Here is a 55,330-nt window from a genome sequence, read left to right as displayed (position 1 = left end):
CTGCCGCGATCGCCCGAAGCGACAACCCGGCGGCCAGACCACGCGAGATCTCTTCGCGCTCTTCGAGGCTCAATCGACCGACTGCTCGATGTCGTGGATCAGGTCTGATCCCACCGCACCGAATCAGGTAGGTCCGCACCGTGCTGGTCGGCAGACCCAGAGCCCGAGCAGTCGGCTTGACCGAGTGCCCGGACCGCAACCGCCTCCAGATCTCGTCGATGTCTGCAGGCGACAACCGCTGATAGCTCTGACGCGCCATCGCGACCTCCTTCAATCAGGAAGTGTTGCGATGACTCATTGAGAGCGCCCCTGCGTTGAGGGCGGCTACGGTCGCCCGGACCTGCCGCGATCCGCGCGCGCATGCCGATGACAAGGACGTTCAGTCCCAGAAGTGCGAGCGGACTCCCTCGGATCTCTCGTCATGACGGCGCGCTCATCTCGATGCCCGTCGCACCGCTGCGCTTCATCAGGCGCGGCCGGTGCCAGCGACACTCCGCTCGTTCAGGTGGCGGCTCCTATCGCCGCCGGGGTCCCCAATCGGGGGCGCTCTCCCAGGCGGCGGAGGTCGTGATGTTCCGCAAGTGGCTGCCGTTCAGCCTCATGACATAGACATCGGCGTTGCCGGCGTTGCCTACCCCGGGGGACTTCCCGGCGACAATCGATCGGCCGCTGGGCGAGAACGAGCCCGAGGCCCACTTGCCGGTTCCGGGAGCCGTGTGCGTCACGCGGTGAAGGTTGGTCCCGTTGGGGTGCACCAACCACACGTTCCCCGAGTCGTCTGAGCCCTCCTTCGACCGGAACATGATCCACCGACCGTTAGGCGACCAGTCGGGCTGCGATGCATCCAACTTCCAGCGAGTCATCCGCTTGCGGTGAGTGCCGTCCAGTCGAACCGTGCAGATGGCGCGGAGGTCGGTCTTGCCGTCCGTACGCTCGAAGGCAAGGCGCTTGGCAGTGGGGGACCACGTGGGCGCGTGGTCCTGGAAACGATGGTCGACCAGTGGGTCGGCGCCGCGATGCGTGATCTGCCGGGCATGGGTCCCGTTGGCCCGCATCACGAACAGGGCGAACAAGAACGTCGGGTCGCTGACAGGTCCGAACTGGCGCTGGAACGCGATCCTTCTGCCGTGCGGCGACCACTGGGCGAAGCCATCCGACAGGCAAGGCGCCTGGCAGGAGGCACTGATGAATGTCCGATGCCTGCCGTTGGGATGAATCTTGTACAGACGGGAGTGGTCGATGTCCCCGTGCCGGGCCACCTGATACTCAATCCAACGACCGTTCGGCGACCAGTCCGGCTCGGTGGCCAGCCGTGTCCGCTTCGTGTGGGTCACCTGCCGTTCGCGGGTGCCGTGAGCCGTGCTCGTGAAGATGTCGCCCCGCGTCTGGTCGGCGTTGGCGTACCGCCGGAACGCGATCCGTCCGTTCTTCCCGTGGGCCGTAGCGTGGGCCGGTGCGGCGGCAAGGAGCACGCTCGATGCGGTCACGACCGCTGCCAGTATGGCGATGGATCGTTTCATCCGATTCCCCTTAGGTGTGCCGTGCCAAGGCGACCGTACGCCCCGAAGTGGCCCCTTTCTACGGCCGCGAATGGTCCTGACCGACAGACGGCCAAGTACGAAACGCACGCTCACGCCGCGATGTGCGCACTAGGCCGGGAAAGCGCAGAGGCTTGGGCGCGCGGTCTACGAGCCCCCGCCACCCCCGAAGTCCTGCCACGGCGAGCGGCGGCCGAGGTCGTCGTCCGGATAGGTCGGTTCACCTGTTCCAGGCGCTTTACCCCGTCGACGGTTCCGCCGGTCGTACAAGTAGGCGCCCAGACACAGAACCGCCGCACAAACCAGAGCGATGACCCAGAACATGACACCCTCCATCGTCTTGACCCGATGGTCCTCCCGGTCGGGGCGCATGTCGACCCATCACTTCGCCCGAAGGAACCCGATGACCGTGCGCGCGCAACAGCCGCCGCCGGTGCCTTCCGGTTCCGTGCCGGTGGCCTCGTCGACAACGACTGCCCGCCGACGGCAGTACCCGCCACTTCCTCGCCAGCTGCTGACTTCGATCGAGAACGTGCTTGCCGCCGTCGGAGCCGAACGGATCCATCTGGAACCGGGAACCGACCCGATGGTCGTGACCGCCGAGCTCGCAGACACCGCTCGTGGAAGCGTATCCGCGTAACTTCCCAGGTCCGCGGACTTCAGTTGCCGTAGTAGTAGGTCGGCGCGGGGTCGGGTGCGAGCACGTTGTACCAGAAGGCAAACGCCAAGATCGCCAAGATCATGCAGCCGATTCCGATCCCGACCTTGTTCTTGGCGACCAAGACGATGCCGATGATGAAGCCGATCAGAGGCAGAAATATCGCCGTAAGGATCCCTGCCGTCACCAGCCCGCTGTGGTCGTCGGGCTGGTGCCTGGCCAGCACCGGCTGATGGGAAGCGGGCACGCCTGGAGCGATGTGATCCGTCCATCTCTCGCCATCCCGATAGCGCTGTGTGTCAGCCATCGAGGGATGCTGGTACCACCCTGCCGGACCAGCGCGACGTGCTCGGCGTCGAGCTCGGGCTGGCCCGGCGCCGGTCTCGCTGTGTCCGGGCCGTTCAGCGCAGCAGGCGCGGGTGGTCGATCAGGTACTGCGCCCTCTGCACTTTCAGCATGGTGACGATCTGGTCGATGTCCATGGACGCGGTGCTGGCTCTCGGGGTGGTCGAACAACCCTCGCTCGGGGCAGGGCGGTTGGCGTTGGCAGGCGACGCACTCACGGGTCCAAGGGCCACCACGGCCGCGGTGGCGGCAGTGGCGGTGGCCGCGGCGAGGCGGGCGTTGGTGGTGTTCATGATGTGTCTCCTCGGGTGGTCGGGGCTGGTGTCCCCGGTTTGGGTCTCTGTTGTGACATCGGGCGGTATCGCGGTGGTGCGGGAGCGGTATCGCCTCGGTATCGGCCCCGTTGACTGCGCCTGTGCCCGGGAGGACTGTGAGTGGATGGGCATCACGGTGCTCGGCCCGCTGACGGTGGATGGCTCGGGAACGCTGGGTCGGCGGGACCGCGTGGTTCTTGCATCGCTGGCGACCAATCCCGGACACCCGGTGAGCGCCGACCAGCTCTTCGACGCGCTTTGGGGGGAGCGCCCTCCGGCGTCGGCCGGCAAGATCCTGCAGGGTTGCGTGGTCCGGATCCGCAAGGTGCTGGGGCGGGACGCGGTCCAGACGTCACCGCACGGCTACGTGTTGCACCTGTCCACCGAGGAGGTGGACTCGCTGCGGTTCGAGGACCAGGTCGGCCGGGCCCGGGAGCTGCTCACCCTCGGGGAGGCCGACCGGGCGGCGTACCTGCTGACCGACGCGCTGGCCCTGTGGCACGGGGAGGCCTTCGCCGACCTGGAGAGCTGGGAGCCGGCGGTTGCGGCCGGCACCCGGCTGTCCGAGCTGCGCCTGGAGGCCGAGGAGCTCCGGGTCGACGCTCTGCTGCGGGCCGGGCGGTACCGCGAGGTCCTCTCCGATGCGCACGTTCTGGTCCGCGCCGCGCCGCTGCGTGAGCATCGCTGGGTGTTGCTGGCCCGCGCCCAGTACCAGTCCGGGCAGCAAGGCGAGGCGCTGCGCACGATCCACCAGCTCAAAGGGGTCCTGACCCAGCATCTGGGCATCGACCCTGGCCCCGACGTGGTCGCGCTCGAGACCTCGATCCTGCGGCAGGACTCCTCGTTGCTGGTCGCCGATGCGCCCGCCCCGTCGGCGAGCTGCCCGTGGCTGGGCCTGCGGCCGTACGGCGTCGAGGACGCCGACTGGTTCTTCGGGCGGGACGCCGACGTCGCCGCCTGCCTGGAGATCCTGGCCCGGACCCCGGTGCTCGCCATGGTGGGTCCCTCGGGCTCGGGCAAGTCCTCGCTGCTGCGGGCCGGAGTCGCGGCGGCCCTGCGACGTAGCGGGCAACCCAGCGAGACGATCACGCCCGGCGCCCACCCGATGGAGTCGCTGACCGCGCTCGCGCACGCCCCACGCGGGGCGGCCCTGCTCGTCGACCAGTGCGAGGAGCTGTTCTCGCTGTGCAAGACCCCCGAGGAGCAGCGGGAGTTCCTCCGCACGCTGACCGCTGAGGCCGCGAGCCGGACCGTGGTCGTCGCCCTGCGCGCCGACCACCTGGCCGACCTCGCCACCCACCCGGGCTTCAGCCGGCTCGTCGAACGCGGCATGTACCTGGTCGGCGGGCTGGACGAGGAGGGCCTGCGCAGCGCGGTGGAGACCCCGGCCCGTCAGGCGGGGCTGCTGATCGAGCCGGGCCTGGTCGACCTCCTCGTCCGCGAGGTCAGGAACGACCCCGGGGCGCTGCCCCTGATGTCGCACGCGCTGCTGGAGACCTGGAAGCGCCGCGAGGGCAGCACGCTCACGGTGGCCGGCTACCGAGCGAGCGGCGGCATCAACGGAGCCGTGGCCCAGTCGGCCGAGGGTCTCTACTCCCGAGTCACGGTGGAGCAGAGACACCTCCTGCGCGACCTCGTCCTACGCCTGGTCTCCCCCGGCCCCGAGGGCGAACCGGTCCGCACCCGGGTGCCGCGGCGCCTGGTCGGCACGGACGCCGAGCACGAACAACTCATCGAGATGCTGGTCACCGCCCGGTTGGTCACCAGCGACGACGGCGCCCTCGAGATCACCCACGAGGCCCTCACCCGAGCCTGGCCCCGGCTCCGCGGGTGGCTCGACGACGACATCGAGGGCCAGCGGATCCGCCACCACCTCTCGGCCGCCGCCGACGCCTGGAAGGCGCTCGGCCGTCCAGACAGCGAGCTCTACCGCGGCATCCGGCTGAGCCGGGCGCTCGACTGGAGCGCCCAGGAGGGCACCGCCCTCACCGAGGCCGAGGAGCAGTTCCTCGAGGCGTCCTCCCACCACGCCGAGGCCGAGCAGCACAGCATCATCGAACGCGCACGTACTCAGGCTCGGATGATCCGTCGACTCCGGCTCGTCCTGGGCGGCGCCGCCGCACTCCTCGTGATCGCGCTGGTCGCCGGGATGCTGGCGGTGGTCCAGTCCGAGCGAGCGAACGAGAACGCCGCACACGCGGAACAGGCGGCCCTCTCCGCAGACGCACGACGCATCGGGACCCGATCCCAGGTCGTCGACGACATCAGCCTCTCGCTGCTGCTCGCCGCCGCAGGCGCGCGACTGGACCACTCGCCGGAGACCCTGGCCAATCTGGTGGCCGCTCTCGACAAGAGACCGAACCTGGTCCGCTCGGAGCCACCCGCGGGCGGCTTCCTCGAGTCTTTGGCCGTGAGTCCAGACGGCCGGTGGATCGCGTCCTCGGACGAGCAGAATCAGATGCACCTCTACGACGCGTCCACCAGCCGGCTGCTGCGCAGCTACGACGCCCATCGGCCCACAGGCACGTCGGGATCGCTCCTCTCGGCGTTCAGCCCCGACAGCACACAGCTCGCGGTCGTCCTGGAAGACCAGCGCTCCAGGGAGCCCGTCCGCCTGCTGGACCCAAACAACATGCAGCCGACGCGGAAGCTTGGCATCCTCGGCCACGAGCCGCTGTGGGACTCCTACGCCCCACCCTCCTTCAGCGGCGACGGCCGCTACCTCGCCGCTACTGTGAAGCGGCAGCCCCGAGGGACGACCGAGGCAGGCAGCTACCCAGGGTATGCGGTGGTCTGGGACCTCCACTCCCCGCCGGCGCCGCCGATCCGGGTGCCCATCGGAACCGATGACCAAGGGGTCGTCCTCAGCCGTGACGGCCATACCCTCTACACCAGCTGGCCGCTGACGGCGTGGGACGTGGCGACCGGCAAGGCGATCTGGCGGCGCGCGCACGTCTGGTCGTATCTCGTTCTCGAGGCGAGCCCCGACGGGACACTGCTGGCAGTCGGGGCCACGGGTCAGTCGTTCACGGGAAAGAAGGCGCTCCTGGTCAGTGCGGCCACGGGAGCGACGGTCCACACCCTGCGTGGACACCGGGACTGGGTCCGCGACCTCCGGTTCTCACCCGACGGCTCGCTGCTGGGATCGCACTCCCGCGACGGCGAGATCATCATCTGGAACACCGCCACCGGCCGGCCTCTCGAACGGTGGGACACGCCCGATCAGTGGGGCGTGGGCTTCAGCCCGGACGGCGACGTGGTCTACGAAGGCGGCGGCGACTCGATGCTGCGCACCCGGGACCTGTCGATGGAGGACACCTACCTGCAGCGGACCACCCACCTCCGCGACGCCGACGTGTTCGCGCAGGCCGACTTCTCCCCGGACGGACAGCAGATGGCCTACCGCTGGCTCGACGAAACGGGCGCAGGATGGATCAGATTCGTCGACACAGCCACGGGAGAACGGAGCGCGCCGACGCGCCTCCCGGTTGCGGAGGACTCCGCGGCTCGGAGTAGCTGGCATCCCGACGGCGCGAACTACGTCACTTACTCGTGCACCGACGGCCCCTGCTCCGAGGGCATCGTGACCTTACTCGACTCCGCGACGGGCGAGCTCATCCGGCACCGGCCTCTGGCGGGCGGCCCCGTCCTGGGGCTGGCGTACGTCGACGGGGGCCGCGACCTGCTCATGGCCACCCCCGAACGGACCTTCGTCCTTGACGCCGAGACGCTTCGACCACGGGGAGGCGCGCACGAGGGCCCGGCCCAGAGAGTCATCCCGATCGGGGACGGAAGCACCGCGATGGTTCAGGAGGTGTCCGCCGACCTGACCTCGCTGCACTGGCGGGTGATCGACGTCCGAACGGGCGAGGTCTTGTCCGAGGGGGACCTCGGCATGCGTCCGATCGCCTCGGCTGCCTCTCCGGACGGCTCGACGGTCGCGGTGGCCGGAGGCACCGGGGACCTCACCACCATCGATGTCTCGACCGGGGACGAACGGCGATCCACCAGCCTCGATGCCGAGATGCTCTGGCTCGACTACTCCGCCGACGGCGAGCTCCTGGTCTCCGGCGCCGACGACGGCGGAGTCAGCCTGTGGGACGCCACGACACTCGATCTGCTCGGCACCGTGCACTCACCTCGCCTGGAAGACCCGGTCCCGGCCAGCGCGCAGTTCATCGGCGACAGCCACGACGTCGCCATCGCGTCGTACGACGGCGCGGTCTACCGCTGGGAGACCGACCCCGACCGGGCACTCGACTACGCGTGCCAGATGGCCGGACGGAACCTGACCGACCGCGAGTGGGAAGACTTCCTCCCCGCCCAGCCCTACCGATCAGTCTGCCCGGACCAGGACGGATGACGCTCCCGTGCTCACCTGGAGTCCGCCTACGCGACTTGCCTACATCGGACCAACGCTCTGCCGCCGAACTCGAAACGAGTTCAGTTCGCCGTCGCGGTGGCCGCTGGTTGCGTTGGCCACGTGCGGAACTGGATTGCGTTCTGGACTGGCGGGCTGTTTGCGCGGGTAAGCGTTCAAGAGCGCTGGTCAGGACTGAATTTCCTATCCCCCACGGAGGCGGAGGATCGGGGATGCCGTCGGAGAAAGCACGGGACGACCCCGGTGCAGTTCGAGCGGCCTCGCCGATCCGCCGGCAGTATGCCGAAGCAGGTCCCGACGCGCTCCGACCGGGCAGTCGAGCCGCTGAGTCCTGCTCCTCCGTCAGCGGAGCTCTCAGGGTCACAGCCCGAGCTCCCGGGCCCGCGCGATCGCCTCGACGCGGTTTGCTGCGCCGAGCTTCGTGAAGATGCGGGTGATGTGGTTGCGGACGGTCTTGGCGCTGACCACCAGCTCCTGGACGATCTCGGTGTTGCTGCGCCCGGCTGCGATCAGCGCCAGGACCTCCGTCTCGCGCTCGCTCAGGTCGGCGACCCGACGTGGCGCGGCGTGGGCCGGAGGTGCGCTCATCAGGCTGGTGAGTCGGTCGGCGAGCTCCCGTCCGACGACCACTCCGCCGCCGGCGACGGTGCGCAGGGCAGCCAGGACCGCCGCCTGGTCAGATCCCTTGAGGAGGTAGCCCCGGGCACCCGCATCGAAGGCGGCGCGGAGGGCGCGCTCGTCCTCGTACATCGTCAGCATCAGGACCGGGACGTCCGCCCCGGACGACCGGAGCCGTTCGAGCACCCCGACGCCGTCGAGGCGCGGCAGGTTGAGGTCGAGCAGCACGACGTCGGGGTCGGTCGCTGCGATGACCTCGAGCGCGGACTCGCCGTCGGCTGCGAGTCCCGCGATCTCGACGTCGGGCGCGTCCTCGAGACAGGCCACCAGACCCCGCAGGAAGACCGGGTGGTCGTCGACGGCGACGACGCGGAGCACGGTCATGCCGACACCGCCGTCTGGAGCGGGAGCCGTGCCCGGACGACGGTTCCTGCCACGCCGCTCGTGACCTCGAGGGTTCCGCCGACGTCCTCGGCTCGTTGGCGCATCGAGCCCATGCCGATCCCGCCCGGCCGGTCACCGGCGCCGCCGCAGCCGTCGTCGGAGATCTCGAGCAGCAGGTTCTGGTCGACGGCCTGGACGCGCACCCAGGCTCGCTGGGGCGTGGCGTGGCGCGCGAGATTGGTGAGTGCCTCGGCAGCGATGCGGTACGCCGCGACCTCCACGGCCGCGGGTAGCGACACCTGGTCGGAGGCGTCGACGGTGACTGCCACGCCAGTGCGTTCCTCGATCGACCGACCGAGCTGCTGGAGAGAGCCGACCAGGCCCAGCTCGTCGAGCAGAGCGGGGCGCAGGCCGTCAACGACGCGGCGTACCTCCGCCACCAGGCCGGCCACGTCAGTGCGGAGGCAGGACAGCAGCTGGTGGGCCCGGGCGGGGTTCTGATCCACCGCTCGGTCGGCGGACTCGGCGCCGAGGGCGATGCCGGCGAGCGTGGGACCCACGCCGTCGTGGATGTCGCGACGCAGCCGGCGACGTTCCTCCTCGACACCGGAGATCAGCTCCTCGCGGGCCGTGCGCAGCTCCTCGGTGAGCGAGCGGGCGTGCAGGACGAGCCCGATCTGGGCGGCTGCGGCCTCCAGCAGCCGCTCGTCGCGGCGGTCGAGTGGCTGGCCGCGTCGTCCCGCACGCAGCGCACCGAGCTCGCGACCGGCACGACGGATCGGGACCGCGAGCGTCGCCGACCCGGCGTCCACCCCCGCCTCGGTGATGCTCGCCGGCTGGTTGATGCGCACGCCGACGTACGAGAGTCTCAGCGTCTCGGCCAGTGCGGCGAGCAGCTCCTCCAAGGTGTGTGCGTCGTCGCTGTTGGCGATCGGGCGGGCCAGTCGTGCGGTCGCTGCCGCCGGGTCGCTGCGCTGTCCGTAGAGGAGCCAGTCGACGAAGCGGTGCAGGCGGGTGCTGAGGAGCTCGATGGCGACCACCAGGATGACGGCCAAGGCGATGATCTGCTCGTGGACGCCGGAGTACAGCCGTAGTGGCGGCACGACCAGTGTCGCCATGATGACGGCCACGAACATGAACAGCAGGGTGTAGAGCACTCGGTGTACCGAGCGGTCCCACAGCGTCCGGGCCGAGACCCGCCGGGCCCGCGGGACCGCCCCGTCGGTAGCGGTCATGGCGAACAGCGTCGCATGGGGGAGAGGCGCCCGTCAGGGGGATCGCTCGATCACGCCTGCTGCCCGCGAGCGCGGACCTTCTGGACGGTGACGACGACGGCCAGGACCACGAGGATCAGGAACCCGATCAGGAACCCGAACCAGCCGAAGGCGCTGATGTAGTACCACGCGCCGCTCGAGTCGTCGGCTCCGGGCGCGGAGAGCAGGAAGAGACCCAGGGTGACGAGGGCGACGACCGACAGGACTCGGACGGGGTGTTGACGGAGCATGGCTCCTCCTTCGAGAGGTCCCGGCCCAGCGCCGGGGTATGGCCACAGCCTGCAAGGCGCGACCTGCCCGTGTCATGGGACCTGCAGTCCCAAACGAGTCCCACATTGCTCCCGAGTCAGTGGGATCGCCTCGACGCATCTCCCTCGAGGATCGGCCGAGTCCATGCAGCCGTGTCCGCTACCAGGTGCGGCGGCGTCGCCTCGACGATGCGACAGCACGGGGGCGGCGGTCAGCGAACCCAGAGTTGGCTGAGGAGGGGCCCGATGTCGCGGCTGTCGTTCTGGTAGTTGCCGACGCGTCTGGCGTTGAGCCACCAGTTGACGGGGTTGGCGAGCGGCACGAGCGCCGCGTGGTCCGTGACGGCGCGGTCGACGTCGGCCCAGGTGGCCAGCGCGGTGGTCGGGTCGGTGCGGAAGGCCGCATCGGCGGCAGCCGTCCGTCGGTCGAGGCCTCGGTTGCAGTAGTTGAACGGGTACCCGCCGGTTGCGCCGCACCCGACGAGGTCCAAGAAGTTCGACGGAGCGGGGAAGTCCGCGAACCAGCCGCCGGCCTCGACCTGGATGCCGCTGTCGTTGCCGTAGTAGGTGTCGACGCTGTGCTGGGTGTTCGGGAGGTGGCGGATCCTCGCCCGGTACCCGAGGTCCCGCAGAACGCCGGCCAGGTACGCGCTCAGTGGGGGTTCGGGGTCGTCGACGATGTCCGTCACCGCGACCTCCATCCCGCGCGTCCCTGACTCGGTCACCAGGCGCGCCGCCCGATCCGGCACGGGGCCTCGGTAGCCGTTGAGGGCCGCGTCGGTCGTGAACGGGCAGTACCGGGCGTAGCCCGGCATGCTCGGCGGCAGCAGCTGGCAGGTGGTGGCCGCGACCGCGGGCCCGCCCAGGAGGTCGACGACCTCCTCCCGGTCGACCGCGTAGTTGATGGCCCGGCGGACCCGGACGTCGTCGAAGGGGGCGACCGACGAGTTCAGCACTGCGAAGTAGATCCCCTGGACGATGCTGCTGTGCAGGCGGCTGGGCAGCGAGACGGAGAGCCGGTCCACGATCGAACCCGCCTCCCGGCCGGTCTCGCCCAAGGGGGTCAGCTCGGCGAGGTCAGCGTCCCCTTGCCGTACCGCGGCCACGGCCGCACGGACGTCGGTGACGTGTGTCCAGGTGATGCGGTCGGGGAAGCCGTCGGGCTGCGCCGGAGCGGACCACTGTCGGAAGTAGGGGTTGCGGTCGAGGTCGAATGTCCGGTGCGGCCGATAGCCGGTGACCCGGTAGGGCCCGGTGCCGGGCAGCGCCGATCCCAGGTCGCGCAGTGGTGTGCCCGCGGGTGTCGGGACGACCAGGAGGGTCAGCTTGTAGGGGAAGAGGGGGTCGGGTGCGGTGAGGTGGAAGGTCACGCGGCCGTCGTCGTCGTCCGCGACCACGCCGCGACCCAGGTCGCACGACGCCGGCCGGGTCGGGTGCTCGATGCACGCCTGGGCTCCCACGACGCCGGCGTAGAAGTCGGGACGGCCTGACCGTGACAGCAGCGCTCGATGCACGCCGCGCACCAGGTCGGACGCCTTGACCTCGGCACCGGTCGAGTACCTGATGCCGCGACGGAGGTTGAAGGTGTAGGTCCGGCCGCCATCGGTGGGCTCGGGGACCGTGGTCGCGAGGTCGGGCACGAGGACCTGCGGATCCGCGGTGGAGTAGTTGTAGGCCAGCAACCCGTCGTAGACACCGCGGACGGCGTGCAGGGTGGTGCGCTCGTAGATGCCCGCGGGGTCGATACCCGCGATGTCGCCCGGCAGCAGCGCTGCGGCGATCCGCAGCGTTCCGCCACGGTGGCCGCTGGACGGGAAGGCACCAGACGCGACCCACAGGTGGTCGCCGACGACGGTCAGGGCCGCGACGGGCGCGCCGGCGTCGATGATGTGAGATCGCCCGGTGTCCGGGTCGATGCGGACCAGTGCCCCCGAGTACTTCGCCGCCACCCAGATCGAGTCGCCGAGAGCGGCGACAGCGGTGGGTCCGTCTGGCACGCTGATCGTGTCGGTGTGCCCGGTGGCGACGTCGATCCGGGTGACGCTCTGGGAGAGCTCGTCGGCGACCCACACGTCGGGTCCGGCCCGGGCCAGGCCGCGTGGCCCGGTGCCGACCTGGACCGGTGGCGTCATCTGCTGCCCGGTGCGGCCGTCGATCCGCATGACGCTGCCGGACCGACCATTCGCCACCCACACCGAGGTGCCGTCGACGGCCAGGCCGTCGGGACCGTCGCCGACCGGGATCGGGACGGCGGGGACCCCGCTGACCGGATTGATCCGCTGGATCGTGTTGTCACCGCTGTTGGCGACCCACAGTCCGGCCGGGCCTGCAGCGATGGCGTCAGGCCCGCTGCCGACGTCGATGGTGTCGACCACCCTGCCGGTGGGTCCGTCGATCCGCGAGACCGTCCCGTCGGCGAAGTTGGTGACCCACAGGTCGTCGCCGGTGACGGCTACGGCGCGTGGATCGTGACCGACGCTGGTCACCTGCTGGATCGCACTCGTCGACGGATCGATCTCGGACACCGTGTCTTCGCCGGCGCTGACGACCCACACCCGGTCCCGCGCCAGGGCAAGCGCGATCGGGTTCGCTCCGACAGCCACCGAGGTGACGATCGATCCGGACCCGTCGACCTGGCTCGCGGCGTTGGCCGGCACCCCGCGCTGGGACCGGGGCCCCGCTGGGTCGTCCCGGCCCGCCATGGTCGCTCCGACCGCCAGGAGCGCCACGGTGGCGATGCCGGCGACGATCCCGCCCAGCCGCCGCCGGCGGCTACGCGTCCGGCCGCCCGGCCGCGGCGCAGGTGCGTGTGCTCGCTCCGCGGACGCCGCGGGCGTCTGGGCGGGAGTGGTGGCAGAGCCGGACGTTGCAGGCAGGCCCGCTCGTGGTCCTCGGCACGCCAGTGTCGGGTCTTGCGACAGGATCCTGCTATTGAGCTCCTGCAACGGCGGGCTGGGGTCGATCCCGAGCTCGGTCCCCAGCAGCGCCCGCAGCTCCCGGTAGGCGGCCAGGGCGTCGGACTGGCGGCCGGATCGGTACAGCGCAAGCATCCGCTGGGCGTGCAGGGCCTCGCGCAGTGGGTGCTCGGCGACGAGCGCCTCCAGCTCTCCGAGGACGTCGAGGTGGTCTCCCAGCTCGAGCCGCGCTTGGACGCGGGACTGCTGCGCAGAGGTGCGCATCTCGTCCAGCCGTGCCCGCAGTGGCAAGACGAAGTCGAGGTCGGCGAGGTCGGCGAGGACATCGCCGCGCCATCGCGCGAGTGCGGAACCGTACGCGGTGACCGCAGGATTCAGCGCGCCCAGGTGCATTGCGAGGTCTCCGGCTGCCACGTCCTGCTCGAACCCGGTCATGTCGACCCATGACGGGTCGATGTCGAGCCGGTAGCCGCCCGGCACGGTCACCAGGACGCGTCCGGGGGTGCCGTGGGCGCGCGTCGGCTCCAGCAGCCGGCGAAGGCGGAACACGTAGGTCTGCAGGCTCGTGACCGCGCCCGGGGGCGGGGCGGTGCGCCACACCTCGTGCATCAGGCGCTCGATGCTGACGACCCTGCCGAGCTCACAGACGAGCAAGGCGAGCACGACCCGCTGCTGGCGTCCTCCCAGCGGCACACGCTTCCCGGCGTACGTCGCCTCGAGCGGACCCAGCACCCCGAAGGCGAGTGACGCGACGGCCGTGTCCGAATCCCTCATGCGCACGTCGATCCTGGTGGTGTCACCACAGCGTAGACCCGCTCCGGATCGCTCCACGAGGCTTCTCGGGCGGGTTGTCGTGGCTCGTGCAACCCGGATGCAAGGTCTTTCCAAGCCGTCCGGGCTCCAATGCCTGGAGCCGGGACGCCTTGCGCGCCACGGACCCCGCTCTCCCGAGTGAGGCACCTCGCCCAGCCCCTGGAGGCTGCCATGTCGTACATCTCCAAGCGCGTGATGCTCAGCCTGGCCGCAGCGGTCCCGCTGCTGCTGGCGTCTGCGCCCGCCGCCGTCCTCGCGGCCCCGGCCACCGCACCGTCGGTCAGCTCGACGTCCGGTGCGGCGGCGCCGACGCGGCAGGCCTCCGGCACGTCGTCGTGCAGTCACGACCGTCTTCGCGCTGCCGGGTCGGCGCCGCGGTTGCTCGCTTCGGGGCTGGAAGGCGCGCTCGGCAGCACCATCGGTCCAGACGGGGCGCTGTACGCCGTCGAGGGCATCGCCGGCGAGGTGGCTCGGATCGACCGGTGTTCCGGAGCGGTCTCCACGTGGGCATCGGGGCTGCCGACGCGGGTGCTCGAGGGCCCGGGCGGAGCCATGGACATCGCCTTCGTCCACGGCGTTGCCTACGTGCTGGTCTCGCTCGTCGGATCGGATGTCGGCGGTGACAGTGTCGTGGGGATCTACCGGGTGGACGGTCCGACGACGGTGACACCGGTGGCCGACATCGGCAGCTGGGCGATCGCGAACCCGCCCGCGCCGGCGTTCTTCGTGCCGAGCGGGGTCCAGTTCGCGCTGCTGCCTTGGCGCGGCGACCTGCTGGTCACCGACGGGCACCACAACAGGGTGCTGCGCGTCGACCTCGACGGCGCCGAGGGTGCCAATGTCTCCGAGGTGATCGCCTTCGACGACATCGTCCCCACCGGTCTCGAGCGCCGTGGCCACACGGTGCTGATGGCTGAGGCCGGCCCGGTGCCTCACCTGCCCGAGAACGGGAAGGTCGTCGCCTTCCGCCCCGGCGGCACGACCGTCCGCGAGGTCGCGGCCGGCGCCCGGCTCGCCGTGGACGTCGAGAGCGGCGCCCGTGGGTTGTACGTCCTCTCGCAGGGCGAGTTCACCCCCGGCAATCCCGAGGGCTCGCCCGCGGACCCCGACACCGGGGCGCTGATGCGGGTCCGTCGCGACGGCACCTTGACCAGCGTGGCATCCGGCCTGGACCGGCCGACCTCGATGGAGATCGTCGGTCGGCGGGCGTACGTGGTCGACCTGGACGGCGACATCTGGTCGATCTGTCTGCGCAGCGATCGGCACCAGGGCTGACGGCCATGGCTTCCCCGGACGACCACGAAGAGCTGGCCACGACCCCGCCTGCGAGCCCGGGCACGAACCCTCTCCGCCGTCACCGGCCGGCGCCCCGGGTCGAGGGAAGGGTGAGCAGGACCTGTGCCGCCATGTTCGTGGTGCTGCTCGGCGTCTCCGGCTGCGGAAGCAGCGACAGCGACGGCGGGTCGGCGGCGGTGGACACCTCGGACCAATCCATGACCGTCGACCCTGCATTCGTCGACCGCGCCGAGGCCGTCTGCACGTCGTACGCGGACTACAACGCCGAACACTTGCTCCGGCTACCAGGATTCAGCAGGTTCGCGCCGGACCCGGACCAGTTGCCGAAGGTCGCTGCCTTCCTCGACCGCAACCCGGCCTACCACACGCTCGTGTCGAAGCTGGAAGGTCTCGGTGACCCATCGACCGGCGGTACCGCTTGGACGACGGCAGTCGCTGATCTCGGTGACGGGCAACGACTCGTGCAGGAGGAGGTGCGCCAGGCTCGAGCCCGGGACGCCGACGCGTTCGCCGCGGCAGAGCAGGATCGCGCCGACAGCAACGCTGCGCTCCACGCCGACCTGATCGCCGCGGGGCTGTCCCCGAACTCCCCATGCCTCGCCGCGCAGGTCGACCCGCTGCAGACCACCACGGCGATGCACTAGGTGACCGTGTCCTGGACCTGGGTGCTGCGCCGCTCGGCGGGTGGGTCGTTCCGGAGGCCAGCGCACGAGTGGCCCGATCGGAGCTCCATCTCCTACCCGCCGCGGACGCGAGGGCGAGTAGGACCGACCTCGACCGGGGACAGTGTGCCCAGCCGAGGGCTCGGCTCACGGCAGGTGGGTCTAGCCTTCGCTCGACCACACCGTCGGGAGTCAGGAGCAGTGATGGCGACGATCAGCCAGCGGACCGGAGCGGCGGCGACCGCCATGCTCGGGCTCGGGGTCTACCGACCCGAGCGCCTCGTCACCAACGATGAGATCTGCGAGGTGCTCGACTCCAGCGACGAGTGGATCCGGACGCGGTCCGGCATCCGGACCCGGAGGTACGCCGCGGCGGACGAGTCGCTCCTCGACATGGCGGCTATCGCGGCCGAGCGGGCGCTGGCCGCGGCCGGTGTCGCCGCCGGCGACCTCGGCACGGTGATCGTCGCGACGTCGACCCACGTCCAGCACACCCCGGCCGCGGCGCCGGTGCTGGCGAACCGGCTCGGCTCGCGGGCCGCGGCCTTCGACGTCTCAGCGGGTTGTGCGGGCTTCTGCCATGCCCTGTCCGTCGGCTCCGACCTGGTCCGCGGCGGCAACTCCCGCTACGTGCTGGTCGTCGGGGTCGAGCGGCTCAGCACCTTCATGGACCCCACCGACCGCGGCACCGCGTTCATCTTCGCCGACGGTGCGGGCGCCGTCGTGGTGGGCCCTGCCGACGAGCCCGGCATCGGACCGGTGGCCTGGGGCTCGGACGGCTCGCAGTCCCACGTGATCACGCAGTCGCTGCCCTGCGACGAGCTCGACGCGGAGCACCCGCTCGTCGTGCAGATGGAGGGCACGGCGGTCTTCCGATGGGCGCCGTTCGCGATGGCGGACGTCGCCCGCGTGGCCGTCGACGAGGCCGGGCTCGCGATGTCGGACCTCGACGCGTTCATCCCGCACCAGGCGAACCTGCGGATCACCGAGACCCTGGCCCGCAACCTCAAGCTCCCGCCCGAGATCGCGGTCGCGCGCGACGTCCAGGACTCGGGCAACACGTCCGCCGCATCGGTGCCGCTGGCCATCGAGGCGATGCTGCGCGGCGGCGAGGCGAGCGTCGGGGACACCGCCCTGCTGATCGCGTTCGGCGCCGGCCTCAGCTACGCCTCGCAGGTCGTCACGCTCCCGCCGGTCGCTGCCTCCTAGAGCCCGCGCCACCCGCCGGTGACCCGGCCGACGCGTGCGGAGAGGCCGGTGCCGACCAGGACGCCGGGATGATGGAGCCCGCCGAGAGCTCGATCGTGGCCATCGTCAGCAGGTCCGGCACCGCCCGCCACCCGGACAGCGTGGCGGCGGAGCGCACCGCTCCGACTCGCCCGGATCGGGTGAATGTCCGCCCGTGGGGCCGACCTAGCGTCGTGGCCGTGCCCGGACGAACCAGCGGTGTGCTCGCGGCCACCTGCCTCTCGACGCTCGTCGTCAACGCCAACACCTCGGCGGTGAGCATCCTGCTCCCGGCGATCAGCGAGGACACCGGCATGTCGGTCGACACGCTGCAGTGGGCGGTGACCGGCTACTCGCTGGTCGGCGCGGCCGTGATCATCACCTCGGGCTCGCTCGGCGACGTGTTCGGCCGCAAGCGCATCTTCCAGATCGGCCTGCTCCTGTTCGTGGTCTCGTGCGTGCTCATCGCCGTGGCGCAGAGCGGTGGCATGGTCATCGCCGGACGCCTCATCCAGGGCGCCGCGGGTGCGACCATCCTGGCCTGCGGCCTGAGCCTGCTCACGGTGGCGACCTCGGGCGACCAGCAGCTGAAGTTCGTGTCGCTCTGGGGGGCCGCGGCCGCGGTCGGCGCCGCCGCCGGGCCGCTGCTCGGCGGTCTCCTCGTCGACCTCACCGGCTGGCAGGGCCTGTTCTGGATCGACGCGGGCGTCGCCGTGGTCTGCATGCTGCTCACCTACGCGACCGTCCAGGAGTCGCGCGACGAGAACCGCACGGGCGCGATCGACTACCTCGGCACCGTCCTGATCGCGCTCACCCTGGCGCCGCTGATCTACGGGTTCACCAAGAGCGGCGACTGGGGCTGGCTGTCTGCGGCCACGCTGGGCTGCTTCGCGGGTTCGGTCGTGGCCGGGTTCCTCTTCGTGTTGACCGAGAAGAGGGTCGCCGTACCCCTCCTGGACCTGGCGCTGCTGCGCAACCGGATCCTCGTCGGCTCCACCCTGGCGATCCTGATCGGCGCCGGCACCATCAACGGCCTGATGTACCTGCTCAGCCTCTACTTCCAGAACCCGGCGGCGCTCGGCTTCAGCCCGCTCGAGGCGGGCCTCGCGACGCTGCCCGCCACCGTCGGGCTCGTCGTGGTCGCGCCGTTCGTCCCGAGGCTGTCGAACGGGCTCGGCGGCCGCCAGGTGATCGGCGTCGGCTTCATCCTGATGGCCGCCGGGTTCGTGGGCATCGGCCTCGTCGACGCCGGGTGGCAGTACGCCGCGTTCCTGCTGCCGATCCTCGCGATCGCGGTCGGGATGGGCCTCTCCAACGGCCCGTCGTCGTCCGCCGCGACCTCGTGCGTCCGGCAGGAGCAGGTGGGTGAGGCCTCCGGCGTCTCCAACATGGCGCGGTACGTCGGGGCGGCGGTCGCGACAGCGCTCGCGGCCAGCATCTACGGCGGCGTCCAGGCCAACCACCTCGACGACGGCGCCAGCGCCTCCGACGCCCTCGCCTCCGGCCTCGCCGCCGCGTCCTGGCTGATGGCCGTGATCAGCGCCCTCGGCATCCTGCTCGCGCTCGTCGCCATCCGGCGGCACCGGGCGGCGCAGGGCACCATCCAGGACGCGGCGGCCTCGGCAGCGGCCCACCTCCACACCATCCCGACCTCGGCCGCAGGGAGTGCCTCGTGAGTGCCGTGCCCTTCACCCGCCACGACTACGCGGCGCGGATGGCCCGCGTCGTCGAGGAGGGCCGCGCGGCCGGGCTGGACGGCGTGCTGATCACGCCCGGCCCCGACCTGTACTGGGTCACCGGCTACCAGCCGACCGCGATCACCGAGCGCCTCACGATGCTGTTCCTGACCACAGACCGGGAGCCGACGCTGCTCGTGCCGACCCTCGAGCGGCCGGACGCCGAGGCGGCCGTCGGGGCCGGCGCGACCACGCTCGCCGACTGGACCGACGGCGCCGACCCCTTCGCCGCGGCCGGCGCCATGCTCCGCCCGGACGGCACCTACGGCATCTCCGACAACGCCTGGGCGCTGCACCTGCTCGGACTGCAGGCCGCGCTGCCGGGCACGGCGTACCACTCGCTCACCCACCGGCTGCCGATGCTGCGCGCGGTCAAGGACGGCAACGAGCTGGCTCGTCTGGAGGCGGCCGGCGCGGCCGCGGACGCGGCGTACGGCGAGATCCTGGGCGTCCGGTTCTCCGGGCGCAAGGAGACCGACGTGGCACGTGACCTCGCCGAGCTGCTGCGGAGCTTCGGCCACGAGCGGGTCGACTTCACCGTCGTCGGCTCCGGCCCGAACGGCGCGAACCCCCACCACGAGGCGGGGGACCGGGTCATCGAGGTCGGCGACTGCGTGGTGCTCGACTTCGGCGGGCTGCGCGACGGCTACGGCTCCGACACCAGCCGCACCGTCTGCGTCGGCGAGCCGACCGCCGAGATCCGTGAGGTGCACGAGGTCGTCCGCCTGGCGCAACAGGCCGGCGTCGACGCCGTCCGCCCCGGGATCGCGTGCCAGGAGGTCGACCGCGCCGCCCGCAGGGTCATCACCGACGCGGGGTACGGCGAGCAGTTCATCCACCGGACCGGGCACGGGATCGGGACGACGACGCACGAGCCGCCGTACATGATCGAGGGCGAGGAGCTGCCGCTGGTGCCCGGCATGTGCTTCTCGGTCGAGCCCGGGGTCTACCTCACCGGCCGCTTCGGCGTGCGGATCGAGGACATCGTCACCGTCACCGCCGGCGGCGGGCGACGCTTCAACAACACCGACCGCGCGCTGCAGGTCGTCGCGTGATCACCCGTTGCAGGTGACCCCCACCGCGGTTCACGGGCGTCAGAGTGAGCACGACCAGACCCGTCTCAGGAGGCATCGATGACTGCGATGGACGTGCCGGCCGACGAGCCGGTGGTCGCGCGAACGCGGGCGACGCCCGCCACCCACTGGATCTCGTGGGTCGCCCTGGCCATGATGACGACCAGCTCGGTGGCGAGCCTGCGGGCCGCGCCGACGATGGCGGTCTACGGCCTGGCCTGTGTGTTCCTCTACATCGTCCCGGCGATCGTGTTCCTGCTGCCGACCTCACTGGTGTCGGCCGAGCTCGCGTCCGGGTACGAGGGTGGCATCTACAACTGGGTGTCGCGCGGCATCTCCAAGCCGATGGGCTTCCTCGCCGTCTGGTGCCAGTTCGCGATGACCATCTTCTACTACCCGAGCCTGCTGGGCTTCGTCGCCAGCACCCTGGCCTACGTCATCAACCCCTCGCTCGCGTCGAGCGGGGTGTGGACGGCCTGCGTGATCGTGATCGTCTACTGGAGCGGCGTGTGGGTCTCGGCTCGCGGTACGGCGGGCGTCGCCGGGCTCGCCAGCGGTGGCCTCATCATCGGCACCCTGATCCCGGGCGTGGTGCTCGTGCTGCTGGGCGTGGTGTTCCTCGGCCAAGGGAACGAGTCCGCGGCGCCGATGGACTCCGCGCACCTGCTGCCCGCCTGGGCGGGGCTCTCCAGCCTGGTCCTGATCGTCAACAACTTCCTGTCGTACTCCGGCATGGAGATGAACGCCGTGCACGTCGGCTCGCTGAAGAAGCCGGACAAGGAGTTCCCGAAGGCGATGTTCCTCGCCATGGGCATGGTGCTCCTCATCTTCATCCTCCCGGCGCTCGCGATCAGCTGGATCGTGCCGGCCGAGGACCTTTCGCTCACCGCCGGTGTGATGCAGGCGTTCGACGCCGTGTTCGCGGAGTTCGGGACCCAGTGGCTGACGCCGATCTTCGGCATCATGCTGGTCGCCGCCTCGCTCGGCGGCATGCTCACCTGGCTCGCCGGACCCAGCAAGGGTCTGCTGCTGATCTCCCGCGAGGAGGGCTACCTCCCGCCATGGCTGCAGCGGCTGAACAAGCACGGTGTCCAGCAGAACATCCTGGTCGCGCAGGGCGCGGTCACCACCGTGATCGCGCTGGGCTACGCGCTGATCCCGGACGTGTCGAGCGCGTACTGGATCTTCTCGGTGATCACGACGCAGGTGTACCTGATCATGTACCTGCTCATGTTCGTGGCGGCGGTCCAGCTGCGCCGCAAGGACCCGGACCATCCACGCGGCTTCCGAGCGCCGATGCTGATCGGGCTGTGCGGCGTCGGCTTCGCCGCGTCGCTGGCGGCGCTGCTGATCGGCTTCGTGCCGCCCTCGCAGTTCGGCGGCGGCAGCAACGCGACGTACTTCCTGATCGTCGGTGGCGGCGCGCTCGGTCTCGGGCTGCTGGTGCCGTTCCTCTTCTACCGCTTCCGCAAGCCCGGCTGGAAGCAGCCCGAGACTGCCGAGGGGGTGGCGTCGTGAGCGGGTACGAGGTCGAGGACCCGAAGCGGACCTGGATCTACTGGGTCGCGATCGGGCTCCTCGTCGTGGCGATGGTCATCGGTCTGTTCACGTTCAGCTCGGCCCGCGCCAGCCAGCAGGCCCAGGACAAGGCAGACCAGCTGACCGCGGCCCTGCAGGACGCGGGGCTCGGCGCACCGTCGCACGACCAGATCGTGCGCGTCCTCGGCGACGACGGCGGCGCACTGTGCGAGGACCCCGGCAGCGCCCTGCGCAAGGCGATCCTGTTCGGCCAGCTCGTCAACGGGGCCACCGGACCCGGCCAGCGGCCGATCATCGCGGACAACCGCGTCGTTCAGGGCCAGCTGATCGCGCTGCAGGTCTACTGCCCCGACGAGCTCGCAGACTTCAAGGACACCGTCCAGGACCTCGACTTCGGGGACGTGATCCGGGGATGACCGACGACCTGCGGGCCCGCGTCTCGGAGCTGATGCCGCGGGTCCGCGGGGAGCTCGCCGACCTGGTCGCGATCCCGTCGGTCGCCGATCCCCGGCAGTTCCCACCAGAAGAGTGTGCGCGCGCCGCGAAGTGGGTGGTCGAGGCGTTCCGTGAACTCGGCTTCGACGACATCGGCCTGCACGAGACGGCCGACGGCAGCAACGCCGTCGTCGGGTCGCGCGCCGCCACCGACCCGGACGCGCCGACCGTCCTGCTGTACGCCCACTACGACGTCCAGCCGCCGCTCGACGACGACGCCTGGCGCACCCCACCGTTCGAGCTCACCGAGGTCGACGGTCGCTGGTTCGGTCGCGGCGCCGCCGACTGCAAGGGCAACATCCTCATGCACCTCACCGCGCTGCGAGCGCTCGGCGACGACGTGCCGGTCCACCTCAAGCTGGTCGTCGAGGGCTCCGAGGAGCAGGGCACCGGCGGCCTGGAGGACTTCGTGCCGAGGCACGCCGACCTGCTGCGGGCCGACACGATCCTGGTCTGCGACACGGGCAACGCCGCCGTGGGTGCCCCGGCCGTCACCGTCAGCCTGCGCGGCATGGTCAACGTGGTGGTGCACGTCGAGGCGCTGCCGACCGAGCTGCACTCCGGCATGTTCGGCGGGCCGACTCCCGACGGGCTCGCCGCGCTGGTGCAGATGCTCGCGTCGCTGCGCGACGCCGGCGGCAACACCACGGTCACCGGGCTCGACCACGCGCAGACGTGGGAGGGCGCGCCGTACGACCCGGCGTCCTTCCGGTCCGACGCGCTGCTCGCCGAGGGCGAGTCGCTGCTCGGCTCCGGCTCGGTCTCGGACATGCTCTGGGCCCGCCCGGCGCTGACGATCCTGGGCATCGACTGCCCGCCCGTCGTCGGCTCGACCGCGGCGATCGTGCCCCGCGCCAGCGCCCGTCTCAACCTGCGGATCCCACCCGGCACCGGGCCGGAGGAGGCGCTCGCCGCACTCACGGACCACCTGACCACCGCCGCCCCGTGGGGCGTCACCGTGACCGTCGAGACCGAGGCCACCGGCAGCCCGTTCCGGGCCGCGACGGATGGCCCGGCGTACGACGCGATGCTCGGGGCGATGCGCGACGCATACGGAGTCGGCGCGGTGCTGCTCGGCCAGGGCGGCTCGATCCCGCTGTGCAACGTGTTCGCCGACACCTACCCCGGCGCCGAGATCGTCCTGATGGGGGTCGAGGAGCCGTTGGCGCTGATCCACGCCCCCAACGAGAGTGTCGACCCCGGCGAGATCGAGCGGCTGGCCACGGCCGAGGCGATGTTCCTCCAGAGGTACCGACGGTCGTGACCGGGGTTCGCCTCGCCCTCGGCGCGCTGGCGCTCGCCCTGCTCACCGGCTGCGGCAGCGACGGGTCGCCCGGGGACCGGCCGAGCCCCTCTATCTCGCCGACGCTGTCGCCCAGCCGGACCCTGCCGAGCCCGACGCGGACGCTGGCACCCACCGACGAGCCCAGCGACGAGCCCAGCGAGACCGACAGCAGCAGCACCGTCGGTCCGACGTCGGCACCGCCGACCGACAGCGAGACGCCGACGGCGAGCGAGTCGTCCACGAGGACCACGACTCCAGAGCCGACACGAACCGCGACCGTCACCGAGACGGTCACGCCCACGCCCGTCGCGACCGGGACCACGACGCCCACGGCGAGCGCGTCCCCGAGCCCGGAGGAGTCGACCGAGGCCACCGAGGAGGACTCGACCGGCTGGTGGTGGCTGGTCGGCGGCCTGGTGCTCGCCGGCGCGGTCCTGGTCGGTGTCCTCGTCGCCCGCCGGCACCGGCGCAAGACCCCACCCCCGGTGGGGTGATGCCGCGCCACCCCGGACGCGCGGACCATTCCCGAAAGGGTGTCGAGGAGGCCACGCATGAGCTCTGAGTCCAGGTACGAGATCGACTACTCGACGAAGGGTGCGGTCGCGGACGTCACGGCCACGTTCGCCGGCGTCCTGCTGATCGTGGTGGCGCTGCTGGACATCCTCCAGGGCGCCTCCGCCATCGCGAACGACGACCTGTACTCGCAGGGCAGCGACTACCTCTACAAGTTCGACATGGACGTGTGGGGCTGGGTCCACGTCGTCCTCGGGGTCATCTCGATCGCGGTCGCAGTGGGCATCATCAGGCGCGTCGGCTGGGGTCAGCTGGGCGGCATGATCGTCGCCGGCCTCGGGATCCTGACGAACTTCGCCGCGCTCCCGCACTACCCCATCTGGTCCGTGATCGTCATCGCGTTCTACGCGCTCGTGATGTGGTCGCTGAGCGTCCAGATGAAGAACTACCGCTGAGACGTCTACCCCGTCGGGGGTGGTGCGGGACCACCCGCGCCGTCCCGAGCATGTGCTCACATCTGACCAGCCAGGAGGCTCATCGTGACAACCGTGTTCGAGTACACCGTCGGGGACGCATTTCTGACGATGCTCTGGTTCTTCCTGTTCTTCATCTGGATCTGGCTGCTGATCTCGGTCTTCAGCGACATCTTCCGCAGCGACGACCTGGGCGGCTGGGGCAAGGCCCTGTGGACCGTCTTCGTGATCTTCCTGCCCTACCTCGGTGTCTTCGTCTACCTGATCGCGCGCGGCAAGAAGATGGGCGAGCACGCGGTCCGGGAGCACGCACGCCAGGAGCAGCACATGCGCGAGTACGTGCAGAGCGTCGCCGGCAGCGGCGGTGGCGGCTCCAGCGCGGCCCAGGAGATCGAGCGGCTGCACCAGCTCAAGAACCAGGGCGCGATCACCGACGACGAGTTCCAGGCGGCCAAGGCCAAGCTGCTCGTCTGACATCGGTACGGCGGACGGGGACCAGCCATGTCTCAGCCTGACACCGACCTCGACCTGGTCGAGTACGTCGTCATCGCGGTGCCGGAGCTGTCCTCGACCGTCGCCGTGGCGGCTGCCCTGCGGGAGCTCGTCGAGTCCGCCCGGATCCGGATCCTCGACCTGGTCGGGGTGACCACGGGCGCGGACGGCCGGGGCACCGTCGTCGAGCCCGAGCAGCTCTCCGGCCTCGCCGACCTCCGCGACGTGGAGGGCGAGGTCGGGGGGCTGCTGAGCGAGGACGACATCGCCCTCGCGTCGGGTGCCCTCCAGCCCGGCACCTCGGCGCTGATCCTGGTCGTCGAGGACCGGTGGGCCCAGCTGCTGGCCGATGCCGCTCGCACGAGCGGCGGCCGGATCGTCGGCGGTGAGCGCATCCCGCGGCACCGGCTCGAGCAGGCGCGGCGCTCGCGGCCGGCGGACGGTGCACCGTGAGGCGCGTTGCGGCCTCGCGTCGGCAGCACCTGGACCTGCTGCGCCGGCGACCGACCCTCGACCCGGTCCCGGTCGAGCGACCCGGCGCGGTGCGCCGGGTCGACCAGCTGCGCGCGCTCCTGCAGTTGGTGGATCGGGGCGTGCTGTCCGCGGAGGAGTTCGAGCGCCAGGAGCGGAAGGTCTACCGCCCCTAGTGTCCTAGCCCCTGGCCAGCAGGCGCAGCGCCCTCGCCGTCGCGACCGCGTCGGCGCGCGAGTTCGCGCCGAGCTTGCGGTAGATCACCCGCAGGTGGAACTTCAACGTGTTCTGCGAGACGAACAGCTCACCTGCGATCTCGCGGAGGGTGAGCCGGCTGGGCAACAGCCGCAGCACGTCGCGCTCCCGCTCGGTCAGCGGCTCCACCAGCTGCGCGGTCGGCAGGACCGGCGCCGCCTCGGTGGTGAGCGCCCGGCGCAGCCGGTCCAGCCAGGCGTCGGAAACCCGCCACGCCGCCAGCTCGACCAGCTCGAGGACCGTCGGACCCTCCGCCGCGACCGACTGGAGCATCCCGTGCTCCGCGGCCAGCTCGGCGGCGAACGCCACCGACTTCGCGGCGGCCTCCCTGTCCTCGCCCAGGATCGCCCGCGCCAGGACGAGCCCGCGCACCACCTCATGGCGCGTGCAGCGCGGCGTCGCGCGCTGCACTGCCTCGGCGGCCTCGGCACGGAGGCCGCGGGCGAGGTGCACCCGCGCCTCGGAGAGGGGGCCCCAGAACGGGTCGTCGAGCTCCGCGACGCACCGTTCGGCGGCGGCGACGTCGTCCTGTGCCAGCGCCACCAGGACGGCGACCCGCGCGACCCGGCCCCGGTGCGGGCCCGGTCGGTCGGCGTCCCGCAGCAGCCGCTCGGCCTCCGCCACGTCGCCCTCGGCGAGTCGTGCCTCGATCAGCTCGAGGCCGGCCAGGACGTCGACGTAGGTGCTGGCGTGGGTCTCGTCGGCGGCCAGCCGGCGCAGCGCCGTCTCCGCGTCCTCCCGATCGCCGAGTTCCCGCGTCGCGACCGCTCCGGCCAGGTCCAGCATCTCCAGCAGGGTGGCCATCTCGGCGTCCGCGACGACGGGGCGCACTCCGGCGGCGACCCGGATCGCGTCGAGCGGGTGCCCGGCCAGGGCGAGGCCGACGGCTCGGGCGGTCTCGTGGGCGAGCCGGCGGTCGCTGGTGGCGCCGACCGCGAGTCGCGCCTCCTCGACGAGCGGGTCCGCGTCGTCCCAGGACTCGCGCGCCGCGATCGAGTGCGCCGCGATGCTCCAGCCGAACCTGCCGAGGGGGTCGTCCATCGACCCGCCCCGTCCGTGGGCGATCGCCGCCGGCCAGTCCCCGGCGACGTACGCCGCCAGCGCCTGCAGCACGTCGCAGTCGGCCGTCGTCACCGGGTCGCCACCCGGGGCGCCGATCAGCAGGCGGCACCAGGAGTCCCTCATCCGGGTGGTGTCGTCGGCGCCGCTCACCTCCGGCGGGATCCGGTCCAGGACCCGCTCGACCAGCGCCGTACGGCCGCTGTCCACCAGGCTCACCACGATCGCCGCCAGCAGCCGCAGCGCCTCCGCGGGCTCGCCGGCGTCCAGCCAGTGCTCGAGGGCGGCGGCGCCGTCGCCCATGCCCTCGAACCACTGGGCGGCGCGCAGGTGCTGCTCGCACAACCGCTCGGGCCAGCGTCGCTGGAGCTCGACGAGCAGCATCTCCCGCACCAGCCCGTGCACCTCGAACCATCCGCCCGGGGCGAGGCTGGTCACGAACAGCCCCCGCTCCTCGGCCTCCAGCAGGAGGTCGCCGGCGTCGGGACGCCCTGTCAGCGTCTCCGCGAGTCCGTAGTTCATCCGGTCCACGACCGCGGTCGACAGCATCAGGCCGACCAGCTCGGAGCGCTCGGCCCGCAGCACCTCGTGCCACACGTAGCTGTCGACCAGCCGGTCCGGCCCGGACGGCAGCTCCCGACGGGAGCGGACGGCGAGCGCCGCGAGCTGGAGCGCGGCCGCCCACCCGTCCGCCCACCCGGCGATGCCGACCAGGTCGTCGGCGGCGGCGTCGGGGCAGAGCCCGGTCAGCATCGCCAGCGCCTCCTCGTCGGAGAACCGCAGCATGTCGAAGTCGATGTCGGCGAGCGCGCCGTTCGCGCGCAGCCGGTCGACGGGCAGCGGCGGCCGGCGGCGACCCAGCAGCAGGACGTGCAGCCACTCGGGGCGCCGCTCGACGAACTCCTCGAGCGCCGCCCGGGACTCGGGCAGGTCGTCGATCCGGTGCACGTCGTCGACGACCAGGACGCTTGCGGGCGCCTCGGCCAGCCTCTCGAGCGCCGCGGCCGTGGCCGCCCAGAACTGCGCGGGGTCGCGGTCGGAGTCGTTCAGCGTCAGCCACGCGGTCGGGCGGTCGGTACGGCGTACCCAGTCGGCGGCCGCGGCCGTCTTCCCGGATCCGGCCGGAGCGACGATCGCCGTGACCGGGTACGTCGCGAGGTCGTCCAGCAGTGCGGTCAGGCGGCTCCGGTGCACGAAGTGCTCCGGAGCACCCGGCACACGGAGCTTCGAGCGGAAGAACGGCGAGTCGAACCTGCCGCGCTGGACCAGCACGTCAGCCCGCCAGCAGCTTCGCCTTCTGCGCCGCGAACTCCTCGTCGGTGAGGATGCCCTTGTCCCGCAGCCCGCCCAGCTTCTCCAGCTGCGCGATCAGGTCGTCGTCGTCCTGCGCGGCGACCGGAGCGGGCGGCGGGGGAGCCGCGTAGGCCGGCTGGGCGTACTGCTGCTCCTGGTACGCCTGCGCGTCCGACTGCTGCTGCCAGCGCCCGGCCTGCCGCCGGGAGACGCGGTTCGAGACCGCCGTCGCCGTACCGGCGACCACCGCGGTGCGCGCCATGCCACCGATGAGTCCCATGGATCAGCCTTCCTGTTCGAGCGAGTCGAGCGCGGCCATGACCTCGTCGGCCGGGATGCGCCCGCTCGCGATGACGTCGGCACCCTGGCGGCGGAGCGCCGAGACGAAGGGGCCGGCCCAGGTGTTCTCGTAGAGCAGCACCGCCACCGCGTCACCCTCACCCACGAGGGCCGCGCTCGCGGCGAGGTCCTCGTCGTCGAGCAGGCCCGACTCCACGCCGGTGAAGACCGCGAGGTCGAGCTCGCCGTCGCCGTCGAGGTCGGTCAGGGCTACGGCCGCGAACTGGCCGTCGGCGCTCACGACGGCGACGCGCAGGTCGAGCACGCGGATGATGCCGCGGTCGACGAGGTCGACGAGCGCAGCGAACGCCTCACCGGTGAGCTTGGCTCCCGGGAACTCGACGGCCAGGTAGTCGACGGGTCCGACGTCGAGGGTGGATTGGGTCATCAGTCCCTCCTCAGGGATCAGGATGTCTCGACGGTGCCACTCGCCGGAGTACGGCGGTTCACCCGCTTCGGGTGGCTTGTCCCGGCCCACCCCGCCGGGGGTGAGGCGTCACCACCCAGGTGGTCAGCACGATCGGCTCATGACATCCGTGGACGTCATCGCCTCGCCGGTCGCCGCCGACGTCGTCCAGGTCGCGCGGGACCTGGGCGTCGACCCGGCCGTCGGGCTCTCCGCCGAGGAGGCACGCTCGCGGCTCGCGTCGCACGGCCCGAACCGGCTGGCCGCCGGCAAGAAGGAGCCGGCCTGGCGCGCCTTCCTGCGTCAGTACCAGGACTTCATGCAGATCATCCTGCTGGCCGCGGCGCTCGTGAACCAGGTCGTCACCGGCGACGCCGGTACGACGGTCGTGCTCGCCGGCCTGACCGTCTTCAACGCCGTGATCGGGCTCCGTCAGGAAGCCAAGGCCGAGGAGAGCGTCAAGGCGCTCTCCCAGATGATGAAGACCATCGCCCGGGTGCGCAGGGACGGGCAGGCGCTGGAGATCGACGCCCAGGAGCTGGTGCCCGGGGACGTCGTGCTGGTGGAGGCCGGGAACCTGGTGCCCGCCGACGCCCGCGTCGCGCTCGCGGCGACCCTCGAGATCGAGGAGGCCGCGCTCACCGGCGAGAGCCTGCCGGTCAGCAAGTCGACCGACCCGGTGCCCGGCGACGACGTACCCCTGGGCGACCGCACCTGCATGGCGTACATGAACACCTCGGTGACCCGCGGCCGCGGCGAGCTGATCGTGACGTCGACGGGGATGGGCACCGAGATCGGCCACATCGCCGACATGCTGGCGAACACGGAGGCCGGCAAGACTCCCCTGCAGAAGCAGCTGGACTCGCTGTCGAAGATCATCGCCTCGATCGCGGCCGTCGCCCTGGTGCTCGTCGTGCTGCTCGGCCTGGCCCGCGGGGAGTCCTTCGACACGCTGTTCGTCACCGGTGTCGCGCTGGCGGTCGCCGCGATCCCGACCGGGCTGCCGGCCGTCGTCACGGCGCTGCTCTCGATGGGCACCCGTGAGATCGCCCGCCGCAACGCGATCGTCAAGCGGCTCCCTGCGGTCGAGACCCTCGGCTCGACATCGGCGATCTGCTCGGACAAGACGGGGACCCTCACCCTCAACAAGATGACCGCGCGCGAGCTGGTGATCCCCGGCCGGAACCGCTACACCGTCTCGGGGGAGGGCTACAGCACCCGCGGCCAGATCAACCACGTCGGCGGCGAGCACTACGACCTCGACCCCTACCTGCTGCCCATGGTGCTGTGCGCGGACGCCGTCCTCGACGGGGAGAGCCTGATCGGCGACCCGACCGAGGGTGCCCTCATCGTGCTCGGCGCCAAGGGCGGTCTCGACATCACCGAGACCCGGGCGGCGCTGCCCCGGGTGGCGGAGGTGCCGTTCGACTCCGACTACAAGTTCATGGCCACGTTCCACGAGATGACCGCGGACGACGGCCGGCCGGTGGTGCGCTGCTACGTCAAGGGCGCGCCCGACGTGCTCATCGCCCGGGCCACCACGCTGCGTGATCCCGACGGCAGCATCGTGCCGATCACCGACGACAACCGGCACCTGGCGCTCGAGGCCAACGACGCCATCGCGAACGCCGGTGAGCGGGTCATGGTGGTCGCGCAGCGCGACTTCGAGCCGGGCACCGTCCAGGCGGGCAGCGACCTGATCGGTCTGGTCCGGCAGCTGACGCTCCTCGCGATGGTCGGCATCGTCGACCCACCGCGGCCCGAGGCCCGGACGGCGATCGCGGAGTGTCGCGACGCCGGCATCCGGGTCCGGATGATCACCGGCGACCACGCCACCACCGCGGCCGCGATCGCCGGGGAGCTGGGCATCGAGGGCCGGGCCGTCACCGGCACCCAGTTCGCGGCGATGAGCGACGAGCAGCTGCACACCGAGCTCGACGAGATCGGTGTCGTGGCCCGCGTGGCGCCCGAGGACAAGGTGCGGCTGGTCCGGCTGCTCAAGGAGAAGGGGAACGTCGTCGCGATGACGGGGGACGGCGTGAACGATGCCCCGGCCCTCAAGACCGCCGACATCGGCGTCGCGATGGGCATCACCGGCACCGAGGTCTCCAAGGAGGCCGCGGTCATGATCCTCACCGACGACAACTTCGCGACGATCGTCGGAGCCGTGTCGTACGGGCGCACGCTCTACGACAACCTGCTCAAGTACCTCCGCTTCCAGATGTCGACGCTGGTCGCCTACATCGCGATCTTCATCGGCGCGGGCATCATCGGCATCGCGAACGGCGCCCCGCTCAACCCGCTCCAGATCCTCTGGCTGAACATGGTCGTCGACATTCCCCTGGCGATCGCGCTGGGCTTCGACCAGCCGGCCCGAGGGCTGATGTCGCGTCCTCCCCGCCCCGTCGGCGCCCCGGTCCTGTCGCGCAACAACTGGATCCGGCTCTGCGTGCAGGGCGCCGTCATGACCGTCGGCTCGCTGGCGGCGTACCAGATCGGTGACCACGAGGGCAGCCCCGTCCTGGCCGCGACCATGCTCTTGACGACGCTGTCGCTGTTCCATCTCTTCGCCGCGCTGCTGTGCCGCGACCAGACCAACACCGTGTTCGACCGAGAGACGTTCCCGGGCGTGATGCAGCTCCGGCGCTACGGCATCTCGCTGCTCGCGATCGTCGCGATCACCGGCCTCGACTTCCTCGAGCGCATCTTCGACACCACGGGGCTGAGCTTCAACCAGTGGTGCATCGCCGTCGGCATCGCCGCCTCGATCATCCTCGTCGAGGAGCTGATCAAGGTGTTCGTGCGCCGGGCAGAGGTGGTGCCCGCATGAGCGCACTGCCGACGTACGAGGCCGACCAGCTCGCCGGCCTGCTCGCGATCCTGCCCGACGTGGACGCCGTCGAGCTGAAGCTCAGCGTCCCGGACTCCGACCACCGGTCGGCCCTGCGGTCGCTCGGGATCGACTCGCTGGATGCCCAGGTCCGGCAGGTGGCGTTCGTCGAGACACCGGACCTGCGGCTGTTCGGCGCGGGGCTGGTCGTGCGGGCGCGTCGGACCCAGGGCAAGCCCGGTGACACGACCGTGAAGCTGCGGCCGATGCTGCCGGCCGACGTACCGGAGGGGCTGCGGCGGCTGGCCGGCTTCAAGGTCGAGGTGGACGCCTCACCGCAGGGCTACACGTGCTCGTGCTCGCTGACGTCCGAGGTCCCGGACAAGCGTGTGAAGGCCCTGATGGCGGGGGAGCGGGAGCTCGCCGACGTGCTCTCCGACGATCAGCGGGGCGTGCTGCTCGAACGGCTGCCCGACGGGATCGGCCTCGCGGACCTCGTCGTCCTGGGACCGCTGACGCTGCTCAAGGCGAAGTTCGAGCACCCGTCGTACCCCCGGCGCCTGGTCGCCGAGATGTGGTTCCTCCCGGACGGCTCCCGGATCATGGAGCTGTCCGCGAAGTGCAGCCCGCAGGAGGCGTTCCAGGCCGCCGCCGAGACCAAGATCTTCCTGGCCGGGCACGGGCTCGAGCTCGGCGCCCCTCAGGAGATGAAGACCCGATCCGCTCTCGCCGCGCTCGCCGCGGCCCACCAGAAGGAGTAGCGACGTGACCACCTTCACGGTCTGGAAGTTCAACGACCCCGACGGCGCCGCGAACGCCGAGACGGCGCTGCGGAGCGCCCAGACCGACGGCGTGGTGACGATCGTCGACCACGCCGTGATGTCCTGGCCGTCGGGCGCCGACAAGCCCGAGCTGCGCCACCAGCACGACGACTCGAAGCGCGGTGCCGGCTGGGGCGCGCTCTGGGGCATCCTGGGCGGCGCGCTGTTCATGGTCCCGGTCGCCGGCGTCGTCGTCGGCGCGGGCATCGGCGCCCTCGTGAAGGCGACCGACGGCACCGGCATCACGAAGGGCGACCTCGAGCGGATCCGCACCGAGGTCACCGAGGGCACGTCCGCACTCTTCATGGTCACCGAGAACGCGAACCTGGACCGGCTCGGGGAGCGGTTCCACGGTCGCGACGCCACCCTGATCAGCACGAACCTCACCGAGGGCGAGCGCGAGACGCTCCTGGAGACGTTCGGCGGTGGCTGAGGACGCCCCCCGCCGGGACCCGCTCGGGTTGGTCGCCGGCGGGGAGGGCACCATCACCGGCACGGTCGTCTGCGCCGCGGCGATCGCGTACACGGCCGGTCACAGCGACACGATCTGGCAGGTGTCCGCCGCGATCCTCGGCACGGTGTTCGTCTACTGGCTCGCGCACCTGCACGCCGTCACCGTGGGCAGCTCGCTGACCCGGGGACACCATCCGCTGGCGGCGCTCCGCCACGGGCTCCACGAGACGTGGCCGATCCTCGGCGCCTCCGTGGTGCCGCTCGTCGTGCTGCTCGGGAGCAGGCTGTTCGGCGCGGAGATCAAGACTGCGGGTTGGATCGCGCTGCTCGTCTCGATCGCACTCCTCACCCGCTACAGCTGGGTCGCCGGCCGGCGCGGCGGGCTCGACACCTGGGGTTGCGTCGCCAGCGCGGCGGCCGGCTTCGGGCTCGGGCTGGTGGTCGTGCTGCTCAAGGTGGCGCTGCACTGAGTGCTGCCGGCAGGCTGGAGATGGTCGAGCTCCTCGAGCGCGGTGACTGTCGGTGGCTTGCGGGCTGGCTTGGGTGCGGACCGACAGGCAGCGAAGCGGGTACGGCGGGCTCGGGTCGTTGAGGCTTCCCGGCTTGCGGGCCGCTTGGACTCGCAGCTGGCTGCGGGTCCTGGGTGGTGGCGACCGACACGCACCGACGCGGGTACGGCGCGCGGGTGGTCGCCGTGGCTTCCCGGCTTGCGGGTCCGCGCCGGGAGATCAGTCGTCCCTGCACGGGTGCTCGGGGCGGCGCGATCTGCCGGCTTCCAGGTCCGCGGCAGCTGCTGGGAAATTTCTGCTGAGGAATCTTCGTGGATTGTCCGAATGCTGGTCAAAACAAGGGTTCTGAGGGTCTCAGTGTCGGTGGCCGGTGCTTGAGTTGAACCATGACAGCGATGACCACACCTCGGCACCGGGTGTCGGTCGCGGTCGCGCGGATGCGGGGTGCGGCCGACGCCGTGGCGGATGCGTCGGTGTGGTCGATGGATGCCATCGAGACGGCGGGGACGCTGATCGAGCTGACCCGGTTGGAGGCGCAGGTCTGCGAGCTGAAGGCCCGGGTGGCGGCGCACGCCGAGGAGCTGCACGTCGGCCAGAACGTCGGCGCGTCCAGTGCCGCGAACTGGCTGGCGCACGAGACCAGGGCGACCCGGTCGGCCGCGTATGCCGCGGTCCGGTTGGGGCGTGACCTCGAGGGTCACTCGCTGACCCGGGAGGCGTTGGCGGCCGGGCGGGTGCTGGCCGACCAGGCGCGGGTGGTGATCCGGTGGGTCGAGGACCTGCCCTCCACGGTCCCGGCCGGGAAGGTCGCCGCGGCCGAGGCGCACCTGCTGGAGCTGGCCCGCCACCACGACGCGACGGCGTTGAACCGGCTCGGGAAGCACCTGTTCGAGGTGGTCGCCCCCGAGGAGGCCGACGCCCGCGAAGCCGCGCTCCTGGCCAAGGAGGAGGCCGCCGCCGCCAAGGCCTGCCGGCTCACCGGGTACGACGACGGCCACGGCAAGGCGCACTTCCGGGGCACCCTGCCCAGCTACCACTGGGCCGCGCTGCGGAAGATGCTCGGCGCCCTGGCCGCACCCCGACACCAGGCCGCCACCCAGGGGCCCGGGGTGGAGCGGCCGGAGACCCCCGAGGCGCTGGGGCGCGCGTTGTGCGAGCTGATCGAGCGCTACCCCGCCGACCAGCTCCCGACCACCGGCGGCGTCTCGGCCACCGCGGTGGTGCTCCTCGACCTCGACGTACTGCTCGGCCGGCTCGAGAAGGCGGGGGTGTTGGACACCGGGGAGAAGATCTCCCCCGCCCTGGCCCGCCGGCTGGCCTGCCAGGCCGGGATCATCCCCGTGGTCCTGGACGGCGACTCCCAGCCCCTCGACGTGGGCCGCAAGCGGCGGCTGTTCACCGAGGCCCAACGGACCGCGATGCTGGTCCGCGACCGCGGCTGCCGCGCCCAGGGCTGCGACCGCACCACCGGCCTGCACGCCCACCACAAGACCCGGTGGACCGACGGCGGCCACACCGACCTCGCCGACGGCATCTCCCTGTGCCCCTGGCACCACGCCCGCGCCCACGACACCAACTACCGGACCACCCACCACCCCAACGGCGACGTCACCTTCCACCGGCGGACGTGACGGCGAGCGCGCTACAGCTCTAGCCCCTCGGCGTGCGACTTCGTCTCGAGATCGGGCAGTCGGACCATGCGGAAGGACGTCACCAGACCGGCCAGGGCGGCGAGCAGCGGCACCAGCAGACCGATCTGCAGGGCGCGCGGCCGTGCGTCGGTGTTGATCCGGACGATCTCGTCCTGCACCGCCGCCGGCTCGCCGGCGAGCTGTTGCTCCAGCTGGGTGTTGCTCATGACCTGGGCGTCGTCCTCGAGCGCTTCGGCGACCTGCGCCTTGTCGTCGGGCGGGAGGACCGTGCTGTCGTTCGCCATCGAGGTGAACGTTGCCGACAGGGCGGCCAGCATGATCGCACCGGAGAACGCCAGGCCGAAGGACAGGCCGAAGGAGCCGGCGGCCGAGTTCACGGCCGCGGCCTCGCTGACCCGCTCCTCCTCGATCGGCGCGAGCGTGTAGTTGTTCAGCTGCGAGACGAGCAGGCCGAGCCCGGACCCGGTGACGACCAGTGCGGGCGCGAGCGCCCAGCCGGAGTCGGCCCGCGGCACCACCACGAGCACGACGGCGATGCCGACGATCAGCAGCGCGAAGCCCAGGCGGACGATCGTCGGGGCCCGCCGGTGCGCGGCCCGGCGACCGGCCAGCATGGAGACCGCGAACATCGACAGCGAGAGCGGCGCGAGGGAGAGGCCGGCCTCCAGGGCGTTGTACTCCAGGACCATCTGGAGATAGATCGGGAGCGTGATCATCGCGCCGCCGAGGGCGATCTGCTGGAGCATCTGGCTGGAGATGCCGAGCCTGAAGTGCGGCGACTCGAAGAGCACGGGGTCGACCAGTGCGGGGCGACCGGAGCGCTTGCGGCGCACCAGCCAGTACGCCAGGGAGCCCAGCCCGACCAGCCCGACGGCGATGAGCGCGCCGACGGCCTCGCCGCCCTCCTGCCAGACCAGGATCCCGAGCACCAGGCCACCCATGCCGAGCACCGAGAGCAACGCTCCCACGAGGTCGATGCGCCGGGGACCGGCGTAGGGCACGTCCTTCACCAGGCCGAGGCCGGACAGGACGACGAGGATGATCAGCGCCTCCATCAGGAAGCCGACCCGCCAGGAGAGCGCGGTCGTGAGGAAGCCGCCGATCAGCGGGCCGACGGCTGCCGCGATCGCCGCAGAGGCGCCGACAAGGGCGTAGACGCGCTTCTGCGCCGCTCCCTCGAAGTTGCCGTGGATCAGCGCCTGCATGCCGGGCAGCAGCAGCGCCGCACCGATGCCGCCGATGACCGCCCAGAACACGATGATCGGCAGGATGCTCTGCGCGAGCGTCATCGCCACCGCGCCGACGCCGTAGGCGCAGAGGCCGAGGGTGTAGGCGAGCTTGCGGCCGATCAGGTCGGCGACCTTGCCGCCGATCAGGATGAACGCCGCCGACACGAGCGCCTCGAGCGCGATCGCGGACTGCACGCCGCTCACCGTCGCGTCGATGTCCTGGACGACCGCCGAGATCGACACGTTCATCAGCGACGTGTCGACGACGAGCACGAACATCGCCATGGCGAGCAGGATCGCCAGACGGCGGTTGAAGACAGGCTCCACGGCCCGACGGTACGGGCCCCCCGGCCCCGGCCGTCTCGGACGAAACGGGTGAACCTAGGGCACGTACTCCTGCAGCAGGCCGACCTGGTTCACCGGGCGGTCGTCCGACGTGAGCGTCATCGAGCCGATCGAGATGCTCGGGCCGCCTTGCCACTCGGTGCCCGCGCGGGTCCGCAGCCCGGTCGTCTGCCAGAGCTTCGCACCGGCCTCGGTGCCGGGCAGCTGGCGGACGTCGAGGTCGATCCGGTCGTCGTACACGCGGGCGAGCATGTACGTCGCCTGGCCGCGGTAGAGCAGGCCGCCGGTCGACACCTGGGTGAGGCCGTCAGCCTGGCGCATCGTGGTCGCGTGCACCTCGCCGTTGATGTAGAGGTCGACGCCGTACCGGGCCATCGTGCGCCACAGCGGCGAGTCCTCGCCGCCCTCGATGTGCCCGCCGGAGGAGGACACCTCGCGGACCGGGTAGAGCACCGGGTTGTGGCCCTGCACGATCACCCACGGGACGTGCTGCTCGCGCGCCCTCTCCAAGGTGTGGCGAAGCCACGCGAGCTGACCGCCGGTCACCTCGAGGTGCACGTTGCCGTCGCGGCGGTGGAACTCGTCGAGCGAGACCAGCAGGACGTCGGGGGAGAGGTGGGTGGCGTACGACGTGTGCGCGAACGACGTGCGGAAGGGCCGGTCGGAGTAGCGCGGCTCGCCCGACGGCTTCCGGGTCAGGTACCTCGCGAACATCCGCTTGAACAGCGCGACGTGGTGGCGCTTGAACGACGTCCAGGGGCTGGTGTCGTCCCACGGGTTGTCGCCGATGTCGTGGTCGCCGAGCGCGGCGTGCACCGTCAGCCCGCGCTCCTCGAACCGCTTCACGTAGGCCGCGTAGTAGAAGCGCGCGGCACGTCGTACGGCGGCGGCACGCTCGGCGTCGGTGTCGACGGGCCCGAAGAGGCCCGTGTCGCCGTAGTCGCGGCCCCAGCGGCCCTCGACCAGGTCACCGGCGACGAGGACCGAGCCGGGATGGGTGGCGGCGATGTCGTCGAGGAAGGCGTCGATGTAGTGCTGGAGCTGGGGCGTCCAGGAGTTGGGGTCACCGGGCTTCCACGTGGGCAGCTTCCGGACGTCCCCCACGTCCTGGTTGAGGAAGTCCGGGGCGGCCACGAACTCGTAGTTCGGTGTCATGTCCGCGCCGGCCGGCGGGTTCCACGCGTGCACGACGTCGGGCCGGGGATCCTCCCGGGCCGTCGTCGAGAGCGGGTCCCGTGCCAGGCAGCCGGCTGCGGCCAGGGAGACGCACAGCACGGCCACCGACGCCTGCCATCCACGCAGGCGTCGTGGCGGTGGTGGCGGTCGAGAGGGGATGGGGAAGCCTCCGGGCGTCAGCGGCGGTGCTCGTCCATCCACGCCTCGACCTCGGCCGAGGTGCGCGGAAGAGCGCTGGAGAGGTTCTCGTACCCACTCGCGGTCACGAGGATGTCGTCCTCGATGCGGATGCCGATCCCGCGCAGTTCCTCCGGGACGAGCAGGTCGTCCTCCTGGAAGTAGAGCCCGGGCTCGACGGTCAGCACCATGCCCTCGGCCAGGGTGCCCTCGGCGTACGCCGCGGGCGCGGCCTGGCCGCAGTCGTGCACGTCCATGCCGAGCATGTGGCTGGTGCCGTGCAGGGTCCAGCGGGCGTACACGCGGCTGTCCGGGTCGAGTGCCTCCTCGGCGGACACCGGCAGCAGCTTCATGTCCGCCAGCGCGTGGGCGAGCACCTCCATCGCCGCGTTGTGCGCGACCTTGAACGGCTCACCCGGGCGGATCGCCTCGATGCCGGCCTGCTGGGCGGCGTGGACGAGGTCGTAGAGCTCGCGCTGCAGGCTGGTGAAACGCCCGTCCACGGGCAGCGTCCGCGTGACGTCGGCGGTGTAGAGCGAGCGGTTCTCGACGCCCATGTCGAGCAGCACCAGCGTGCCGGGCGTGATCGGGCCGGTGTTGTCGATCCAGTGCAGCGTGGTCGCGTGGGAGCCGCCGCCGACGATCGAGTCGTAGCCGATGTCGTTGCCCATCGCGCGGGCGCGGCGGAAGAAGGTGCCCTCGATCCAGCGCTCGCCGTACCTCAGCACCTCGTCCCACTCGCGGACCGAGTCCTCGAAGCCGAGCGTGGTGATGTCGCAGGCCTCCTGGAGCTGCTCGACCTCCCAGGCGTCCTTGACGAGCCGGAGCTCGGACGCGACCCGGGCCAGGTCGTCGTCGGTGGTGATGTCGCGGGTCTTGCGGTCGTCGTCGAACGACGGGAGGTCCTCGATGTGGCGGACCTCGAGCCCGAGCGCGTCGGACATCTCCTTCAGCGACGGGCGGCGGCCCACCCACAGCTCGCCGTACTGCCGGTCGCGGAAGAACTCGTCGGTGTCGCGCGACGAGCGCGGCCGGGCGTACAGGACCGACTCCCCGTCGTCCACGACCAGCACCGCGTCGCTGGTCTGGTTGCCCGAGAAGTAGGTGTGGGCGGTGTCGGGGCGGAACCGGTAGTCGGTGTCGTACGACCGCACCTTGAAGGTGCCGGCCGGCAGCACCAGGCGGTCGCCCGGGAACGTCGCGGCCAGCTTCGAGCGGCGCTCGGCGGCACGGGCCGCGACCGGCTCCACGGCCAGGTCGAGCTCGCGGTCTCCCCAGCCCTCCCGCATGAATGCGGCGTACGCGGCGGGTACGGCGGGGTCGTGGGACTCTGTCCTGGGCTCGACGGTCTCCGGCGTGCTCTGCTCGCTCACGGCGCCATCGTACGCCGGGGCCGGAGGGGCCCGGACACCCACCGATAGGCTGCGCGGCATGCGAGGAGCCCGCCGCGAGAGCGTTGCCTTCACGGTCGTCGTGACCGTGCTGGTGACCCTCGGGGCTCTCGCGATGCTGGCCGTCCTGGCGCTCTCGGGCGCACCGCGGACACTGCTGCTGGCCACCGTGCTCGCCGCCGTGCCGGTGGGCCCGCTGGTGGGCTGCTACCTGTGGTTGGACCGCTACGAGCCCGAGCCGCGCACGCTGCTCGCCGCCGGGCTGCTGTGGGGCTGCTTCGTGGCGACGGCGGTCGCGCTGCTGGTGCAGGGCGTCGGCGGGTTCGTCGTCACGTTCACCGACCGGCAGAGCCTCGAGGTGGTCGCCCCGCTCTCGGAGGAGGCGAGCAAGGGGCTCTTCCTGTTCCTCCTGCTCTGGTGGCGGCGGGGTGAGCTGGACGGCGTCCTCGACGGCATCGTGTACGCCGGCATGGTCGGCATCGGATTCGCCTTCACCGAGAACATCCTCTACCTGGCCGCCGCCTACAACGGCACTGACGGCTCCGGCCCCGGCGGGACGGACGCGCTCACGACCACGTTCGTCGTCCGCTGCCTCGTCAGCCCGTTCGCGCACCCCCTCTTCACGACCTTCACCGGCATCGGCGTCGGTCTCGCGGTCAACGCCCGCAGCGGCACCGCGCGTTTCCTGTGGCCGGTCCTGGGCTACGGGTGTGCCGTGGCAGCGCACGCGATCTGGAACACCTCGACCGTCTACGGCTTCGACAACTTCGCGGTCCTGTACGTCGTGCTGATGGCACCCGCGTTCCTGGCGGTGCTGGGGCTGGCGATCTGGTCCCGCAGCTCCGAGCGCCGGATGCTCGCCGCCGCGCTCGCGGATGCGGCCCGGCGCGGGCTGATCCCGGCCACCGACATCGGCTGGGTCGTGGACCTCGGCGCCCGGCGTACGGCGCGGGCCTACGCACGCCGTTCCGGGGGGAGGCCAGCGGAGCGCGCCATGCAGGAGTACCAGCAGGCGGCCATCGAGCTCGGGTTCTTGCACTACCGTCTTCTGCGGGGGACACCTCCGCCCGACTACGTGGCGCGTGGCCAGCGGTTCCTGCAGAGGATCGACCGGCTGCGCCCCTCGATCGCTTTCCCCGGACAGGTGGTACCCACTCGATGAGCGTGTCTCGCGACCAGAACACCCGGATGCTCACCGCCCTGGTGCAGCTTCGTGGTGCGCTGCAGGCCGCCCGGCTCCCGCTCGAGCTCCCCGGCGTCGTCGAGCTGCGCGCCGCGCGGCAGCAGATGATCGACCAGCTCGAGGACTACGCCATCCCGCGGCAGATGAGCGTGGACGCGCCCCTGCTCGTCGTGGTCGGCGGCTCGACCGGTGCCGGCAAGTCCACGCTGGTGAACTCCCTCGTCGGGCGCCGGGTCACCGCCTCCGGCCTGCTCCGCCCGACCACGCGGTCGCCGGTGCTGGTGCACCACCCGGACGAGGCGCACTGGTTCGGCCAGGACCGGCTGCTGCCCGACCTGGTCCGCGTCCAGCACAGCACCGACGACCCGCACTCGCTGCAGCTGGTGGCGGCGGACACGGTGCCCGCGGGGCTCGCGGTGCTGGACGCTCCGGACGTCGACTCGGTGGAGGAGCACAACCGGGTGCTGGCGGGGCAGCTGCTGGCCGCGGCCGACCTGTGGCTGTTCGTGACCTCGGCGGCGCGCTACTCCGACCAGGTGCCGTGGCAGCACCTCAAGCAGGCCGCCGAGCGGTCGACCGCCGTCGCCCTCGTGCTCGACCGGACCCCGGCCGACGCGGTCCAGACCGTGGCCGCGCACCTGGCGCGGATGATGGCCAGCCGCGGCCTCAAGGACTCACCGCTGTTCACCGTCAACGAGGCACCGGTCTCCGAGGACGGCCTGCTCCCGCCGGCCGAGGTCGCCGACATCCGCGCCTGGCTGGTCGCCCTCGCGGCCGACACGGATGCCCGGGAGGGCGTGGTCCGGCGGACCCTGGACGGCAGCGTCCGCACGCTGGCGCGCCAGTCGCACACGATCGCGGACGCGGTCGAGGCCCAGCTCGGGGCTGCGGACGAGCTGAGGGCGGCCGCCGACGCGGCGTACGACGACGCCTCCGCGTCACTGGCGGCCGAGGCCACCGACGGCACCCTGCTGCGCGGCGAGGTGCTCGCCCGCTGGCAGGACCTGGTCGGCACCGGCGAGCTGCTCCGCTCCCTGGACCAGCGGGTCGGACGCCTGCGAGACAGGGTCGTGAACGCCGTGAAGGGCACCCCACAGGCTGCCGACCGGGTCGCGCACGCGATCGAGGCCGGCGCCGAGTCGCTGGTGCTCGACCACGCCGAGTCCGCTGCCGAGCGCGTGCACGCCGAGTGGGCCGGGTCCGACGCCGGACGGGCGCTGCTGGCGCCCGGCCTCGAGCGGGCCACCGAGGACCTCCGCCGGCGGGCGGAGGCCGAGATCCGCGGCTGGCAGCAGGAGGTCGTGGAGCTGGTGCGCTCGGAGGCGTCTGAGAAGAGGGCGAGCGCGACGTTCCTCGCCTACGGTGCGCAGGGCCTCGGCACGGCGCTGATGGTCCTGGCGCTCACGAGCTCGGCCGAGGGCCGGGCGGCGGAGGCGGCCCGGCCGGGCCGCACGCTGCTGGACGCCGTGCTCGGTGCCGAGGCCGTGGCGGATCTCGTCGAGCGAGCGGCGGCCTCGCTCGACCGCCGGATGGCCGGACTGCTGGTCGAGGACCGTCGGCGCTTCCACGGCGTGCTCGCGGGGCTCGACCTGCCGACGGACAGCGCCGAGCCCCTGCGGGCCGCCTCCAGGCGGGTCGACGACCGGCGGTTCGAGCAGGCCCGTGGCGGAGCCGACACGGCGATCCACGACGTGAACCCCTAGTCTGGGGACAGCAACACCGCCGCCGAGGGAGAACATGACGTCCACGCTCGAGGGGGCCAGGCAACTGGTGACCCGCGGTACCGACCTCGGTGCCCGCATCGAGGGCCTCGACGACGCCACCCAGGCTGCGCGCGGCCGCCTCGACGACGACCTCGTCGGCGAGGCCCAGGAGGTCATCGACCGCGCCGCCGGACGGCTCCGGCTCTCCGCGCGGCACACGGTGGTCGCGATCGCCGGCGCGACCGGCTCCGGCAAGTCCTCGACGTTCAACGCACTGACCGGCCTCGAGCTGTCCGCGGTCGGCGTCCGCCGGCCGACGACGTCGTGGGCGTCCGCGTGCGTCTGGGGCACCGACGGCGCCGACGAGCTGCTCGAGTGGCTCGGCATCCCGCCCCGGCACCAGACCACCCGCGACTCGATGCTCGACTCGGGCCGGCGCAACGCGCAGTCCGACCTGGACGGGGTCGTGCTCCTCGACCTGCCGGACCACGACTCGACCGAGGTCGCCCACCACCTCGAGGTGGACCGGCTGGTCGCCCTCGCGGACCTGCTGGTGTGGGTGCTGGACCCGCAGAAGTACGCCGACGCGGCGATCCACGACCGCTACCTGGCGCCCTCCGCGGGTCACCAGGACGTGATGGTCGTCGTGCTCAACCACATCGACACCGTGCCCGAGGAGCGGCGCCAGTCGATGCTCGACGACATCCGCCGGCTGCTCGACGCGGACGGTCTCGACCGGGTGCCGGTGCTCGCCGTGAGCGCCCGTCAGGGCACCGGCATCGACGAGCTGCGCGCCGAGATCGCCCGGCGCGCCGCCGACAAGCAGGCGACCAGCGCCCGGATCGACGCCGACGTGCGTGCCGTGGCGGCCCGGCTCGCCGAGGAGTCCGGCAGTGCACCGACCCGCGCGCTGTCCGAGGGACGCGTGGCGGCTCTCGACGAGGCGTTCGCGGAGGCGGCCGGCGTGCCGGTCGTCGTGGACGCGGTCGAGCGAGCGACCCGTGCGAAGGTCGGCCGGGCCACGGGCTGGCCGATCGTCGGCTGGCTCGGCGGCATCAGGCCGGACCCGTCACGCAGGCTCGACCTCGACCTGGGGGACGACGCCCGCCAGCTGAGCGGTCGCGCGCGCTCCGCCGTACCGGAGGCGACCCAGGTGCAGCGCGCCCGCGTCGACACCGAGGTCCGCGCGCTCGCCGACGAGGTGTCCGCCGGCCTGAACCGACCATGGGTCGACGCGGTCCACCGGGCGTCGGTCTCCCGGCTCGACGAGCTCGGTGACCGACTCGACGCGGCGCTCGCGGCGACCGAGGTCGGCGCCAGCCGGACGCCGGCCTGGGCGTGGCTGGTGCGCGTCGTGCAGTGGCTGCTGCTCGCGGCGGCCGTCGTGGGGCTGGTGTGGACCGGGGGTCTCCTCGGCACCGGGAAGCTCTCCGATCCCGACACGCCGCAGGTGGCCGGTGTCGCGCTCGCGCTGGTGCTGCTGGTCGGCGGGTTGGTGCTCGGCATCCTGCTCGGCCTCGTCTGCCGTCTGGGAGCAGCGGGGGTCGGCCGCAGGCGCGGCGAGCTCGCCGACCAGCGGCTGCGCACGGCGGTCTCCGAGGTGTCGCGCGAGCTCGTGGTCGTCCCGGTGGACGCGGAGCTGACGGCGTACACCTCGGTGCGGTCGGCACTCGACCGCGTGCTCGGGTAGCCCACTTCCTCTCCACCGCGTCACTCCCGCCCGGGTTCTCCCCAGGTCGCTCCGGGGCTCCTCGAACCTGTCGGCTCTCCCGCCGAGCCTCGGACCACACCCCGAACCGAGGCAAGGAGACCCGATGAACGACAGCACCATCACCGTGCGCGGCTGGATCGGTGGCGACGTGGACCTGCGCAAGGCCGGCGAGGTGCCGGTCGCGAGCTTCCGGCTCGCCTGCACGCCGCGGCGGTTCAACCCCCGCACCGAGACCTGGTCCGAGAGCGGCACCCAGTGGTACACCGTGACCTGCTGGCGCGGCCTGGGACAGAACGCCGCCCGCTCGCTGCGGCGCGGCGACCCGGTCGTGGTCCACGGCCGGCTGGAGCTGCGCACCTACGTCAACGGCAACAACGTCGAGGTCGAGGCGCTGGAGATCGAGGCCTCCGCCGTCGGTCACGACCTGAGCCGGGGCACCAGCCAGTTCACCCGGACGCCGAAGCAGCAGCCGGAGCCGACCGAGCCGACCGAGCAGCCCGGCCAGCCCGATCGGCCGGTGGCCGAGACGCCGGCCGCGTGAGCGTCAGCTGCCCCAGTCCTGCTGCCAGCTCCGCGCCTCGACGACCGCGCGGAGCTCGGCGAGCGTCATCGGCGGGTGGTCGGTGTCGGTGGAGGAGTCGCGACCCCACTTCGCGTCGGAGCTGTTGGACGCGGCCGCGTACACGACGCCGCCGTCCGGGGTGAGGTGGGTCGCCTCGACCACGACGACCCCGCTGGTGGCGGTGCGCGACTCCCGGCCGACCACGTCGCCCGCCGCGTTGCGCACCTCGGTGCACGAGTCGGGCGCCGAGAGGTTGCCGGGGCAGGTGGTGAGGTCGGTGACGAACGCGCCGCCGTCGTCCGCGGGCGGGTAGAGGACGACGTTCACGCCGCCCGCGTCCCCGTCGTCGTCGGTCACGTCGACCTGGAGCCAGCCATCGTCGACCGCCGACATCGTCATGCTGATCGACAGCCGGTCGGGCAGCAGGAAGCCCAGCCGGTGGTCCATCTCGAGGCCCGGCATGTCCCACCACCCGGGCGCCGGCTCGTCGACGTCGGGCGGCGGGAGCGCCCGCCCCTCGTGCGCGACCTGGCCCCCCGTCGAGGTGCCGGCCGCCAGCAGCGGCACGGCGAGCGCCGCCACCGCGGCGCCGGCGGCGAGGCCACCGAGGACGACGCCGGTGCGCCGGCGCCGGCGCACCGCCCGGCCGCGCCGGACCGAGGCGTCGTGCAGGCGCGTGGCCGGGACGTCGAGGTCGGCGACCGCCCGGCCGAGGAGGGCGTGCAGCTCGGCGGCGGTGGTGTCGGTGTCCAGATCGGTCATCGGGTGCTCCCGTTCGTCTGCGGCTCGGTGAGCAGACCGCGCAGCGCCCGGAGCGCGCGCAGGCTGCGGTTCTTGACGGCCGCCTCGCTGAGATCCAGCTCGGCGGCCGTGTCGGCAACGCTGTGGTCCTCCCAGAAGCGCAGCACGACCACGGCCCGGTCCAGCGGCGCCAGCTTCGCGAGAGCCGACAGCAGCGCGAGCCGTTCGGCCGGGTCGGTGTCCGTGGTCACCCGGTCGGGCAGGTCGGCGGTCGGCAGCTCGGTCGAGCTGCGCCGCCGCCGGTCGGAGAGGAACGACTTGACCAGCACCCCGTGCACGTAGGCGACCGGGTCGTCGGCGGAGCGGACCCGCCACCAGGCGGCGTACGCCTTGGCCAGGGCCGTCTGCACCAGGTCCTCCGCGGCGTGCGAGGAGGTGGTCAGGAGATAGGCGCTCCGGTACAGCTGGGGTGAGCGCGCGGCGACGAACTCCGCGAACTCAGTGTCCAGGTGCCTCGATCGGCCCACGGGCCCTCCGTCCCTCGCGTCGCGCCTCCGCCGTGGAGGCCGTCACCCCTACAGACGCCGACCGGCCCCGATGAGGTCTCATGCCGCCGGGGTAACTAGGGTTGTGGACCATGGCGGAGTATGTGTTCACCCTGCGCAATGTGCGCAAGGCCCACGGCGACAAGGTCGTCCTCGACAACGTGACCCTGTCGTTCCTGCACGGCGCGAAGATCGGCGTCGTCGGGCCCAACGGCACCGGCAAGTCCTCGCTGCTGAAGATCATGGCGGGCCTGGACCACGCCAACAACGGCGACGCGATCCTGGATCCCGACGCCACGGTCGGCATGCTCCAGCAGGAGCCGCCGCTCACCGAGGGCAAGACCGTCCAGGAGAACGTCGAGGAGGCCGTCGGCGAGCTCAAGGCCAAGATGGCCCGGCTCGACGAGCTCTACATGTCCATGGGTGAGCCGGATGCCGACCTCGACAAGCTGAACGAGGAGGCCGGCAACCTCCAGACCGAGCTCGACCACGCGAACGCCTGGGACCTCGACAGCCGCCTCGACCAGGCGATGGACGCCTTGCGCTGCCCGCCGCCGGACGCGATCGTGGACAACCTCTCCGGCGGTGAGCGCCGCCGGGTCGCACTCTGCAAGCTGCTGCTCCAGCAGCCGGACCTGCTGCTCCTCGACGAGCCCACCAACCACCTCGACGCCGAGTCGGTCCAGTGGCTCGAGGGACACCTGAAGAGCTACCCGGGTGCGGTCCTCGCCATCACGCACGACCGGTACTTCCTGGACAACGTCGCCGAGTGGATCCTCGAGCTCGACCGCGGCCAGACCCACCCCTACGAGGGCAACTACTCGACGTACCTGGAGACCAAGAAGGATCGCCTGAAGATCGAGGGCCAGAAGGACGCCAAGCGCGCCAAGATGCTGGAGAAGGAGCTCGAGTGGGTCCGCTCCAACGCCAAGGCGCGGCAGACCAAGAGCCGCTCCCGGCTCGCGCGCTACGAGGAGATGGCGGCCGAGGCCGACCGGATGCGCAAGATCGACACCTCGGAGATCAACATCCCGGCCGGTCCGCGTCTCGGTGACGTCGTCCTCGAGGCGCACGGGCTCACCAAGGGGTTCGAGGGCCGCACGCTGATGCGCGACCTGTCCTTCTCGCTGCCCCGAGCCGGCATCGTGGGCGTGATCGGGCCGAACGGCGTCGGCAAGACGACCCTGTTCCGGATGATCACCGGCAGCGAGACACCCGACGAGGGTGAGCTTCGGGTGGGCACCACCGTGAAGCTGTCGTACGTCGACCAGAGCCGCGGGGGCATCGACCCGAACAAGAACGTGTGGGAGGTCGTGTCCGACGGTCTCGACTTCATCAAGGTCGCGAACTTCGAGATGAACTCCCGCGCCTACGTCGCGTCGTTCGGCTTCAAGGGCCCGGACCAGCAGAAGAAGGCCGGCGTCCTCTCCGGTGGTGAGCGCAACCGGCTGAACCTCGCGCTCACCCTGAAGATGGGCGGCAACGTGCTGCTGCTCGACGAGCCGACCAACGACCTCGACGTCGAGACGCTGTCGTCGCTCGAGGACGCGATCCTCGACTTCCCGGGCTGCGCCGTGGTGACCTCCCACGACCGGTGGTTCCTGGACCGGGTAGCCACCCACATCCTGGCCTGGGAGGGCGACGACGAGGACTCCGCCAGGTGGTTCTGGTTCGAGGGGAACTTCGCGTCCTACGAGGAGAACAAGATCGAGCGCCTCGGCATGGAGGCGGCCCGACCGCACCGGGTCACCCACCGCCGCCTGACCCGCGACTGACGTCGGCGGCCGCGGCCGGTCACGCCCTGCGCATCTCCATCTCGGGGTGGGCGGCGACCAGGTGGTCCGACACGGCGTTCATGACGCGGCCGACGGCCCGGAAGTCCTCCCGGCTGGCCAGGTCGACGAGATGCGCGCGGACGCCGCCTACATGCATCGGTGCCACGCGCACGAGCAGGTCGTAGCCGGCCTCGGTCATCGCCGCGATCACGCCCCGGCCGTCCTCCGGTGAGGACGTACGGGCCACCAGGCCCGCGCGTTCCATCCGGGTGATGGTGTGCGTGACGCGGCTGCGGCTGTGCGCGAGCGCGTCGGCGAGCTGCGCCATCCGCATCTGGCGGCCCTCGCGCTCGGACAGGCGGACCAGGATCTCGTACTCGACGAGCGAGAGATCGCAGGCCCGGTGCAGGTCGTCGTCCAGCCGGTCGAGGAGCAGGGTCATGCCCATGAGCAGCGCTCGCCAGGAGCGCTGCTCGTCCTCGTCAAGCCAGACCGTCTCGGTGCCCCCGTCGTCCGTCATCCCCGGCAGTGTAAGCAGAGCGGACCCCGCGTTGACCAGACGGCCTTCGGCCCCGAGTGCCCGCGGGGGCCCACCGCCGGCTAGACCCGCTCGAGGATGAGCGCCATGCCCTGGCCGCCGCCCACGCACATGGTGATGAGGCCGGTGGACTTGTCGTGCCAGTCCAGCGAGTTGATCATCGTGTTCTGGAGCCGGGCGCCGGTCATCCCGAAGGGGTGGCCGACCGCGATCGCACCGCCGTTCACGTTGAGGCGGTCGAGGTCGATGCCGAGGTCCTGGTAGGACGGCACCACCTGGGCGGCGAACGCCTCGTTGATCTCGACCAGGTCGATGTCCCCGATGCTCATCTTCGCGTGCGCGAGCGCGCGCTTGGTCGCCTCGACCGGGCCGAGGCCCATGATCTCGGGCGACAGGCCGGAGACACCGGTGGCCACGATCCTCGCCAGCGGCTTCGCGCCGAGCTCGGCGGCCTTGGTGTCGGACATGATCACGACCGCGGCAGCGCCGTCGTTCAGCGCGCAGCAGTTGCCGGCAGTGACGACGCCGTCGGGGCGGAAGACCGGCTTGAGATCCTTGATGCCGTCGTAGGTGACCCCGGCGCGGGGGCCGTCGTCGGCGGACACGACGGTGCCGTCCTCCAGGGTGAGCGGGGTGATCTCGCGGGCCCAGAAGCCGTCGTTGATCGCCTTCTCGGCGAGGTTCTGCGACCGGACGCCGAACTCGTCGAGCTCCTGCCGGGACAGGCCGCGCAGGCGGGCGACGTTCTCGGCCGTCTGACCCATCGCGATGTAGGCGTCGGGCAGCAGGCCGTCCTCGCGGGGGTCGTGCCAGTCGATGCCGCCCTCGGCCATCTTGTCGGTGCGCGCCATGGCGTCGTCATAGAGGTGGTTCTTGGTGTCCGGCCAGTGGTCGGACGTGCCCTTGGCGAACCGGGACACGGTCTCGACGCCGGCCGAGACGAAGATGTCGCCCTCGCCGGCCTTGATCGCGTGGAATGCCATCCGGGTCGTCTGGACCGAGGACGCGCAGTAGCGGGTGATCGTCGCGCCCGGGACCAGGTCCATGCCGTTGAGGACGTTGACGATGCGCGCCATGTTGTTGCCGGACTCTCCGCCGGGGAGGCCGCAGCCGAGGTAGACGTCGTCGACGGTGTTCGGGTCGAGGCCCTCCACCTTGTCGAGCGCCGTCTTGATGATCAGCGCGCTGAGGTCGTCGGGACGGAAGTCCTTGAGCGATCCCTTGTTGGCCCGCCCGATGGGGGAGCGGGCGGCGCTGACGATGACTGCCTCGGGCATGAGGACTCCGTTTCGGTGAGGGTGTTCTCCGCAGGCTCAGACTAGACCGTGTTCTCGTTGTCGGGCCGAGGCGTTCGTCACGCTCCGCCCGGCCCCGCGAGGCCCGTCCCGAGCAGCTCGAGCGACTGGGCCAGGAACGCGCGCCGCTCCCGGGCGGGCTTGAGCAGCGCGGCCAGCAGGATGCCGTCGTACGACGCCACCAGGGCCTCGGCGCGAGCGTTGCCGTGCTCCTTGCCGGTGGCCGTCATGATCCGCTCGACCAGCTCGATGAGGCGGGACCGGTGGGCCGCCAGCACCCGGGCGAGCTCCTGGTCGCGGCTCGCCGCGAGGGTCAGCTCCAGGCGCGCGACCAGCAGCTCGCGCTGGTCGAGCCAGCGCTGGAACAGCTCGAGCGCGGCATGCACGCCGTCGGGGTGCGCGGACGCACCGAGCTCGTCGGCGAGCCGGTCCACGTCCGCGAGCAGCCGCTCGGCGACGTCCTCGGCGAGTGCCCCCTGGAGGGCGCGGCGGGTCCGCAGGTACGCCGAGCAGCTGCCCTCGGGCAGCCCGGCCCGGCGATCCACCGCCCGGTGCGTGAGGCCCTTGAGCCCCTCGTCGGCGATCACGTGCACGGCCGCGTCGAGCAGCTGGCGGCGGCGCGGGCTCTCGGCCATCGGGTCCTCTCGAGGTGGGCACCGGCGGGGGTCGTGGGGCGTGACACTACTCCGGGGTTTGTGTCGTCCGGGTTCGCCGGATATCTTTCTACACAAGTAGAATCTACAGTTGTAGAAAGGCTCGCTCTCATGGACCTCTACACCGGTCTCACCCCCTTCGCCGTCGTCTTCGTCGTCCTCGCCGCGGTCGCCTCCGTGGTGGCGCTCGGCCTGGTCGCTGACGTCGTCGTCCGCAACCGCCGCACCCGCCTGGCTCGCCACGAGTCGATCGGCACGTACTACCGCGGTCTCGCCCTCAGCCACTGATCGACCGCCCCCCGGCCGGTTCTGGCAGCATCGGCAGCGTGCGGCACACCTACCGGTGCCCGATGCGCTGGGCCGACCTGGACCTGCTCGGGCACGTCAACAACGTCGTCTACGTGGACTACCTCCAGGAGGCCCGCGTCGACATGCTGCGCACCCACGGCCCCGCCGCCCGCACCGGCGAGCTGGCCGAGGGCGTGGTGGTGGTCCGCCACGAGGTGAGCTACCTCGCGCCGCTGCCCTTCGGCTTCGAGCCGGTCACCATCGATTCCTGGGTGACGGAGGTCCGGGCGGCGACCTTCACCATCGCCTACGAGGTCTTCCACGAGCGCGACGGGGTCCGGCACGTGTATGCCCGCGCCAAGACCGTGCTCACGCCGTACGTCTTCGCCGACGAGCGGCCCCGCCGGCTCACCGACGTGGAGCGGGAGACGCTGGCAGCCTTCTTCGAGCCGGACGACCCGGCGCCGCGCGTGCCGATGCCGCGGGTCGCGCCCGGGACCGTCTCGCAGTACCCCGTCCAGGTTCGCTTCTCCGACGTCGACGTGTACGGCCACGTCAACAACGTGAAGTACTTCGAGTATCTCCAGGAGGCGCGGATCGCCATGACCGCGCGGATCTGGCGCGACCTCGACCCGGTCTCGATCGTGGTCGCGCAGACCGAGGTCGACTACCGCCAGCCGATCCTCTTCCGGGCCGAGACGTACGACGCCTGGTCGTGGGTCTCGCGGGTCGGCAGCCGGTCCGCGAGCATCGACTCGCTCATCGCCGACGGTGACACCGTCTTCGCCCGGGCCAGGGTCACGATCGTGTTCTTCGACGGGGAGACCCAGCGGTCGATGACGCCCCCGGAGGCCTACCTGGCGGGACTGCGCTCGCTGCTCGCCGACTGAGTCGACGACCCCGACCCAATACGGGGGACGGTCGAGGCCGGGGTCGCCGACGTGACCCCGGGTAGCAAGACCATCCGGTCCCCACGGGTCGGAACACACCTGTCGCGAGGACGGCGCGGCGTTACACGTCGAAGGGGACTCGTTCGGGGAGCCGCTCGGCCAGGCGGCGCAGGCCGCGGTGGTGGGCCACCCGGACGGCGACGGACGAGATGCCCAGGGCCGCGGCCGTCGACTCGACGTCCAGCCCGACGACCTCGCGGCAGCCGACGACGTCCCGTTCGCGAGGCGGCAGGCTCGCCAGGGCGTGGAGCACCCACTCCTTGACGGCGTACGCCGGTTCCGGACCGACCACCACCGGGTGCCGGTCCAGCGTCTGCAGGTCGACGGGGTCGGTCCGGCGGCGCTGGCTGCGGCGGTGGACGTTGCCGCCGAGCTTGCGGGCGATGCCGAACAGCCAGCCCGCGAACTCCGAGGAGGTCCCGTGGAACGCGTGGATCTTCTCGGCCGCGGTCAGCCACGTCTCCGCCGCCAGGTCCTCCGCGGCGATCGCCGCGTCAGCCTGCGGACGGGTGCTCAACCAGACGACCAGGCGGCCGGCGTGGTCCCGGTAGAGCGCGCGCCAGGCCTCGGCGTCGCCCGTCTTGGCGCGCGCCACCAGCTGGTCGTCGCTGCTCGTCACCGCCTGCGTCGGTCCTGGTGCGCCTGAGGAGCGGGGTGGTCACCGGCGTGCTCGTCGGGGCCGTGCGGGTGTTGCGCGGGGTGCTTCGGGGAGTGCTTCGGGGGATCGTGCGGGTAGCCACCGGCATGCGCGGAGTGTGGAGGCGACGTCTGGCCGTGCGCATGAGCCTGCCCCTGGGCACCCGGATCGCCGACACCCTGAGCCGGTCCCCCGCTCGCGCCCGTCTGGTGGGCGGGAGGTGCACTCCCGGCCGCGACACGCGGGCCCGGCTCCGCGCCGGGGGCTCCTGCCGGCAGCGACCGGAGCGGACTGCTCGCCGGGTCCGTCGTCGTGGTCGTCGTCGTGCCGGGAGCCGAGGTCCTGGTCGAGTCGGCGGGCGCCGGGGCTGGTGACGGCTCCGCCAGGCCTCCCGGCCGCAGTCCGCTCAGCCAGGCGACGCCGATCAGCAGCGCCGCGACGGCGACCGGGACCAGCACGACGCGCCACCCGCCGGTCACTGGTCCAGGGCCGGTGGGGCGCGCCCCGGCGGCGGCGCGAGCGCTCAGCTGCGCCAGGAACACGTCGTCGGGCTCGAGGGTCGGCAGGACCGCACGGAGCTCGTCGCGGAACGGGCGGTCGGTCATGGTGTTCTCCTACCCCTCGGAGGTGGTCCCGACGCGCGTCGGGGGGCACGCATCGGGACCACCGATCCGGGGTCAGCCCTCGGTCGAGGTGCCGGTGGCGTGCTCGTTCGGGTGGTCGCCGGCGTGCTCGTCGGGACCGTTGCCGCTGTGCTGGGCGTCGTGGCTGCCGTGCTCCAGACCGTCCTGGCCGTGGTCGGTGCCGCCCGGGAGCGCGTGCGTGTCCGGGTGGGTGCCGGCATGCTCGTTCGGCGCGTGGTCGGCCGGCGCCTCGGTCGGGTCCTCGGCCGGCTCCGTGGTGGCGTCGTCGATCGGGTCCTCGGTGGGCTCCATGGTCGGGTCGTCGGACCCGTGGGCGGCGCGTGCCTCGGCGGCCCGGGCCTGGCCCTTGGCCGCGTGGGCATTCACCGCGTGACCGTTCTTGTTGACAACGGTGCCGCTGTCGGTCGACGGTTGGTTCGCGTACGCCGTACCGACCGTCAGGGCCGTGGCGAGGGCCGCGGTCGCGGCCGCGGCCGTGGTGATCCTGCGCATGAGGAACCTCCTGGGTGCTGGGTGGCGGGGGGTCCGCCGTCACACGCCTCACCTGTCACGACGGGATCCGTCCGTTACATCACCCGACGGTGTTCACCATGAACTGCGCGGCGTGCGTGACGTAGTCCCAGAACTGGGCGTCCTGCTCGGGGGTCAGCTGCACCTCGTCGAGCCCCGCGCGGAAGTGCGTCAGCCAGTGGTCCTTCGCCTCCGGGGTCACCGCGAACGGCGCGTGCCGCATCCGCAGCCGGGGGTGGCCGCGGGTCTCGGAGTAGGTGGTCGGCCCGCCCCAGTACTGGATCAGGAAGTACAGGAAGCGCTCCTCCGCCGGCCCGAGGTCCTCCTCGGGATAGAGGGGCCGGAGGACCGGATCCTCCGCGACACCCTCGTAGAACCTCGCGACGATCCTCCGGAAGGTCTCGAAGCCGCCGATCTCCTCGTAGAACGTCGTCACGCGTCCATTCTGCAAGGGAGCCGTCAGGGCCCGGACACCGGCGTGCCAGACTCGCGAGCACCGAGTCCTGTCGAGCAACGCACGAGGAGTGATCTGCACATGGCTACGACGCGCAACGCCAGCACCCACTGGGAGGGCACCCTGTTCGAGGGCGCCGGCAAGGTCACGCTGGAGTCCTCCGGCATCGGCACCTACGACGTCTCGTGGGCCTCTCGCGCCGAGGACGCGAACGGCCGAACCAGCCCTGAGGAGCTGATCGCGGCCGCGCACTCGTCGTGCTTCTCGATGGCCCTCTCCAACGGCCTGGCCAAGGCCGGTACGCCGGCGACCTCGCTGGACACCAGTGCCGCCGTGGACTTCGTCCCCGGCACCGGCATCACCGAGATCCGGCTGAGCGTCACGGGCGTCGTCGAGGGCATCAGCGAGGACGACTTCGTGGCCGCGGCCACCGCTGCCAAGGAGGGCTGCCCCGTCAGCCAGGCGCTGGCCGCCGTCCCGATCAAGCTGGAGGCGTCGCTCGCCTGAGCGCGCCCATCGCTCCGTCGTCGTGACCCCGCAGCGGCTCTCCTAGGAGTCCGCCGTGTCGGCGGAGGGCTTCGGCTCCTCCCGGTGCCAGACGACGCGCTGGGGGAGCGGGATCTCGATGCCCTCGTGGTCGAACCGGGCCTTGAGCCGCTGCCGCAGCGCCCGGGCGACGCCCCACTGCTCCATCGGTGCGGTCTTCAGCAGGACCCGGACGGTGACCGACTCGGGCCCGAACACCTCGACCCCGGTGACCTCCGGCTCCTCGATGATCACGTCGTGGAAGTCGTCGTCCTCCCAGAGGTCGTGGGCGACCTCACGGAGCACGCGCTGCACCCGGACCAGGTCCTCGCGGTAGGCGACGTTCACGTCGACGACCGCGCGGGACCAGTTCTGGCTCATGTTGCCGACCCGCAGGATCGCGCCGTTGGGGACGTACCAGACCGTGCCGTTGAGGTCCCGGAGCCGGGTGACCCGGAGGCTGACCGCCTCCACCGTCCCGCTGGCCTCGCCGACGTCGACGACGTCGCCGACGCCGTACTGGTCCTCGAAGATCATGAAGACGCCGGACAGGAAGTCCTTCACCAGTGACTGCGCGCCGAAGCCGAGCGCGATGCCGATGATGCCGGCGCTGGCGATGATCGGGGCGATGTTCACCCCGAGCTCGCTGAGGATCATGGTGCCGATGACGGCCACCAGCAGGCCGGTGATGACGCTCTTGAGCAGGTCGCCCATCGTCTTCGCCCGCTGGACCCGCCGGGTCTGGGTGGCCAGGTCCCGCGCCGATGCCTGCTGGGCGGCCCGGCCGCGGATGCCGAGGCGGCTCATCCGGTCCGGGAGCACGCCGTCCTCGGCGGAGGCCACCAGCCGGTCGACCAGCCGGTGCAGGATCCACCGGGTGATCGCCAGCAGGAGCAGCAGGCCGACGATCGTCAGCGGCCGGCCCACCAGCACGTCGGCGGCGTTCGCGACCCCCTGGTTGTTCGTGGCGTCGAGGGTCCACTGGCAGATGTGGTGACCGTCGTCGCAGGAGCTGTCGTCGAAGCCGAACATGGCCCCCATGTCTACCGCACCTGACAACCGCCCACGACCATCCCGACGGTGAGACGGGCCACGATCCTCGATACGATCGGTGTGTGACCACCAAGCTCGCGCACCTCGCTCGCCGTACCTCCGTCGTCCTGCTCGCGGGCGGCCTCGTCCTCGGGGCCGGCGGTCCGGCCGGTGCGGACGTCCCCGAGTTCTGGCCGGCCGCCGACCCGGTCGACCCCTGGCAGGCGCTGCTGCTGCTCGCCGGTGTCCCGCTGCTGCTGTTCCTGGTGATCACGGCCCTGGTCGTGATCCCCGGTGTCGTCAAGGGCGAGCGGTTCACCCCGGGTGGCCAGGCGACCGCCGACCAGTGGTTCGGCGGCCCCAGCTCCGGCACCGCCGAGCTGCCGGCGCCCGACACCGACGAGTCCCAGGCGGGTGGCGCAAGTGGGCGTTGGTGAGTTCAACTCCGCCGAGCGTTTCCAGATCGACGAGGCGATCCGCCGCGCGGAGCTGGTCTCGCGCTTCGAGTTCAGCGTCTTCGTCGGCCGCGTGGACGGTGAGCCGCGCGCGTTCGCGACCCAGCTGCACAACCGGCTGGTCGCCCCGCCGCGCAGCATCCTGATCCTGCTCGACCCCGCCGCGCGGGTGCTCGAGATCGTCACCGGCGGCGTCGTCCGCCGCAACATCACCGACCGCGAGGTCGAGCTCGTCTCCTTGCAGATGCAGAGCATGTTCGCGTCCGGCGACCTGGTCGGCGGCCTGCGCCGGGGGATTCAGGAGCTGGCCGACCACGCCAACCAGCCCGAGACCCTGCACGCCGAGCAGCCCTGACCGCCGCGCATCCCCGAACGCCGAGTCGGCGCAGTCTCAGCTGAGACTGCGCCGACTCGGCGGGGGCTTGGCTGAGACTGCGCAGACTC

53 protein-coding genes and 1 pseudogene are annotated in these 55,330 nt (G+C 71.7%); 29 read left to right on the top strand and 25 right to left on the bottom strand.

The window, feature by feature from the left end; all coding sequences use genetic code 11:
* The 4 genes and pseudogenes from N538_RS29610 to N538_RS28975 all read right to left on the bottom strand — a co-directional run.
* Positions 1 to 259: helix-turn-helix domain-containing protein (locus N538_RS29610; RefSeq protein ID WP_155991932.1), on the bottom strand; the 259-nt coding region annotated here is incomplete at its 3' end.
* A 256-nt stretch (positions 260 to 515) separates the two neighbouring features.
* Positions 516 to 1,520 (bottom strand): TolB family protein, encoded by a 1,005-nt coding sequence (locus tag N538_RS0110380; RefSeq protein WP_081790403.1) that lies wholly within the window; start codon positions 1,518 to 1,520, stop codon positions 516 to 518.
* Positions 1,521 to 2,197: 677 nt separating this feature from the next.
* A pseudogene (locus N538_RS0110375) lies at positions 2,198 to 2,515 on the bottom strand (hypothetical protein); the annotation flags it as partial.
* 82 nt (positions 2,516 to 2,597) lie between these two features.
* The gene (locus N538_RS28975; protein WP_028637256.1) at positions 2,598 to 2,834 is read right to left on the bottom strand and encodes a hypothetical protein; all 237 of its coding nucleotides are present in this window, start codon (positions 2,832 to 2,834) and stop codon (positions 2,598 to 2,600) included.
* Here N538_RS28975 and N538_RS0110365 point away from each other — a divergent pair.
* Positions 2,833 to 7,218, top strand: a complete 4,386-nt coding sequence (locus N538_RS0110365) for an nSTAND1 domain-containing NTPase (protein ID WP_331279518.1) — start codon at positions 2,833 to 2,835, stop codon at positions 7,216 to 7,218. The genes N538_RS28975 and N538_RS0110365 overlap by 2 nt on opposite strands.
* 378 nt (positions 7,219 to 7,596) lie before the next feature.
* Here the strand turns inward: N538_RS0110365 and N538_RS0110360 are convergent, their stop codons facing one another.
* From N538_RS0110360 to N538_RS0110345, 4 genes are all read right to left on the bottom strand, one after another.
* Positions 7,597 to 8,238, bottom strand: coding sequence for a response regulator (locus N538_RS0110360; RefSeq protein ID WP_028637254.1), 642 nt, complete (start codon positions 8,236 to 8,238; stop codon positions 7,597 to 7,599).
* A complete protein-coding gene (locus N538_RS24795; protein WP_051549137.1) occupies positions 8,235 to 9,473 on the bottom strand; it encodes a GAF domain-containing sensor histidine kinase in 1,239 nt (412 codons plus the stop codon). Before N538_RS24795 ends, N538_RS0110360 begins: the two co-directional genes overlap by 4 nt.
* Positions 9,474 to 9,523: 50 nt before the next feature.
* Entirely contained in the window at positions 9,524 to 9,742 is a 219-nt protein-coding gene (locus tag N538_RS0110350) for a hypothetical protein (protein ID WP_028637253.1), read from the bottom strand.
* A gap of 230 nt (positions 9,743 to 9,972) precedes the next feature.
* Positions 9,973 to 13,449: an ABC transporter substrate-binding protein gene (locus tag N538_RS0110345; protein WP_028637252.1), complete on the bottom strand. Its 3,477-nt coding sequence runs from the start codon at positions 13,447 to 13,449 to the stop codon at positions 9,973 to 9,975.
* Between the two features lie 210 nt (positions 13,450 to 13,659).
* Here N538_RS0110345 and N538_RS0110340 point away from each other — a divergent pair, with 210 nt between their 5' ends.
* Positions 13,660 to 14,763, top strand: coding sequence for a ScyD/ScyE family protein (locus tag N538_RS0110340; protein WP_028637251.1), 1,104 nt, complete (start codon positions 13,660 to 13,662; stop codon positions 14,761 to 14,763).
* Positions 14,764 to 14,842: 79 nt separating this feature from the next.
* On the opposite strand, the gene N538_RS28375 is transcribed toward N538_RS0110340, so the two are convergent.
* Positions 14,843 to 14,983, bottom strand: coding sequence for a hypothetical protein (locus tag N538_RS28375; protein WP_155992042.1), 141 nt, complete (start codon positions 14,981 to 14,983; stop codon positions 14,843 to 14,845).
* Here N538_RS28375 and N538_RS0110335 point away from each other — a divergent pair.
* The 12 genes from N538_RS0110335 to N538_RS0110275 all read left to right on the top strand — a co-directional run bounded on the left by N538_RS0110335 (position 14,982) and on the right by N538_RS0110275 (position 24,926).
* On the top strand, positions 14,982 to 15,428 hold the full coding sequence (locus N538_RS0110335; RefSeq protein ID WP_155992041.1) for a hypothetical protein: 447 nt from the start codon (positions 14,982 to 14,984) through the stop codon (positions 15,426 to 15,428). The genes N538_RS28375 and N538_RS0110335 overlap by 2 nt on opposite strands.
* Positions 15,429 to 15,650: 222 nt before the next feature.
* A complete protein-coding gene (locus tag N538_RS0110325) occupies positions 15,651 to 16,655 on the top strand; it encodes a beta-ketoacyl-ACP synthase III (RefSeq protein WP_051549136.1) in 1,005 nt (334 codons plus the stop codon).
* A 218-nt stretch (positions 16,656 to 16,873) separates the two neighbouring features.
* Positions 16,874 to 18,349 carry an MFS transporter gene (locus tag N538_RS24790; RefSeq protein WP_231496192.1) on the top strand — a complete coding sequence of 492 codons (1,476 nt, stop codon included), beginning with the start codon at positions 16,874 to 16,876 and terminating at the stop codon, positions 18,347 to 18,349.
* Entirely contained in the window at positions 18,346 to 19,464 is a 1,119-nt protein-coding gene (locus N538_RS0110315) for an aminopeptidase P family protein (protein ID WP_028637248.1), read from the top strand. The genes N538_RS24790 and N538_RS0110315 overlap by 4 nt, the downstream gene beginning before the upstream one ends.
* 78 nt (positions 19,465 to 19,542) lie before the next feature.
* Positions 19,543 to 21,000 carry an APC family permease gene (locus tag N538_RS0110310; protein WP_081790400.1) on the top strand — a complete coding sequence of 486 codons (1,458 nt, stop codon included), beginning with the start codon at positions 19,543 to 19,545 and terminating at the stop codon, positions 20,998 to 21,000.
* Positions 20,997 to 21,437, top strand: coding sequence for a hypothetical protein (locus N538_RS0110305; protein WP_028637246.1), 441 nt, complete (start codon positions 20,997 to 20,999; stop codon positions 21,435 to 21,437). The genes N538_RS0110310 and N538_RS0110305 overlap by 4 nt, the downstream gene beginning before the upstream one ends.
* Positions 21,434 to 22,780, top strand: coding sequence for a dipeptidase (locus tag N538_RS0110300; RefSeq protein ID WP_036570021.1), 1,347 nt, complete (start codon positions 21,434 to 21,436; stop codon positions 22,778 to 22,780). Before N538_RS0110305 ends, N538_RS0110300 begins: the two co-directional genes overlap by 4 nt.
* Positions 22,777 to 23,295: a hypothetical protein gene (locus tag N538_RS27370; protein WP_028637244.1), complete on the top strand. Its 519-nt coding sequence runs from the start codon at positions 22,777 to 22,779 to the stop codon at positions 23,293 to 23,295. The genes N538_RS0110300 and N538_RS27370 overlap by 4 nt, the downstream gene beginning before the upstream one ends.
* Before the next feature lie 57 nt (positions 23,296 to 23,352).
* Positions 23,353 to 23,769, top strand: a complete 417-nt coding sequence (locus tag N538_RS0110290) for a DUF7144 family membrane protein (protein WP_028637243.1) — start codon at positions 23,353 to 23,355, stop codon at positions 23,767 to 23,769.
* Positions 23,770 to 23,853: 84 nt separating this feature from the next.
* Entirely contained in the window at positions 23,854 to 24,261 is a 408-nt protein-coding gene (locus tag N538_RS0110285; RefSeq protein WP_231496191.1) for an SHOCT domain-containing protein, read from the top strand.
* 27 nt (positions 24,262 to 24,288) lie between these two features.
* Positions 24,289 to 24,732 carry a DUF6325 family protein gene (locus tag N538_RS0110280; RefSeq protein WP_028637241.1) on the top strand — a complete coding sequence of 148 codons (444 nt, stop codon included), beginning with the start codon at positions 24,289 to 24,291 and terminating at the stop codon, positions 24,730 to 24,732.
* On the top strand, positions 24,729 to 24,926 hold the full coding sequence (locus tag N538_RS0110275) for a hypothetical protein (protein WP_028637240.1): 198 nt from the start codon (positions 24,729 to 24,731) through the stop codon (positions 24,924 to 24,926). Before N538_RS0110280 ends, N538_RS0110275 begins: the two co-directional genes overlap by 4 nt.
* 4 nt (positions 24,927 to 24,930) lie before the next feature.
* On the opposite strand, the gene N538_RS0110270 is transcribed toward N538_RS0110275, so the two are convergent.
* From N538_RS0110270 to N538_RS0110260, 3 genes are read right to left on the bottom strand one after another with little or no spacing between them, the layout of a single operon-like run.
* Positions 24,931 to 27,336 carry a LuxR C-terminal-related transcriptional regulator gene (locus N538_RS0110270; protein WP_028637239.1) on the bottom strand — a complete coding sequence of 802 codons (2,406 nt, stop codon included), beginning with the start codon at positions 27,334 to 27,336 and terminating at the stop codon, positions 24,931 to 24,933.
* A 1-nt stretch (position 27,337) separates the two neighbouring features.
* Complete coding sequence (locus tag N538_RS0110265; RefSeq protein WP_028637238.1) at positions 27,338 to 27,637, bottom strand: SHOCT domain-containing protein; 300 nt, start codon at positions 27,635 to 27,637, stop codon at positions 27,338 to 27,340.
* A gap of 3 nt (positions 27,638 to 27,640) precedes the next feature.
* Positions 27,641 to 28,084: a DUF6325 family protein gene (locus tag N538_RS0110260; protein WP_028637237.1), complete on the bottom strand. Its 444-nt coding sequence runs from the start codon at positions 28,082 to 28,084 to the stop codon at positions 27,641 to 27,643.
* Between the two features lie 139 nt (positions 28,085 to 28,223).
* On the opposite strand from N538_RS0110260, the gene N538_RS0110255 reads away from it, so the two are divergent.
* The 5 genes from N538_RS0110255 to N538_RS24770 all read left to right on the top strand — a co-directional run bounded on the left by N538_RS0110255 (position 28,224) and on the right by N538_RS24770 (position 34,346).
* The gene (locus tag N538_RS0110255) at positions 28,224 to 30,932 is read left to right on the top strand and encodes a cation-translocating P-type ATPase (protein ID WP_028637236.1); all 2,709 of its coding nucleotides are present in this window, start codon (positions 28,224 to 28,226) and stop codon (positions 30,930 to 30,932) included.
* Positions 30,929 to 31,693: a hypothetical protein gene (locus N538_RS24780; RefSeq protein WP_051549135.1), complete on the top strand. Its 765-nt coding sequence runs from the start codon at positions 30,929 to 30,931 to the stop codon at positions 31,691 to 31,693. The genes N538_RS0110255 and N538_RS24780 overlap by 4 nt, the downstream gene beginning before the upstream one ends.
* 4 nt (positions 31,694 to 31,697) lie before the next feature.
* Entirely contained in the window at positions 31,698 to 32,186 is a 489-nt protein-coding gene (locus N538_RS0110245; RefSeq protein WP_028637235.1) for a DUF1269 domain-containing protein, read from the top strand.
* Positions 32,179 to 32,676: a hypothetical protein gene (locus N538_RS27365; protein ID WP_051549134.1), complete on the top strand. Its 498-nt coding sequence runs from the start codon at positions 32,179 to 32,181 to the stop codon at positions 32,674 to 32,676. Before N538_RS0110245 ends, N538_RS27365 begins: the two co-directional genes overlap by 8 nt.
* Positions 32,677 to 33,101: 425 nt before the next feature.
* Positions 33,102 to 34,346, top strand: coding sequence for an HNH endonuclease signature motif containing protein (locus tag N538_RS24770; RefSeq protein WP_081790398.1), 1,245 nt, complete (start codon positions 33,102 to 33,104; stop codon positions 34,344 to 34,346).
* Positions 34,347 to 34,357: 11 nt separating this feature from the next.
* Here the strand turns inward: N538_RS24770 and N538_RS0110230 are convergent, their stop codons facing one another.
* The 3 genes from N538_RS0110230 to N538_RS0110220 all read right to left on the bottom strand — a co-directional run bounded on the left by N538_RS0110230 (position 34,358) and on the right by N538_RS0110220 (position 38,667).
* On the bottom strand, positions 34,358 to 35,923 hold the full coding sequence (locus tag N538_RS0110230) for an MFS transporter (protein ID WP_028637234.1): 1,566 nt from the start codon (positions 35,921 to 35,923) through the stop codon (positions 34,358 to 34,360).
* A gap of 54 nt (positions 35,924 to 35,977) precedes the next feature.
* Entirely contained in the window at positions 35,978 to 37,222 is a 1,245-nt protein-coding gene (locus tag N538_RS0110225) for a metallophosphoesterase family protein (RefSeq protein ID WP_028637233.1), read from the bottom strand.
* Between the two features lie 71 nt (positions 37,223 to 37,293).
* Entirely contained in the window at positions 37,294 to 38,667 is a 1,374-nt protein-coding gene (locus N538_RS0110220; protein ID WP_028637232.1) for an aminopeptidase P family protein, read from the bottom strand.
* Between the two features lie 58 nt (positions 38,668 to 38,725).
* Here N538_RS0110220 and N538_RS0110215 point away from each other — a divergent pair, with 58 nt between their 5' ends.
* From N538_RS0110215 to N538_RS24760, 4 genes are all read left to right on the top strand, one after another.
* Entirely contained in the window at positions 38,726 to 39,847 is a 1,122-nt protein-coding gene (locus N538_RS0110215; RefSeq protein WP_028637231.1) for a PrsW family intramembrane metalloprotease, read from the top strand.
* Positions 39,844 to 41,571 (top strand): dynamin family protein, encoded by a 1,728-nt coding sequence (locus tag N538_RS0110210; RefSeq protein WP_028637230.1) that lies wholly within the window; start codon positions 39,844 to 39,846, stop codon positions 41,569 to 41,571. Before N538_RS0110215 ends, N538_RS0110210 begins: the two co-directional genes overlap by 4 nt.
* A 67-nt stretch (positions 41,572 to 41,638) precedes the next feature.
* Complete coding sequence (locus N538_RS24765; protein WP_231496190.1) at positions 41,639 to 43,261, top strand: GTPase; 1,623 nt, start codon at positions 41,639 to 41,641, stop codon at positions 43,259 to 43,261.
* A gap of 124 nt (positions 43,262 to 43,385) precedes the next feature.
* Positions 43,386 to 43,823 (top strand): single-stranded DNA-binding protein, encoded by a 438-nt coding sequence (locus N538_RS24760; protein WP_081790397.1) that lies wholly within the window; start codon positions 43,386 to 43,388, stop codon positions 43,821 to 43,823.
* A gap of 3 nt (positions 43,824 to 43,826) precedes the next feature.
* On the opposite strand, the gene N538_RS0110195 is transcribed toward N538_RS24760, so the two are convergent.
* Positions 43,827 to 44,606, bottom strand: a complete 780-nt coding sequence (locus N538_RS0110195; protein WP_028637229.1) for a hypothetical protein — start codon at positions 44,604 to 44,606, stop codon at positions 43,827 to 43,829.
* Positions 44,603 to 45,112 (bottom strand): SigE family RNA polymerase sigma factor, encoded by a 510-nt coding sequence (locus N538_RS0110190; protein WP_028637228.1) that lies wholly within the window; start codon positions 45,110 to 45,112, stop codon positions 44,603 to 44,605. The genes N538_RS0110195 and N538_RS0110190 overlap by 4 nt, the downstream gene beginning before the upstream one ends.
* Positions 45,113 to 45,222: 110 nt before the next feature.
* On the opposite strand from N538_RS0110190, the gene ettA reads away from it, so the two are divergent.
* The gene (ettA, locus tag N538_RS0110185) at positions 45,223 to 46,905 is read left to right on the top strand and encodes an energy-dependent translational throttle protein EttA (protein WP_028637227.1); all 1,683 of its coding nucleotides are present in this window, start codon (positions 45,223 to 45,225) and stop codon (positions 46,903 to 46,905) included.
* A gap of 19 nt (positions 46,906 to 46,924) precedes the next feature.
* Here ettA and N538_RS0110180 read toward each other — a convergent pair whose 3' ends face one another.
* The 3 genes from N538_RS0110180 to N538_RS24755 all read right to left on the bottom strand — a co-directional run bounded on the left by N538_RS0110180 (position 46,925) and on the right by N538_RS24755 (position 49,373).
* Positions 46,925 to 47,425: a MarR family winged helix-turn-helix transcriptional regulator gene (locus N538_RS0110180; protein ID WP_028637226.1), complete on the bottom strand. Its 501-nt coding sequence runs from the start codon at positions 47,423 to 47,425 to the stop codon at positions 46,925 to 46,927.
* Between the two features lie 80 nt (positions 47,426 to 47,505).
* Positions 47,506 to 48,720, bottom strand: a complete 1,215-nt coding sequence (locus N538_RS0110175) for an acetyl-CoA C-acetyltransferase (protein WP_028637225.1) — start codon at positions 48,718 to 48,720, stop codon at positions 47,506 to 47,508.
* A gap of 77 nt (positions 48,721 to 48,797) precedes the next feature.
* Positions 48,798 to 49,373 (bottom strand): TetR/AcrR family transcriptional regulator, encoded by a 576-nt coding sequence (locus N538_RS24755; protein WP_051549128.1) that lies wholly within the window; start codon positions 49,371 to 49,373, stop codon positions 48,798 to 48,800.
* 129 nt (positions 49,374 to 49,502) lie between these two features.
* Here N538_RS24755 and N538_RS28370 point away from each other — a divergent pair, with 129 nt between their 5' ends.
* Positions 49,503 to 49,679, top strand: a complete 177-nt coding sequence (locus N538_RS28370; protein WP_155992039.1) for a hypothetical protein — start codon at positions 49,503 to 49,505, stop codon at positions 49,677 to 49,679.
* Between the two features lie 38 nt (positions 49,680 to 49,717).
* Complete coding sequence (locus N538_RS0110160) at positions 49,718 to 50,569, top strand: acyl-CoA thioesterase (protein WP_028637224.1); 852 nt, start codon at positions 49,718 to 49,720, stop codon at positions 50,567 to 50,569.
* Between the two features lie 121 nt (positions 50,570 to 50,690).
* On the opposite strand, the gene N538_RS0110155 is transcribed toward N538_RS0110160, so the two are convergent.
* The 4 genes from N538_RS0110155 to N538_RS0110140 all read right to left on the bottom strand — a co-directional run bounded on the left by N538_RS0110155 (position 50,691) and on the right by N538_RS0110140 (position 52,856).
* On the bottom strand, positions 50,691 to 51,248 hold the full coding sequence (locus N538_RS0110155) for an RNA polymerase sigma factor (RefSeq protein WP_028637223.1): 558 nt from the start codon (positions 51,246 to 51,248) through the stop codon (positions 50,691 to 50,693).
* Positions 51,245 to 51,871 carry a hypothetical protein gene (locus N538_RS0110150; RefSeq protein ID WP_028637222.1) on the bottom strand — a complete coding sequence of 209 codons (627 nt, stop codon included), beginning with the start codon at positions 51,869 to 51,871 and terminating at the stop codon, positions 51,245 to 51,247. The genes N538_RS0110155 and N538_RS0110150 overlap by 4 nt, the downstream gene beginning before the upstream one ends.
* Before the next feature lie 72 nt (positions 51,872 to 51,943).
* Complete coding sequence (locus tag N538_RS0110145; protein ID WP_028637221.1) at positions 51,944 to 52,402, bottom strand: hypothetical protein; 459 nt, start codon at positions 52,400 to 52,402, stop codon at positions 51,944 to 51,946.
* A 79-nt stretch (positions 52,403 to 52,481) separates the two neighbouring features.
* Positions 52,482 to 52,856, bottom strand: coding sequence for a globin (locus tag N538_RS0110140; protein WP_028637220.1), 375 nt, complete (start codon positions 52,854 to 52,856; stop codon positions 52,482 to 52,484).
* Between the two features lie 99 nt (positions 52,857 to 52,955).
* On the opposite strand from N538_RS0110140, the gene N538_RS0110135 reads away from it, so the two are divergent.
* Positions 52,956 to 53,381, top strand: coding sequence for an OsmC family peroxiredoxin (locus tag N538_RS0110135; protein WP_028637219.1), 426 nt, complete (start codon positions 52,956 to 52,958; stop codon positions 53,379 to 53,381).
* Positions 53,382 to 53,423: 42 nt separating this feature from the next.
* Here N538_RS0110135 and N538_RS0110130 read toward each other — a convergent pair whose 3' ends face one another.
* Entirely contained in the window at positions 53,424 to 54,440 is a 1,017-nt protein-coding gene (locus N538_RS0110130; protein ID WP_028637218.1) for a mechanosensitive ion channel family protein, read from the bottom strand.
* Positions 54,441 to 54,514: 74 nt separating this feature from the next.
* On the opposite strand from N538_RS0110130, the gene N538_RS0110125 reads away from it, so the two are divergent.
* Positions 54,515 to 54,868 (top strand): hypothetical protein, encoded by a 354-nt coding sequence (locus tag N538_RS0110125; RefSeq protein WP_028637217.1) that lies wholly within the window; start codon positions 54,515 to 54,517, stop codon positions 54,866 to 54,868.
* Positions 54,855 to 55,241 carry a DUF5130 family protein gene (locus N538_RS0110120; protein WP_051549126.1) on the top strand — a complete coding sequence of 129 codons (387 nt, stop codon included), beginning with the start codon at positions 54,855 to 54,857 and terminating at the stop codon, positions 55,239 to 55,241. Before N538_RS0110125 ends, N538_RS0110120 begins: the two co-directional genes overlap by 14 nt.
* Positions 55,242 to 55,330: the final 89 nt, after the last annotated feature.

The organism is Nocardioides sp. URHA0032, assembly GCF_000620645.1.
In the GTDB taxonomy this organism is placed as follows: Bacteria; Actinomycetota; Actinomycetes; order Propionibacteriales; family Nocardioidaceae; genus Nocardioides.
This window is presented reverse-complemented; position numbering and strand designations above follow the sequence as displayed.

Coding starts and splice junctions, on each gene's coding strand:
- N538_RS0110210 (WP_028637230.1), top strand. CDS start 39,844: ATGAGCGTGTCTCGCGACCAGAACACCCGGATGCTCACCGCCCTGGTG.
- N538_RS24795 (WP_051549137.1), bottom strand. CDS start 9,473: ATGACCGCTACCGACGGGGCGGTCCCGCGGGCCCGGCGGGTCTCGGCC.
- N538_RS0110175 (WP_028637225.1), bottom strand. CDS start 48,720: ATGCCCGAGGCAGTCATCGTCAGCGCCGCCCGCTCCCCCATCGGGCGG.
- N538_RS0110260 (WP_028637237.1), bottom strand. CDS start 28,084: ATGACCCAATCCACCCTCGACGTCGGACCCGTCGACTACCTGGCCGTC.
- N538_RS28375 (WP_155992042.1), bottom strand. CDS start 14,983: ATGGATTGGTCCGAGGTGTCCACCGCCGCCGACCCGCCGTCGCTGTCG.
- N538_RS0110345 (WP_028637252.1), bottom strand. CDS start 13,449: ATGAGGGATTCGGACACGGCCGTCGCGTCACTCGCCTTCGGGGTGCTG.
- N538_RS0110325 (WP_051549136.1), top strand. CDS start 15,651: ATGGCGACGATCAGCCAGCGGACCGGAGCGGCGGCGACCGCCATGCTC.
- N538_RS0110310 (WP_081790400.1), top strand. CDS start 19,543: ATGACTGCGATGGACGTGCCGGCCGACGAGCCGGTGGTCGCGCGAACG.
- N538_RS0110130 (WP_028637218.1), bottom strand. CDS start 54,440: ATGGGGGCCATGTTCGGCTTCGACGACAGCTCCTGCGACGACGGTCAC.
- N538_RS24770 (WP_081790398.1), top strand. CDS start 33,102: ATGACAGCGATGACCACACCTCGGCACCGGGTGTCGGTCGCGGTCGCG.
- N538_RS0110150 (WP_028637222.1), bottom strand. CDS start 51,871: ATGACCGACCGCCCGTTCCGCGACGAGCTCCGTGCGGTCCTGCCGACC.
- N538_RS0110360 (WP_028637254.1), bottom strand. CDS start 8,238: ATGACCGTGCTCCGCGTCGTCGCCGTCGACGACCACCCGGTCTTCCTG.
- N538_RS0110300 (WP_036570021.1), top strand. CDS start 21,434: ATGACCGACGACCTGCGGGCCCGCGTCTCGGAGCTGATGCCGCGGGTC.
- N538_RS0110350 (WP_028637253.1), bottom strand. CDS start 9,742: ATGCTCCGTCAACACCCCGTCCGAGTCCTGTCGGTCGTCGCCCTCGTC.
- N538_RS0110380 (WP_081790403.1), bottom strand. CDS start 1,520: ATGAAACGATCCATCGCCATACTGGCAGCGGTCGTGACCGCATCGAGC.
- N538_RS0110365 (WP_331279518.1), top strand. CDS start 2,833: ATGATGTGTCTCCTCGGGTGGTCGGGGCTGGTGTCCCCGGTTTGGGTC.
- N538_RS0110290 (WP_028637243.1), top strand. CDS start 23,353: ATGAGCTCTGAGTCCAGGTACGAGATCGACTACTCGACGAAGGGTGCG.
- N538_RS24755 (WP_051549128.1), bottom strand. CDS start 49,373: ATGGCCGAGAGCCCGCGCCGCCGCCAGCTGCTCGACGCGGCCGTGCAC.
- N538_RS24760 (WP_081790397.1), top strand. CDS start 43,386: ATGAACGACAGCACCATCACCGTGCGCGGCTGGATCGGTGGCGACGTG.
- N538_RS0110195 (WP_028637229.1), bottom strand. CDS start 44,606: ATGACCGATCTGGACACCGACACCACCGCCGCCGAGCTGCACGCCCTC.
- N538_RS0110145 (WP_028637221.1), bottom strand. CDS start 52,402: ATGCGCAGGATCACCACGGCCGCGGCCGCGACCGCGGCCCTCGCCACG.
- N538_RS0110280 (WP_028637241.1), top strand. CDS start 24,289: ATGTCTCAGCCTGACACCGACCTCGACCTGGTCGAGTACGTCGTCATC.
- N538_RS28370 (WP_155992039.1), top strand. CDS start 49,503: ATGGACCTCTACACCGGTCTCACCCCCTTCGCCGTCGTCTTCGTCGTC.
- N538_RS24780 (WP_051549135.1), top strand. CDS start 30,929: ATGAGCGCACTGCCGACGTACGAGGCCGACCAGCTCGCCGGCCTGCTC.
- ettA (WP_028637227.1), top strand. CDS start 45,223: ATGGCGGAGTATGTGTTCACCCTGCGCAATGTGCGCAAGGCCCACGGC.
- N538_RS0110215 (WP_028637231.1), top strand. CDS start 38,726: ATGCGAGGAGCCCGCCGCGAGAGCGTTGCCTTCACGGTCGTCGTGACC.
- N538_RS0110340 (WP_028637251.1), top strand. CDS start 13,660: ATGTCGTACATCTCCAAGCGCGTGATGCTCAGCCTGGCCGCAGCGGTC.
- N538_RS0110180 (WP_028637226.1), bottom strand. CDS start 47,425: ATGACGGACGACGGGGGCACCGAGACGGTCTGGCTTGACGAGGACGAG.
- N538_RS28975 (WP_028637256.1), bottom strand. CDS start 2,834: ATGAACACCACCAACGCCCGCCTCGCCGCGGCCACCGCCACTGCCGCC.
- N538_RS0110255 (WP_028637236.1), top strand. CDS start 28,224: ATGACATCCGTGGACGTCATCGCCTCGCCGGTCGCCGCCGACGTCGTC.
- N538_RS0110135 (WP_028637219.1), top strand. CDS start 52,956: ATGGCTACGACGCGCAACGCCAGCACCCACTGGGAGGGCACCCTGTTC.
- N538_RS0110335 (WP_155992041.1), top strand. CDS start 14,982: ATGACCGTCGACCCTGCATTCGTCGACCGCGCCGAGGCCGTCTGCACG.
- N538_RS0110265 (WP_028637238.1), bottom strand. CDS start 27,637: ATGGGACTCATCGGTGGCATGGCGCGCACCGCGGTGGTCGCCGGTACG.